This is a genomic window from Pseudomonas sp. P7548 (assembly GCF_013386585.1).
GTDB lineage: Bacteria > Pseudomonadota > Gammaproteobacteria > Pseudomonadales > Pseudomonadaceae > Aquipseudomonas.
Genome location: NZ_JACARO010000090.1, coordinates 1 through 55,045 on the forward strand (window position 1 = coordinate 1; position 55,045 = coordinate 55,045).

57 protein-coding genes and 1 pseudogene (1 of these 58 cut by a window edge) are annotated in these 55,045 nt (G+C 61.1%); 25 read left to right on the forward strand and 33 right to left on the reverse strand.

Annotation, left to right across the window (positions count from 1 at the left end; translation table 11 throughout):
* Window positions 1-16: 16 nt before the first annotated feature.
* Both HX803_RS28350 and HX803_RS28355 read right to left on the reverse strand, forming a co-directional pair.
* Window positions 17-622, reverse strand: a complete 606-nt coding sequence (locus HX803_RS28350; RefSeq protein WP_178925363.1) for a pyridoxamine 5'-phosphate oxidase family protein — start codon at window positions 620-622, stop codon at window positions 17-19.
* 20 nt (window positions 623-642) lie between these two features.
* Window positions 643-1,131 carry an N-acetyltransferase gene (locus tag HX803_RS28355; protein WP_178925365.1) on the reverse strand — a complete coding sequence of 163 codons (489 nt, stop codon included), beginning with the start codon at window positions 1,129-1,131 and terminating at the stop codon, window positions 643-645.
* A gap of 147 nt (window positions 1,132-1,278) precedes the next feature.
* Here HX803_RS28355 and HX803_RS28360 point away from each other — a divergent pair, with 147 nt between their 5' ends.
* From HX803_RS28360 to HX803_RS28375, 4 genes are read left to right on the forward strand one after another with little or no spacing between them, the layout of a single operon-like run.
* Window positions 1,279-1,698, forward strand: a complete 420-nt coding sequence (locus tag HX803_RS28360) for a nuclear transport factor 2 family protein (RefSeq protein ID WP_178925367.1) — start codon at window positions 1,279-1,281, stop codon at window positions 1,696-1,698.
* Window positions 1,699-1,740: 42 nt separating this feature from the next.
* A complete protein-coding gene (locus HX803_RS28365) occupies window positions 1,741-2,085 on the forward strand; it encodes a YciI family protein (RefSeq protein WP_176998007.1) in 345 nt (114 codons plus the stop codon).
* Between the two features lie 34 nt (window positions 2,086-2,119).
* Window positions 2,120-2,596: an SRPBCC family protein gene (locus tag HX803_RS28370; RefSeq protein WP_178925369.1), complete on the forward strand. Its 477-nt coding sequence runs from the start codon at window positions 2,120-2,122 to the stop codon at window positions 2,594-2,596.
* Window positions 2,593-3,801, forward strand: a complete 1,209-nt coding sequence (locus HX803_RS28375) for an RNA polymerase sigma factor (RefSeq protein ID WP_178925371.1) — start codon at window positions 2,593-2,595, stop codon at window positions 3,799-3,801. The genes HX803_RS28370 and HX803_RS28375 overlap by 4 nt, the downstream gene beginning before the upstream one ends.
* A gap of 51 nt (window positions 3,802-3,852) precedes the next feature.
* On the opposite strand, the gene HX803_RS28380 is transcribed toward HX803_RS28375, so the two are convergent.
* The gene (locus tag HX803_RS28380; protein ID WP_178925373.1) at window positions 3,853-4,578 is read right to left on the reverse strand and encodes an SDR family oxidoreductase; all 726 of its coding nucleotides are present in this window, start codon (window positions 4,576-4,578) and stop codon (window positions 3,853-3,855) included.
* 111 nt (window positions 4,579-4,689) lie between these two features.
* On the opposite strand from HX803_RS28380, the gene HX803_RS28385 reads away from it, so the two are divergent.
* Window positions 4,690-5,532 (forward strand): LysR family transcriptional regulator, encoded by an 843-nt coding sequence (locus HX803_RS28385; RefSeq protein ID WP_178925375.1) that lies wholly within the window; start codon window positions 4,690-4,692, stop codon window positions 5,530-5,532.
* A 152-nt stretch (window positions 5,533-5,684) separates the two neighbouring features.
* On the opposite strand, the gene HX803_RS28390 is transcribed toward HX803_RS28385, so the two are convergent.
* Complete coding sequence (locus HX803_RS28390) at window positions 5,685-6,539, reverse strand: LysR family transcriptional regulator (RefSeq protein ID WP_178925377.1); 855 nt, start codon at window positions 6,537-6,539, stop codon at window positions 5,685-5,687.
* 88 nt (window positions 6,540-6,627) lie between these two features.
* Here HX803_RS28390 and HX803_RS28395 point away from each other — a divergent pair, with 88 nt between their 5' ends.
* The gene (locus HX803_RS28395) at window positions 6,628-7,065 is read left to right on the forward strand and encodes a multidrug/biocide efflux PACE transporter (protein WP_178925379.1); all 438 of its coding nucleotides are present in this window, start codon (window positions 6,628-6,630) and stop codon (window positions 7,063-7,065) included.
* Window positions 7,066-7,128: 63 nt separating this feature from the next.
* Here the strand turns inward: HX803_RS28395 and HX803_RS28400 are convergent, their stop codons facing one another.
* Together HX803_RS28400 and HX803_RS28405 are read right to left on the reverse strand one after the other, a co-directional pair.
* Window positions 7,129-8,034, reverse strand: a complete 906-nt coding sequence (locus tag HX803_RS28400) for a LysR family transcriptional regulator (protein ID WP_176998000.1) — start codon at window positions 8,032-8,034, stop codon at window positions 7,129-7,131.
* A 50-nt stretch (window positions 8,035-8,084) separates the two neighbouring features.
* A complete protein-coding gene (locus HX803_RS28405; RefSeq protein ID WP_178925382.1) occupies window positions 8,085-8,843 on the reverse strand; it encodes an SDR family NAD(P)-dependent oxidoreductase in 759 nt (252 codons plus the stop codon).
* A 103-nt stretch (window positions 8,844-8,946) separates the two neighbouring features.
* Between HX803_RS28405 and HX803_RS28410 the strand changes: the two genes are divergently transcribed.
* Window positions 8,947-9,843 (forward strand): LysR family transcriptional regulator, encoded by an 897-nt coding sequence (locus tag HX803_RS28410; protein WP_178925384.1) that lies wholly within the window; start codon window positions 8,947-8,949, stop codon window positions 9,841-9,843.
* Here the strand turns inward: HX803_RS28410 and HX803_RS28415 are convergent.
* Window positions 9,840-10,757 carry a LysR family transcriptional regulator gene (locus tag HX803_RS28415; RefSeq protein ID WP_178925386.1) on the reverse strand — a complete coding sequence of 306 codons (918 nt, stop codon included), beginning with the start codon at window positions 10,755-10,757 and terminating at the stop codon, window positions 9,840-9,842. The genes HX803_RS28410 and HX803_RS28415 overlap by 4 nt on opposite strands.
* 130 nt (window positions 10,758-10,887) lie before the next feature.
* Here HX803_RS28415 and HX803_RS28420 point away from each other — a divergent pair, with 130 nt between their 5' ends.
* From HX803_RS28420 to HX803_RS28430, 3 genes are read left to right on the forward strand one after another with little or no spacing between them, the layout of a single operon-like run.
* Window positions 10,888-11,646 carry a 5-oxoprolinase subunit PxpA gene (locus HX803_RS28420; protein ID WP_178925388.1) on the forward strand — a complete coding sequence of 253 codons (759 nt, stop codon included), beginning with the start codon at window positions 10,888-10,890 and terminating at the stop codon, window positions 11,644-11,646.
* Window positions 11,647-11,703: 57 nt separating this feature from the next.
* Window positions 11,704-12,582 (forward strand): allophanate hydrolase subunit 1, encoded by an 879-nt coding sequence (locus tag HX803_RS28425; protein WP_178925390.1) that lies wholly within the window; start codon window positions 11,704-11,706, stop codon window positions 12,580-12,582.
* Window positions 12,579-13,553 carry a biotin-dependent carboxyltransferase family protein gene (locus HX803_RS28430; RefSeq protein ID WP_178925392.1) on the forward strand — a complete coding sequence of 325 codons (975 nt, stop codon included), beginning with the start codon at window positions 12,579-12,581 and terminating at the stop codon, window positions 13,551-13,553. The genes HX803_RS28425 and HX803_RS28430 overlap by 4 nt, the downstream gene beginning before the upstream one ends.
* A 139-nt stretch (window positions 13,554-13,692) precedes the next feature.
* Here HX803_RS28430 and HX803_RS28435 read toward each other — a convergent pair whose 3' ends face one another.
* The 4 genes from HX803_RS28435 to HX803_RS28450 form a co-directional block, all read right to left on the reverse strand.
* Window positions 13,693-15,309, reverse strand: coding sequence for an inorganic phosphate transporter (locus HX803_RS28435; RefSeq protein ID WP_176997993.1), 1,617 nt, complete (start codon window positions 15,307-15,309; stop codon window positions 13,693-13,695).
* A 231-nt stretch (window positions 15,310-15,540) separates the two neighbouring features.
* The gene (locus HX803_RS28440; RefSeq protein WP_178925394.1) at window positions 15,541-16,563 is read right to left on the reverse strand and encodes a transporter; all 1,023 of its coding nucleotides are present in this window, start codon (window positions 16,561-16,563) and stop codon (window positions 15,541-15,543) included.
* A 156-nt stretch (window positions 16,564-16,719) separates the two neighbouring features.
* Window positions 16,720-17,892, reverse strand: a complete 1,173-nt coding sequence (locus HX803_RS28445) for a GAF domain-containing sensor histidine kinase (protein WP_178925396.1) — start codon at window positions 17,890-17,892, stop codon at window positions 16,720-16,722.
* Window positions 17,893-18,110: 218 nt separating this feature from the next.
* Window positions 18,111-18,416: a PepSY domain-containing protein gene (locus tag HX803_RS28450; RefSeq protein ID WP_178925398.1), complete on the reverse strand. Its 306-nt coding sequence runs from the start codon at window positions 18,414-18,416 to the stop codon at window positions 18,111-18,113.
* 154 nt (window positions 18,417-18,570) lie between these two features.
* Here HX803_RS28450 and HX803_RS28455 point away from each other — a divergent pair, with 154 nt between their 5' ends.
* On the forward strand, window positions 18,571-19,434 hold the full coding sequence (locus tag HX803_RS28455) for a sterol desaturase family protein (protein WP_178925400.1): 864 nt from the start codon (window positions 18,571-18,573) through the stop codon (window positions 19,432-19,434).
* On the opposite strand, the gene HX803_RS28460 is transcribed toward HX803_RS28455, so the two are convergent.
* Together HX803_RS28460 and HX803_RS28465 are read right to left on the reverse strand one after the other, a co-directional pair.
* Window positions 19,426-20,103, reverse strand: a complete 678-nt coding sequence (locus HX803_RS28460) for an AraC family transcriptional regulator (RefSeq protein ID WP_178925402.1) — start codon at window positions 20,101-20,103, stop codon at window positions 19,426-19,428. The genes HX803_RS28455 and HX803_RS28460 overlap by 9 nt on opposite strands.
* Window positions 20,104-21,231, reverse strand: coding sequence for a glycerophosphodiester phosphodiesterase (locus HX803_RS28465; RefSeq protein ID WP_176997986.1), 1,128 nt, complete (start codon window positions 21,229-21,231; stop codon window positions 20,104-20,106).
* 232 nt (window positions 21,232-21,463) lie between these two features.
* On the opposite strand from HX803_RS28465, the gene HX803_RS28470 reads away from it, so the two are divergent.
* Window positions 21,464-21,787: a DUF2025 family protein gene (locus HX803_RS28470; protein ID WP_178925404.1), complete on the forward strand. Its 324-nt coding sequence runs from the start codon at window positions 21,464-21,466 to the stop codon at window positions 21,785-21,787.
* Window positions 21,788-21,923: 136 nt separating this feature from the next.
* Here the strand turns inward: HX803_RS28470 and HX803_RS28475 are convergent, their stop codons facing one another.
* Together HX803_RS28475 and HX803_RS28480 are read right to left on the reverse strand one after the other, a co-directional pair.
* Window positions 21,924-22,244, reverse strand: a complete 321-nt coding sequence (locus HX803_RS28475; RefSeq protein ID WP_178925405.1) for an antibiotic biosynthesis monooxygenase — start codon at window positions 22,242-22,244, stop codon at window positions 21,924-21,926.
* A complete protein-coding gene (locus HX803_RS28480; protein WP_178925407.1) occupies window positions 22,241-22,948 on the reverse strand; it encodes a CTP synthase in 708 nt (235 codons plus the stop codon). The genes HX803_RS28475 and HX803_RS28480 overlap by 4 nt, the downstream gene beginning before the upstream one ends.
* A gap of 80 nt (window positions 22,949-23,028) precedes the next feature.
* Here HX803_RS28480 and HX803_RS28485 point away from each other — a divergent pair, with 80 nt between their 5' ends.
* Window positions 23,029-23,910 (forward strand): LysR family transcriptional regulator, encoded by an 882-nt coding sequence (locus HX803_RS28485; protein ID WP_178925530.1) that lies wholly within the window; start codon window positions 23,029-23,031, stop codon window positions 23,908-23,910.
* Between the two features lie 30 nt (window positions 23,911-23,940).
* Here HX803_RS28485 and HX803_RS28490 read toward each other — a convergent pair whose 3' ends face one another.
* From HX803_RS28490 to HX803_RS28505, 5 genes and pseudogenes are all read right to left on the reverse strand, one after another.
* Window positions 23,941-24,459 carry a DUF1003 domain-containing protein gene (locus HX803_RS28490; RefSeq protein WP_176997982.1) on the reverse strand — a complete coding sequence of 173 codons (519 nt, stop codon included), beginning with the start codon at window positions 24,457-24,459 and terminating at the stop codon, window positions 23,941-23,943.
* Window positions 24,460-24,534: 75 nt separating this feature from the next.
* Entirely contained in the window at window positions 24,535-24,969 is a 435-nt protein-coding gene (locus HX803_RS33250; protein WP_372339949.1) for a methyl-accepting chemotaxis protein, read from the reverse strand.
* Between the two features lie 114 nt (window positions 24,970-25,083).
* A pseudogene (locus HX803_RS33255) lies at window positions 25,084-25,854 on the reverse strand (PAS domain-containing protein); the annotation flags it as partial.
* A gap of 262 nt (window positions 25,855-26,116) precedes the next feature.
* A complete protein-coding gene (locus HX803_RS28500; RefSeq protein ID WP_178925411.1) occupies window positions 26,117-27,175 on the reverse strand; it encodes a diguanylate cyclase in 1,059 nt (352 codons plus the stop codon).
* A 190-nt stretch (window positions 27,176-27,365) separates the two neighbouring features.
* Window positions 27,366-27,992 (reverse strand): TetR/AcrR family transcriptional regulator, encoded by a 627-nt coding sequence (locus HX803_RS28505; protein ID WP_178925413.1) that lies wholly within the window; start codon window positions 27,990-27,992, stop codon window positions 27,366-27,368.
* A 140-nt stretch (window positions 27,993-28,132) separates the two neighbouring features.
* On the opposite strand from HX803_RS28505, the gene HX803_RS28510 reads away from it, so the two are divergent.
* The 3 genes from HX803_RS28510 to HX803_RS28520 all read left to right on the forward strand — a co-directional run bounded on the left by HX803_RS28510 (window position 28,133) and on the right by HX803_RS28520 (window position 31,679).
* Window positions 28,133-29,191: an MBL fold metallo-hydrolase gene (locus tag HX803_RS28510; RefSeq protein ID WP_178925415.1), complete on the forward strand. Its 1,059-nt coding sequence runs from the start codon at window positions 28,133-28,135 to the stop codon at window positions 29,189-29,191.
* A 109-nt stretch (window positions 29,192-29,300) separates the two neighbouring features.
* The gene (locus HX803_RS28515; protein WP_178925417.1) at window positions 29,301-30,035 is read left to right on the forward strand and encodes a hypothetical protein; all 735 of its coding nucleotides are present in this window, start codon (window positions 29,301-29,303) and stop codon (window positions 30,033-30,035) included.
* A gap of 135 nt (window positions 30,036-30,170) precedes the next feature.
* Window positions 30,171-31,679, forward strand: a complete 1,509-nt coding sequence (locus tag HX803_RS28520) for an amidase family protein (protein ID WP_178925436.1) — start codon at window positions 30,171-30,173, stop codon at window positions 31,677-31,679.
* A 1-nt stretch (window position 31,680) separates the two neighbouring features.
* On the opposite strand, the gene HX803_RS28525 is transcribed toward HX803_RS28520, so the two are convergent.
* On the reverse strand, window positions 31,681-32,481 hold the full coding sequence (locus tag HX803_RS28525) for an SDR family oxidoreductase (protein ID WP_178925438.1): 801 nt from the start codon (window positions 32,479-32,481) through the stop codon (window positions 31,681-31,683).
* Window positions 32,482-32,597: 116 nt separating this feature from the next.
* Between HX803_RS28525 and HX803_RS28530 the strand changes: the two genes are divergently transcribed.
* On the forward strand, window positions 32,598-33,536 hold the full coding sequence (locus tag HX803_RS28530; RefSeq protein ID WP_178925440.1) for a GlxA family transcriptional regulator: 939 nt from the start codon (window positions 32,598-32,600) through the stop codon (window positions 33,534-33,536).
* Between the two features lie 13 nt (window positions 33,537-33,549).
* On the opposite strand, the gene HX803_RS28535 is transcribed toward HX803_RS28530, so the two are convergent.
* The 7 genes from HX803_RS28535 to argH form a co-directional block, all read right to left on the reverse strand.
* A complete protein-coding gene (locus HX803_RS28535; protein WP_178925442.1) occupies window positions 33,550-33,927 on the reverse strand; it encodes a helix-turn-helix transcriptional regulator in 378 nt (125 codons plus the stop codon).
* Window positions 33,928-34,020: 93 nt separating this feature from the next.
* Window positions 34,021-34,965: a hypothetical protein gene (locus tag HX803_RS28540; protein WP_178925444.1), complete on the reverse strand. Its 945-nt coding sequence runs from the start codon at window positions 34,963-34,965 to the stop codon at window positions 34,021-34,023.
* A gap of 156 nt (window positions 34,966-35,121) precedes the next feature.
* Window positions 35,122-36,297, reverse strand: coding sequence for an MFS transporter (locus HX803_RS28545; protein WP_178925447.1), 1,176 nt, complete (start codon window positions 36,295-36,297; stop codon window positions 35,122-35,124).
* A gap of 165 nt (window positions 36,298-36,462) precedes the next feature.
* Window positions 36,463-37,284 (reverse strand): ABC transporter substrate-binding protein, encoded by an 822-nt coding sequence (locus HX803_RS28550; protein WP_176997973.1) that lies wholly within the window; start codon window positions 37,282-37,284, stop codon window positions 36,463-36,465.
* 25 nt (window positions 37,285-37,309) lie between these two features.
* A complete protein-coding gene (locus HX803_RS28555; RefSeq protein WP_016974699.1) occupies window positions 37,310-38,074 on the reverse strand; it encodes an amino acid ABC transporter ATP-binding protein in 765 nt (254 codons plus the stop codon).
* Window positions 38,075-38,098: 24 nt separating this feature from the next.
* A complete protein-coding gene (locus tag HX803_RS28560; RefSeq protein WP_016974698.1) occupies window positions 38,099-38,977 on the reverse strand; it encodes an amino acid ABC transporter permease in 879 nt (292 codons plus the stop codon).
* A gap of 117 nt (window positions 38,978-39,094) precedes the next feature.
* Window positions 39,095-40,522, reverse strand: a complete 1,428-nt coding sequence (gene argH, locus HX803_RS28565) for an argininosuccinate lyase (RefSeq protein ID WP_178925449.1) — start codon at window positions 40,520-40,522, stop codon at window positions 39,095-39,097.
* Window positions 40,523-40,750: 228 nt separating this feature from the next.
* Here argH and HX803_RS28570 point away from each other — a divergent pair, with 228 nt between their 5' ends.
* Window positions 40,751-41,710, forward strand: a complete 960-nt coding sequence (locus HX803_RS28570) for a LysR family transcriptional regulator (RefSeq protein ID WP_178925451.1) — start codon at window positions 40,751-40,753, stop codon at window positions 41,708-41,710.
* 210 nt (window positions 41,711-41,920) lie between these two features.
* Here HX803_RS28570 and HX803_RS28575 read toward each other — a convergent pair whose 3' ends face one another.
* The 4 genes from HX803_RS28575 to HX803_RS28590 form a co-directional block, all read right to left on the reverse strand.
* The gene (locus HX803_RS28575; protein WP_176997970.1) at window positions 41,921-42,565 is read right to left on the reverse strand and encodes an HAD-IB family hydrolase; all 645 of its coding nucleotides are present in this window, start codon (window positions 42,563-42,565) and stop codon (window positions 41,921-41,923) included.
* 71 nt (window positions 42,566-42,636) lie between these two features.
* Window positions 42,637-43,350 carry an HNH endonuclease gene (locus HX803_RS28580; RefSeq protein ID WP_178925461.1) on the reverse strand — a complete coding sequence of 238 codons (714 nt, stop codon included), beginning with the start codon at window positions 43,348-43,350 and terminating at the stop codon, window positions 42,637-42,639.
* Between the two features lie 165 nt (window positions 43,351-43,515).
* Window positions 43,516-44,766, reverse strand: a complete 1,251-nt coding sequence (locus tag HX803_RS28585; RefSeq protein ID WP_178925463.1) for a ribonucleotide-diphosphate reductase subunit beta — start codon at window positions 44,764-44,766, stop codon at window positions 43,516-43,518.
* A 557-nt stretch (window positions 44,767-45,323) separates the two neighbouring features.
* Entirely contained in the window at window positions 45,324-45,593 is a 270-nt protein-coding gene (locus tag HX803_RS28590; protein ID WP_178925465.1) for a DUF2790 domain-containing protein, read from the reverse strand.
* A 396-nt stretch (window positions 45,594-45,989) separates the two neighbouring features.
* Here HX803_RS28590 and acs point away from each other — a divergent pair, with 396 nt between their 5' ends.
* From acs to argR, 7 genes are all read left to right on the forward strand, one after another.
* Window positions 45,990-47,945, forward strand: coding sequence for an acetate--CoA ligase (gene acs, locus HX803_RS28595; protein ID WP_176997966.1), 1,956 nt, complete (start codon window positions 45,990-45,992; stop codon window positions 47,943-47,945).
* 706 nt (window positions 47,946-48,651) lie between these two features.
* Window positions 48,652-49,437, forward strand: coding sequence for an ABC transporter substrate-binding protein (locus HX803_RS28600; protein WP_178925467.1), 786 nt, complete (start codon window positions 48,652-48,654; stop codon window positions 49,435-49,437).
* A gap of 91 nt (window positions 49,438-49,528) precedes the next feature.
* Window positions 49,529-50,218 (forward strand): ABC transporter permease, encoded by a 690-nt coding sequence (locus HX803_RS28605; RefSeq protein WP_016973726.1) that lies wholly within the window; start codon window positions 49,529-49,531, stop codon window positions 50,216-50,218.
* Window positions 50,215-50,913, forward strand: a complete 699-nt coding sequence (locus HX803_RS28610) for an ABC transporter permease (RefSeq protein WP_176997965.1) — start codon at window positions 50,215-50,217, stop codon at window positions 50,911-50,913. Before HX803_RS28605 ends, HX803_RS28610 begins: the two co-directional genes overlap by 4 nt.
* Before the next feature lies 1 nt (window position 50,914).
* Window positions 50,915-52,027, forward strand: coding sequence for a succinylglutamate desuccinylase/aspartoacylase family protein (locus HX803_RS28615; RefSeq protein WP_178925468.1), 1,113 nt, complete (start codon window positions 50,915-50,917; stop codon window positions 52,025-52,027).
* Between the two features lie 27 nt (window positions 52,028-52,054).
* Window positions 52,055-52,819, forward strand: coding sequence for an ABC transporter ATP-binding protein (locus tag HX803_RS28620; protein WP_016973723.1), 765 nt, complete (start codon window positions 52,055-52,057; stop codon window positions 52,817-52,819).
* A gap of 246 nt (window positions 52,820-53,065) precedes the next feature.
* Window positions 53,066-54,046, forward strand: a complete 981-nt coding sequence (gene argR / locus HX803_RS28625; protein WP_178925470.1) for a transcriptional regulator ArgR — start codon at window positions 53,066-53,068, stop codon at window positions 54,044-54,046.
* A 6-nt stretch (window positions 54,047-54,052) separates the two neighbouring features.
* On the opposite strand, the gene HX803_RS28630 is transcribed toward argR, so the two are convergent.
* Window positions 54,053-55,045, reverse strand: the end of a protein-coding gene (locus HX803_RS28630; protein WP_178925472.1) for a dermonecrotic toxin domain-containing protein. 4,875 nt of this gene lie beyond the right edge of the window; 993 of the gene's 5,868 nt are visible here — the last part of the coding sequence; the start codon falls outside the window, past its right edge; the stop codon is at window positions 54,053-54,055.

Here is a 55,045-nt window from a genome sequence, read left to right on the forward strand (position 1 = left end):
CTCCTACAGGGGCGGGTCAATACAGGGTGGCCTTGACCCGCTCCGGCATCTCGCGGTCGTACGCCTCGGCATCAAACTGCCCGTCATTGAGCCGCTTGTGAAAGGCGCCGGCCGACGGCAGCGCCGAGCGGTCCAGGTGTTTTTCAGGGTTCCAGCAATCGGAGCGCACAAACGCCTTGGAACAGTGGAAATACGCGCTTTCCACCTGCACCAGCATCACCGACTTCGCTGGCTTGCCATTCACCGCAAAACTCTCCAGCAACCCAGGTTCGATGGAAATCTGCGCACGCCCATTCACACGCAACGTTTCGCCAACCCCCGGGATGATGAACAGCAAGGCAATGCGCGGGTCCTGCACCAGGTTGCGCAAGGTATCCAGGCGATTGTTGCCGGGCCGATCAGGTATCGCCAAGGTGCGCTCATCCACAATCCGCACAAACCCCGGCACATCACCACGGGGCGAAGCGTCCACACCGTCCGGCCCGGACGAACTCACCACCACCAGCGGCGAGGCGCGCACCATGGCCTGGTAATCCTCGTTGAGAAACGGGATCTCCTTGCGCACCGCCCGCTCGTGGGGGAGGCCGTAGAGGGTTTCGAGTTGTTCGAGGGTTGTCAGCATTTGCGCCACCTCCTTATCGTTCAAAAGACTAATGCCAGCCTGCGTTCATAGCCAATCCGCCCCTTATACGCTTCGCCACTGTCCACCCACCCGGCGCTCAGGTACAACCCCATCGCCGCCACATTGTCGGCGTCCACCGACAGCTCGATGCCCTTCACCTGTGGCCACGCGGCCAGCGCGGCGTCGGGCAGTGCCTGCAGGCACGCCTTGCCGAACCCGCGGCCTTGTTGCCCACGGTCCACTTGCAGTGCATGCAGCGTGGCGCTGTGTTCATCGGCCCAATGGGGCAGGCACGGGGGGCGTTTGAGCAGCAGGAAGGCTACGGGCAACTCGTCGGCGAGCAGGGCAAAGCCTTTGATGGCGCCGGGGTTTGGGTTGACCAGCAGGCTGTTCAGCGCGCAGTAGATGTCCCCGGAGTACGCCAGTTGCTCGGGGTGTACTTGCAGGGCGTCGAGCTGCTGTTTTTGCACGAAGCTCAGCGTCTCATAGGGGACGAGGCGGGTTTCCATCGGGGGCGCATCCGAAATCCTGCAAAGAGGGGTGGATTCTAGCGGGTTTGCCTGGGGCGAAATTATTTTTCAGCGAACTGTCGATTGCAGCGGGGGCCGTTCGACTAAGGGTGTCTTCCGTGATTTTCCACCCGAAGGAGTATCGCCATGAGCACTGCCATCACCACCCTGATCGATCAATGGAAGCAAGCCGTGCTTGCCCGGGATATCGACAAAATTGTCAGCTATTACGCCGACGATATCGTCTCGTTCGACGCCGTCACCGCACTGCAATTCAAGGGCAAGGCCGCCTATCGCGCCCATTGGGAGGAATGCATGAAGCATTGCCCCGGCCCGGGTATTTTCGAGTTTCATGAGTTGCGTATCGTCGAGGCACAGGACAGCGCCTTTGCCCACTGGCTGGCCCATTGCTGCGGTGCCGGGCCGGACGGCGTGGTGAAGGCCTGCTGGATGCGGGTGACGGCCGGTTATCAGCGCATCAACGGCCAGTGGCGCGTGGTGCATGAGCACTGGTCGGCGCCCTTCGACATGCTAAGCGGTACCGCACTGTTCGAGCTGGAACCCTGATCGCCGGGGACTATAGTGGATAAGCCGAAAACGGAGGCACCCATGAAATACCTCTGCCTGATCTACAGCAACGAACAGGTGCTGCACACCTCGCCCGACAGCCCCGCAGACCCGGAGTGTCTTGCCTACGCCCAGGCCATCCAGGCCAGCGGGCGGATGCTCGCCGCCGAGCCGCTGGAGTCGGTCACCACGGCCACCACGGTGCGCATGCGCAATGGCAAGTTGTCGATTACTGACGGGCCGTTTGCCGAAACCAAGGAGCAACTCGCCGGGTTCTACCTGATCGAGGCCAAGGACTTGAACGAAGCGATCCAGGTGGCCGGCGGCATTCCGGCTGCGCGGGTCGGCAGTGTGGAAGTGCGCCCGGTGCGCCAGTTGAATCTCTGAACACAACAACCACAAGACTCAGGAGGTTTGCCCCATGACCACCCAACCCGCTGAATTTGAACTGTCCATCAGCCGCTTGATCGACGCCCCGCGCAGCCGCGTGTTCCGCGCCTGGACCGAGCCCGCCTTGTTGCAACAATGGTGGGGGCCCCACGGCATGACCACCCCCGAGTGCGAAATGAACCTGTGGGTCGGTGGCCTGTTTCGCACCCTGATGCGCGCACCGGACGGCGCCGAATACCCGACTCAAGGCGTGTTCCTGGAGATCGAAGCGCCCAGTCGCCTGGTATTCACCGATGCCTATGCGCCGGGCTGGATCCCTTCGGGCAAGCCGTTCATGACGGCCGAAGTCACCTTTGAAGAGGTCGATGGCAAGACCCTCTACACCGCCCGCGCCATGCACTGGAGCGAGGCCGACAAGCAGGCCCATGAAGCCATGGGCTTTCACGACGGCTGGGGTCAGAGCCTGGACCGCCTGGTGACGCTGGTGACCCAGGGCATGCCCGATTGACCGCGCAGGTCGAGGCCATTTACCGCAGCGAATCACGCCGCGTACTCGCGACGCTGATTCGCCTGCTGGGTGATTTCGACCTGGCCGAGGAGGCCTTGCACGAGGCGTTTTTTGTCGCCTTGCACCGCTGGCCCGAGGACGGCGTGCCGGACAACCCCCGCGCCTGGCTGGTGTCCACCGGCCGTTTCAAGGCCATCGACCGCCTGCGCCGCCAGGCGCGGTTTACCCCCTTGTTGCAGGAGCAGGCCGACGCACTGGAAGCGGCTGAGTGGAGTGCCGAGGACGTGGAAGACGACCGCCTGCGTTTGATCTTCACCTGCTGTCACCCGGCGCTGGCGGCCGACGCCCAGGCAGCGCTGACCCTGCGTGAGATCTGCGACCTCACCACCGAGGAAATCGCCCGCGCGTTCCTGGCCACCCCCACCACCATCGCCCAGCGTATCGTGCGTGCCAAGGGCAAGATCCGTGAAGCTCGCATTCCCTATCAAGTGCCGTCCCTGGCCGAATTGCCTGAGCGGCTGGACAGTGTGTTGCGGGTGATTTACCTGGTGTTCAACGAAGGCTATTCGGCGTCCATGGGCGCTGATCTCACCCGTGAAGACCTGACCCGCGAAGCCATTCGGCTCGGTCGTTTACTCATGGAGCTGCTGCCCGAACCGGAAGTCATGGGCTTGCTGGCGCTGATGCTGCTGCACGAATCCCGCCGAGCGGCGCGCACCTCGGCAAGCGGTGAGTTGGTGTTGTTGCATGAACAGGACCGAGGGGTGTGGGATACCGCCCTGATTGCTGAAGGCTGCGCGCTGGTGGAGCAGGCGTTGCACACACGGCGTTTCGGCCCGTATTGCCTGCAGGCAGCGATTGCGGCGGTGCATGCCGAAGCGCCTTGTGCCGATGAAACCGACTGGTTGCAGATTGTCGGACTCTACGATGTGTTGCTGCGGGCAGTGCCTTCGCCGGTGATCGAACTGAACCGCGCCGTGGCGGTGGCGATGGGGCAGGGACCGCTGGCGGGTCTGGCGTTGGTGGAGGGGATTTTGCAGCGTGGTGAATTGCTGGATTACCACTTGGCGCATTCGGCGCGGGGGGAATTCTGTCGACAACTGGGGCGTGTGGACGAGGCGCGCACGGCGTACGAAAAAGCCCTGTCGTTGACCCAGCAAGCCCCAGAGAAACACTTCCTCCAGCAACGCCTGCAAAACCTGTAGGAGCCGGCTTGCCGGCTCCTACATTGATCGGTGTTGTTTGTGCTTATTGGGTCACGGCTGCTGACGCGTGGCCGCCAACACGATCTCGCGAATGCACACGTGTTGCGGTTGCCCGTAGGCATAGGCAATCGCCGAGGCCACGTCATCGGCGCTGAGTACGGTGCCGCCCATGTCCTGTTTCCAGGCCTGGTAGCCGGTCTTGATCGCCTCGTCGGTGGTGTGGCTGAGCAGCTCGGTTTCTACAGCGCCCGGAGCGATGGTGATCACGCGTACATTGCTCGGCGACAATTCTTCGCGCAGGTTCTCCGAAATCCCGTGCACCGCGAACTTGGTGCCGACGTAAGCCACATGGTTCGGGAAGGTCTTGCGCCCGGCCACCGAACTGACGTTGATGATGGTGCCACCCTTGCGCGCCACCATGCTGCCGGCCACGGCGTGAATGCCATTGAGCAGGCCTTTCACGTTGACGTCGAACATCTGCTCCCATTGCGCCGGGTCCTGTTCGCTGACTGCGCCCAGCAGCATCACACCGGCATTGTTGATCAGCGCGTCAGCCGGGCCGAATTGCGCTTCGGCTTCCTTCACGGCCGCTACCAGGGCTGCGCGGTCGGTGATGTCCACGCCACGCGCCAAGGTGTTAGGCAGGGCCAGGTCATTCAGACGATCGATGCGCCGCGCCAACAGCAGCAGCGGGTGACCGGCGGCTGACAGCAGGCGGGCAGTGGCTTCGCCGATACCAGAACTGGCACCGGTGATGATGATCAATGGCTTGCTCATGATTGCACTCCTGGAATAAGAAAAATCGATATCTGAACCGTGGGCGCAGTATATTTAGCGTCAGCGAGGCTGAAAAATGCCTTATTTCTCTGTCTGTCATCGGATAAAGCTATGGATGTGCGTCACCTCAAGGCCTTTCTCGCGGTGTTCGAAGAACGCAATATCACCGCGGCTGCCCAACGTTTGTTCATCAGCCAGCCGACGCTGTCGGTGACCATCAAGCAGTTGGAAGACGAGCTGGGCGTGGCGTTGTTCGTGCGCCAGCCACGGGGCGTGGAGGTCAGCGCCGAAGCGCGGGTGCTGTACCCGCAGGCGCGGCGCATGGTGGCCGAAGCCGATGCCTTGAGCCGACTGTTTCGCGGACGCGAAAACCGCATCGCCCTGGAGTTGGGCGTGGAAGGCGACATTGCCGACAGCCAGATCGAAACCTTCCTGCGCATGGCGCACCAGGGGTTGCCGGGTTTGTTGCTGACGCTGCAGGAAGGCTGTGAGGGAGAAGGGCGTCTGGCCGTGGAAGAAATGTGCTGCGAGGACGAATTGTTCCTGCCGATCTGGGAAGAGTCCTACGTGATGGCGCTGCCGGCGGCTCATCCCATGGCGCAGGCGGGCAAAGAACAGGCGTGGGCGCCGATTGAAGACTGGATCACCTGCCCGCAGCACGACTCCCACCAGCGCTTGATGGCGCTGTACGGCCGCTCGCCGCAGGCGGTGGCCGGGCATGCCGGGTCGTTGACCCAGGCGTTGCACATGGTGGCGGCGGGTGTGGGCGTGGCGATGTTGCCGCAGTCGCTGGCGGCCGAGCGCGCCGGGGTGGTGATTCGTGAGTGGCACCTGCCGGCCCCGACACGCCGCGTGGGCCTGTGCTTTGCCGCGCAGGCGCTGGAATTGCCTGCCTTGCGCGCCTTGCACGAATACTTCCAGAACAACCGTCCGCCACAACGCTCTGCCGCCTGACCTCGTTCTAAAGGCCAACACAGCTCAAATGTGGGAGCTGGCTTGCGTGCGAAAGCGGCGTGTCAGCTAGCATTTGATTCGACTGACACACCGCCTTCGCGGGCAAGCCCGCTCCCACAGGTTGATCTTCATTGTTTATTGGCGAGTGTTTGTTATTCGAGCATCTTGCCAAGCAACCACCCACCCGCCGGCCCAGGCGGATGATGCCGTGACCACAGCGCATCCACCGCCACCGAGCGCGGCCAGCTGCGCGCCTTGAGCTCCACCAACTGGCCGCCATCAAAACGCTCCACCAGCCAGCGCGGCAAAGGCGCCCAGCCAAACCCCAACTGGGCCATTTCCATCAACATCAAGTAACTGGGTGCCGACCACACGCGACCACTGGGGCGGGTCTCGGTCGGGTTGATGATGCTGGCCAGGCGCAATTCGCGGTGTTGTTGCAGGGTGTCGGCGCAAATATTGTCCAGGCTCGCCAGCGGGTGTTTGGGCGCCACGTACAGCGCGATTTCTGTACGTTCCTCGACCGGTGCACCGGTGAGGTCGGGCGGGTAGACGTCCTGCTTTTCAATAAACGCAACGTGAGCCCGGCCGCTTTGCACCAGGGCGATCAAGTCTTCGCATTCGGCGATCAGGCATTCGAGCTCAAGGTCCGGGTAGCGCTGTTCAAAGGCTTTGAGGGCAATCTCGAAACGGTCCGATTGGTAGGTGTCGGACATCGCAATCGTCAGCTTCGGCTCCAACCCCTGGGACAACTGGCTGGCAGCCAGTTCCAGGCGGCTGCTGGCTTCCAGCACCTGCTCGGCACGCAGCAACAGCACATGGCCGGCCGGGGTCAGGGTCGGCTTGCGGCTGCTGCGGTCGAACAGCTCCACATCCAGGTCAATCTCCAGGCTCGCCACCGCCGCGCTGACGGTGGACTGGCTCTTGCCCAGCTTGCGCGCCGCCGCCGAAAACGAGCCTTGAGTGGCCGCCTGTACAAACGCCTGCAGCACTTCGTTGGAGGCCATGACTATCGCCTTGATCGATGGTTATTAGTTATGAAGTATCGAGCAGGGGAGTAATGATGGCAACCGTCGCCACTCACGGAGCCGGGTCATGAACCCCACCAAATCGATGACTGAACGCGTTTGCCAAGCCCTGGGTTTTGAAGGCCTGGCCTTGTTGATCTGTACGCCGCTGCTGGTCTGGATCACCGGTCGGCCGGCCTTGGAAATGGGCGCGGTGACCCTGGGTATCAGTGTGCTGGCGCTGACCTGGAACATCATTTTCAACAGCCTGTTCGACCGCCTCAAGGTGCGCCTGCAACTGCCCACCAACAGCTGGACCCGCGTACTGCACGCGCTGATGTTTGAAGGCGGGCTGATCCTGGTGTGCGTGCCGTTGATTGCGATGTGGCTGGGCATCAGCCTGCTGGAAGCCTTTATCCTCGACATCGGCGTGCTGCTGTTCTTCCTGCCGTACACCTACGTGTACCACCTGGGGTACGACATGATTCGGGAAAAAATCCTGCAACGTCGCACACTGGCGCTGTAACTGCCGGACACGCCCCCTGTAACCACCGGACACGGACCTGTAGGAGCCCGGCAAGCCGGGCTCCTACAGGGGGGTGAGTGTGGCCACGAAATCGAGGAAGGCCCGCACCTTGGCCGCAGGCAAATGCCGCGACGGGTAGTAGGCGTACAACGGGAAACGCTCGTCGGGCCAGTCCGGAAACAACTCCACCAGGCCACCGGCCTTGAGCGCCGGTGCCAGGCCCAGGTCGAGCATCTGTGCCACTGCGTGCCCGTGTTCGCACACGCTGTACAGGGTGCTGGCGTCGTTGACCACCAGGCGCCCGCTGGTGCGCACGGTCAGGCGCTCGCCGGGGCGATGGAATTCCCAGGCGAACGGGCGGCCGGTTTGCGAGTCGCGAAAGTCCAGGCACATGTGCCCGGTTTCCAGCGCCTGTGGATGAGCAGGGCGGCCATAGGTTTCAAGGTAGGCAGGGGAGGCGACGGTGAGCACGCGCACTTCCATCAACTTGCGCGCGATCAGCGAGGAGGATTGCGGGATGCCAAAGCGAATCGCCAGGTCAAACCCGTCGGCCACCAGGTCGCCGAGTTGGTCGCGGGTGTGCAGGTCCAGTTGCAGTTGCGGGTAACGGCGCATGAAATCCCCCAGCACCGGGCCCAACACCAGCCGCGAAAAGTACGGGTCGATGTTCACCCGCAGGCGCCCGCGCACGGTCAATGCGCTGTCGGCGGCGGCGCTGGCGGCCTCTTCGAGGCCGGCCAACAACGGGGCGATTTCCTGGTAGAAACGCCGGCCCTCGTCGGTCAATTGCACCGAGCGGGTGGTGCGGTCGAACAGGCGAATCCCCAGGCGTTTTTCCAGCCGGGAAATCGCCCGGCTGACCCCCGACGGCGTCATCTCCAGGCTGTCGGCGGCACGCGCAAAACTGCCCATGTCCACCACGGCCGCCAACACGCCCATGCCGCCAGCCAAGCCTGGATCAAAACTCATCGGTGATTGCCTGTCAGTGATCTGAAGGCATTGATGCTAGCGCAGAACGCTTACAGAAACATGCCGCCCGAGGCTTCGATGCGTTGCCCGGTGATCCAGTTGCTGCCATCGGCCAGCAGGGTCGAAATCGCTCCGCCAATATCGTCGGGCAAACCGGCGCGGCCCAGCGCGGTGTTGTTCGCCACCATGGCATTGACTTGCGGGTTGTCGCGCACCGCGCCGCCGCTGAAGTCGGTGGCGATGGCACCCGGGGCCAGGGTGTTGACGGTAATCCCCCGTGGCCCCAACTCCTTGGCCTGGTAGCGCGACAGCACTTCCACCGCGCCTTTCATCGAGGCATACGCCGAATACCCCGGTAGGCTGAACCGCGCCAGGCCGCTGGAGATGTTGATGATGCGCCCACCATCGCTGATCAGCGGCAGCAGTTTTTGCGTGAGAAAAAACGGCGCCTTGAAGTGGATGGCCACCAGCTTGTCGAACTGCTCTTCAGTGGTCTCGGCAAAGCTGGCATGGGCGCCGATACCGGCGTTGTTGATCAGAAAATTGAAGTGATCCTGTGCGAACACAGCCTTGAGCACACGGCCGACTTCGCCGACAAAGTGATCGAAGGTGCCGCTGTGGCTCACGTCCAGCTGCAGCATGGCAGCGCGGCCGCCCAGGGCCTGAACCTGCTCGACCACCGCTTGGGCCTCGGCCGCAGCGCTGTGGTAGGTGCCGATGATGTCGACGCCTTGTGCCGCCAGGTGCAGCGCGGCGCTTTTGCCCAGGCCACGGCTGGCGCCGGTGATGAGTGCGATTTTGCGGGTCATGGTGCAGTCCTCTGAATGATCGTGGGACTGAGTGTATTTGTCCGCCTGTAACGTGATAAACAGGGCTATCCCGGAATCACTGGCCGGCTGAGGCGAACAATCCATGAACAAACTTGAGCTGCTGCGCACCTTCGTGCGGGTCACCGAACTGTCGAGTTTCACCGGGGCTGGCGAAAGCCTGGGCCTGCCGCGTTCCACCGTGTCCGAGCATGTGCAGGCCCTGGAAGAGCTGGTCGGCGCACGCCTGTTGCAGCGCACCACCCGCAAGGTGCAAGCGACCCAGGATGGCCGGGTGCTGTATGAGCGCAGCAAGGATCTGCTGTCGCACATGGAAGAGCTGGAAGGCTTGTTTCGCCAGGACGAAACCCAACTGGCCGGGCGCATCCGCGTGGACATGCCCAACGTGATGGCCCGGGGCATGATCCTGCCGCACCTGCCGTCGTTCATGGAGCGCCACCCGCTGATCGAGATGCAGATCAGCAGTTCGGACCGCCAGGTCGACCTGATCGCCGAGGGGTTCGATTGTGTCTTGCGCGTCGGCGCCCAGCCCGATCAAACCGTGGTGGCCCGCAAGGTGTGCAGCATGCTCATGGTCAACTGCGCGAGCCCGGCCTACCTGCAACGCTACGGCACGCCCAGGACCCTCGACGACCTGGCCGACCATCAACTGGTGCACTACGTGCGGCCACTGGGCGCACGCTCCGGGGGCTTCGAATACCTGCAGGGCAACAAGGTGCAGCGGGTGGCGATGGCCGGGCGCGTCACCGTCAACAGCACCGATGCCTACCAAGCCGCCTGCCTGGGCGGTTTTGGCATCGTCCAGGTGCCGCTGCTGGGGGTGCGCAGTTTACTGGCCAGTGGCGAGTTGGTGGCGGTGCTGCCGGAATACCAGGCGCCGCCGATGGATGTGTCGTTGCTGTATGCCGGCCAGCGCCATTTGCCCTTGCGGGTGCGGGTGTTCATGGAGTGGTTGACCACCACCCTGCAGGCCCATCTTTAACGGCGTGCCGACAATTGCTGCGGGGCCAGGAACGCATCGTGGAAGTAATCGCGGAACGCCTGCATGGCCGGGGTAAATGCACGTTCGCGATGCCAGGCCAGGCCGACGCTCATGGGCGTCACCGGGTCGGTGACGGTCAGCGTTTCGATGCGCTTGCCTTCCAGGGACCAGGGGCGGTGCACCAGATCCGAGAGAATCGCCACGCCGCTGCCATTGGCGACCATGCTGCGCACCGCCTCCACCGAGCTGGTGCGCAGGCGCACATTGGGCGCCTGGCCGGCCTGTTCCCAATAGCGCATGGCGCTGTGTTCGGCCTCGTCGACGGTGAGCAGGATGTAGGGTTCCTGCGCCACATCCGCCAGGCTCACCGCATCGCGCTCGCACAGCGGGTGATGGCTGGGCAACCACAGGCGACGCTCGGAGTTGAAGAGGATTTCGGACACGATGGCCGGGTGGGTGAGGTTGGCGGTGAGCACCACGGCCATGTCGAACTGGCCGTCGAGCAGCCCTTGTTCGATGGCCTGGCGTTCCTGTTCGAAGACCTTGATGGTCACGTCCGGGTGCCAGTGTTCCATGCGTTGCAAGTGGTGCGGCAGGAAGTAACCCAACACCGTGTAGCTGGCTGCTACCCGCAGCACGCCGCTGGCGCGGTAGTCGGGCAGTGGGCTGTTCAGGGCGTCGTCCACGCTGCGCAGGATCACATAGGCGCGGTTGAGAAAGTGTCGCCCGGCGTCGGTGAGGTTCATGCCCTGGGCCGAGCGCACGAACAGCTGCACGCCGAGCATGGCTTCCAGCTCCTTGATCGCCGTGGTCACTGCCGACTGGGAGATGTTCAGGTGAATCGCCGCCTGGGAGATCTGGCCGATTTCGGCGGTGGCCACAAAATAACGGACTTGGCGCAGCGTCAGGGACATGCCGCATTCCTCGTAGGAGGGGGTGATGGTGGTATCTGATTTTCAGAAGATGGATCATCTGATAATAGATCTTCCCAAGGGGTCAAGCTGCGGCCTACTTTTCCAGCATCACTTAGGCGGAGCGACTTCGATGCAGGCAGTGGATTTCAACTCGGACATGGGCGAAGGCTTCGGCCCCTGGACCATCGGCGACGGCGTCGACGCAGAGCTCATGGCCTATATCAGCTCGGCCAACATCGCCACCGGCTTCCACGCCGGCGACCCCGGCACCATGCGCCGCACTGTCGAGCGCGCCAAGCAACTGGGCGTGGCCATCGGCGCGCATCCGGGCTTTCGCGACCTGGTCGGCTTTGGCCGTCGCCACATCAACGCGCCGGCCCAGGAACTGGTGGACGACATGCTCTACCAACTCGGCGCCCTGCGTGAAATCGCCCGTGCCCAGGGTGTGTCCCTGCAACACATCAAGCCCCACGGCGCGTTGTACATGCACCTGGCGCGTGATGAAGAAGCGGCGCGGTTGCTGGTGCAGAACCTGCAACGCATCGAGCCGACGCTGTTGCTGTACTGCATGCCCAACTCGGTGATCTGGCGCATCGCCAAGGAGCTGGGGCAGCCGGTGGTGCGCGAATTTTATGCCGACCGTGAGTACGATCTGAGCGGCTCCATCGTGTTTACCCGCAATGTGCGGGCGCTGGATCCTTCGACCGTTGCAGCACGCGTCCTACGGGCATGCCAGACCGGACTTGTGCGCACTGTAGAAGGCGAAGACCTGTTCATCGAATTCGATTCCATCTGCCTGCACAGCGACACCCCCGGCGCGCTGGAGTTGGTGGAAGCTACCCGTGAAGCGTTGGACCGCGCCGGTATCGCCGTCAAAACACCCCAATAAGAACGATCTCCAATTTTTTTCGCCTGCCTTTCTACAATGATTCCAAGAGGAACAGACATGGCTGAAACGTCCCCCATCCGCTACAGCTTCGGCGGTGATGAACACCTGTTTGCCGAGGTCAGCGACAGCATGTCCCTGGAGGCCTTTTTCAAAGGCATGGCCGTGACCCGCGCCGTGGAGCGCCTGGCGCTGGAAGGCGTGCTGGACGTGTGCCTGGCCAACGCGTCGTTCCAGATCCGCTTCGACCCCGACCGCATCGCGCCCCATGTGCTGCTCGACGCGGTGCAAACCGCCGAGGCCCAAGCCGTGGCCGAACGCACCTTGCACACGCGCATCATCGAAATCCCGGTGCTCTACAACGACCCCTGGACCCATGAAACCCTGATGCGTTTTCGCGACCGCCATCAAGACCCCAGCGGCACGGACCTGGAGTACGCGGCGCGCATCAACGGCCTGGCCGATGTGGAGGCGTTTATTGCCGCCCACAGCGGTGCGCCGTGGTTTGTGTCGATGGTGGGGTTTGTGGCGGGCCTGCCGTTCATGTTCCAGATGGTCGAGCGCGAGCGGCAATTGCAGGTGCCCAAGTACCTGCGCCCGCGTACCGACACGCCGAAACTCACCCTCGGTCATGGCGGCTGCTTCGGTTGCATCTACTCGGTGCGCGGGGCGGGTGGCTACCAGATGTTCGGCGTGACCCCGGCACCGATCTACGACCCGGCGCAGCAATTGGCGTACCTGAAGGAACACATGGTGTTCTTCCGCCCCGGCGACATCGTGCAGTTCAAACCCATGGACCGCGACGCCTATGACCTGGCAGTGGCCGAGGTGGACGCCGGGCGGTTCGACCTGCGTATCCGCCCGGTGGAGTTTTCCCTCGATGCGTTTCTCGCCGACCCCATCGGTTATCCCAAATCCCTGCAGGAGGCGCTGGCATGATCAAGGTGCTCAAACCCGGCCTCGCCACGTCCGTACAGGACCTTGGCCGCGAAGGCTATTACCACCTCGGCATCCCGCCCTCCGGTGCGCTGGACCAATACGCCTTGAGCGCGGCCAACCACCTGGTGGGCAACCCTATCGGCGCGGCCGCGCTGGAATGCACCTTGATCGGCCCCGAACTTCAGTTCCAGCAAGACGCGCTGGTGGCACTCAGCGGCGCTTTGATGTCGCCGCGCCTGGACGGTGAAGTGGTGCACCAGGACACCGCCTTCCAGGTGCGCGCCGGGCAGGTGCTGCGCTTTGAATTCCCCAAGGCCGGCGCCCGTACTTACCTGGCGGTGGCCGGTGGCATTGACGTGCCGCTGGTGCTCGGAAGCCGCTCGACCTACACCCTTGGCGCCCTCGGCGGGTTTCAGGGGCGACGCCTGCAGGAAGGCGATGAATTGCCCATCGGCCAGGCCAGCGGCAGCGGGCGCGCCGGCAACAGTTTGCCCATGGCCCTGCGCCGCTCGGTGGGCGGTGACGTGACCCTGCGGGTGGTGCCGGGGCTGTATTACGAGCGCCTGACGGAGGGTGCCAAAGGCAGCTTTTTTGCCGAGCCCTGGACCGTGGGTTCCGAGGCGGATCGTATCGGCTATCGCTTCAAGGGCGGCAGTGCGCTGAGCTTCCAGCCACGGGAGCAGCCGTTTGGTGCGGGGTCGGACCCTTCGAACATCGTCGACAGTTGCTACCCGATAGGCTCGATCCAGGTGCCGGCCGGCTTGGAGCCGATTGTGTTGCACCGGGACGCGGTGTCGGGCGGGGGCTACGCGATGATCGGCACGGTGATCAGCGCCGACCTGGATTTGATCGGGCAGATGCAGCCGAACCAGCGGGCGGGGTTTGTGGCGGTGACGCTGGAGGAGGCGTTGGAGGCGCGGCGGATCTACAAAAAACGCTTAAAAGCGATGGCTGGACTCTTCAATCACTGACGAAATACATAACCAATGTGGGAGCTGGCTTGCCTGCGAAGGCGATCTTTCAATCAACAATGCTGTTGAATGTTAATCCGCTATCGCAGCGGTGCGGCGATCCGACAAGCCAGCTCCCACATTTTGGGGTGGTGTTGGGTCAGAACAGTTTGGTGAACAACCAGTACAGGCTGCCCGACAACAGGATCGCCGCCGGCAACGTCAGCACCCACGCCATCACCAGGTTACGGATGGTGCGCATCTGCAAGCCGCCGCCGTTCGCCACCATGGTCCCGGCCACGCCGGAGGACAACACATGGGTGGTCGAGACCGGCAACCCGTACATGTCCGCCGCGCCAATGGTCAGCATCGCGACCATTTCGGCCGAAGCGCCTTGGGCATACGTCAGGTGAGTCTTGCCGATTTTTTCACCCACCGTCACCACGATGCGCTTCCAACCGACCATGGTGCCGAGGCCCAGGGCGATGGCCACGGCGATCTTCACCCACAGCGGGATAAAACGCGTGGAGTTGTCGATCTGGTCCTTGAACAGCTTTAGCTTGCCTTGGGTGTCGGCGTCGAAATTGCCGACCTTGTCCTTGTCCATCAGGCGGATGGTTTCGCTGGTCAGGTACATGTCGTTACGCACGTTGCCCACCGCTTCCGCCGGCACTTTGGCCAGGGAGCCGTAGCCTTTCACTTCATCACCGATCTGGCCGGCGAGGGCGGCGAGGGCCGGGACCAGTTCCGGGGTGGCTTCCTTGGTGCGCACGTAGGTCGAGAGAATCGGGCGCGGGTCACCGGGCAGCACTTGCGGTGCACTTTTCACCAAGGCCACTTGGGTCACTTCGGCCACGGCGGCAAACTGCAGCGACTGCTCGGCCGGCATGGTGCGGTTCAGCGCGTAGGCCATCGGCAGGGTGCCGACCAGGATCAGCATGATCAGGCCCATGCCTTTCTGGCCATCGTTGGAACCGTGGGCGAACGACACACCGGTGCAGGTGGCGATCAGCATGCCGCGGATCCACCACGGCGGCGGGGTGTCGCCCTTCGGTGCCTTGTACAGCGAGCGGTTCTTCACAAAGGCGCGCAGGGCCAGCAACAGCAGGGCGGCAAACACAAAGCCGATCAGCGGCGACAGCAACAGCGCGTAGCCGATCTTGATCGCCTGGCCCCAATCCACACCGCTGGTGCCGTCACGCCCGTGCATCAACGCATTGGCCACGCCCACGCCGATGATCGAACCGATCAGGGTGTGCGACGACGACGCCGGCAAGCCCAGCCACCAGGTGCCGAGGTTCCACAGGATCGCGGCGATCAACAAGGCGAAGATCATCGCGAAACCGGCCGACGAACCCACCTGCAAGATCAACTCGACCGGCAACAGGGCAATGATGCCGAACGCCACGGCGCCGCTGGAGAGCAGCACGCCGAGGAAGTTGAAGAAACCCGACCACACCACCGCAAAGTGCGGCGGCAGCGAGTTGGTGTAGATCACCGTCGCCACGGCGTTGGCCGTGTCGTGGAAACCGTTGACGAACTCGAAGCCCAAGGCGATCAACAGCGCCACGCCCAGCAGCAGGAACGGGGTCCAGGTGGTGACCACCGTGCCCAGCTCGTGCATGTCGTGCATCAGGCTGTAGGCGGTGAACAACAGACCCATGGCGAGCACGGCGAAGAAGATGATTACCGTCAGCAGACCGGGTTTCTTGTCCAGCCGGGGTTTGGGGTCGGCGGGTGAGGCGGTGTTGGAGGCAGTCAGGGAAGGGGTGGCCATGCCGGAGCATCCAGTGTGGGGAGGATGTCGTTCATGATCATTGCAGAATGTTACAGAGATGCTGCGGTATGTCAGTGTTTAAGGAATTGGGGGTGCCACCTGTCCAATAAACACCGCAGAACCAATGTGGGAGCGGGCTTGCTCGCGAATACGGTGTGCCAGTCAACTTATCTTTAACTGACAGATTGCATTCGCGAGCAAGCCCGCTCCCACCTTTGACTGCATTCCAGGTCAGTAATCTTTGCGCTTGCGGAACGCCCAACGCCCGGCAATCAAGGTAAAGGTCGCCACCAACGCCACCAGGATCCAGAAACCTTCCGGGTCGGTGGAGAGCGGCACGCCGCCCACGTTCATGCCGAAAAAGCCGGCAATGATGTTGATCGGCAGCGCCAATACCGTCACCACGGTGAGGGTGAACAGCGTGCGGTTGCTTTGTTCGTTGAGGTTGGCGGCGATCTCTTCCTGCAACAGCTTGATGCGTTCGCCCAGCGCCATCAGGTCGTTGATGATCAGCGCAAACTCCTCGGTGGATTTGCGCAACTCCTTCACGTCTTCCTTTTGCAGCCACTGCGGCGGGCGGTTGAGCAGGCGCAGCAGCGAGCCCGGCTCCAGAGCCAGCAGGCGTTGCAGGCGCACCAGCACCCGGCGTGCGGCGCCCAGCTCAGCGCGGTTGGTGGACAGTCGTGAAGAGAGTAACTGGTCTTCGATATGGTCGACGCTGATGCTGGTCTTGCGCACGATCTGGGTCAGCACTTCGCCCTGGTCGCGCAGCAGGTGCACCAGCAGTTCCAGCGGCGAGCGGAAGCGTTCACCGGCTTTGACCGACGAGCGCAATTTATCCACCGAGTGCAAGGGTTGCAGGCGCGCGCTGACCAGCAAGCGGCTGCGGGCACACACCCACAGCGTGGAAATGTCCGACGAGACCATGCTGCTGAAGTTGAACACCACGTCGTTGACCACCGCCAGCAAGGCGGCGTCAACGTGTTCAATCCGGGTGGAGCGCGAGCCTTCGTGCAAGGCTTCGAAAAATTCGTCCGGCAGCGACAGGTGGGTCTTCATCCAGCGCTCGCAGGCAGCGTGGGCCAAGTTCAGGTGCAACCAGAGGAATTCCTCCGGGTCTTGCGGCGCCTGGAGGGCCGCCAACGCGGTGGCCGAATCGATCTGCTCGCCCTTTTCACCGGGCCGAAAACGAAAACCGTAAAGCAGGCCAAACAGATCGGGATCTTGATGGCCGTGGTCGATGCTGTGGTTCATGGAGGCTCGCAGAGAAAGCGCCTGTAGGACGTTTCACAGGTTCGCGTGGGCGAATCATTGCAAGGAGATTTGACAGTTTTGTGACGACTTGCGGTTTGTTTCGTTGCGGTGACATTTTGTTTACCGCAAGGCGTGGCGTGCCGAAGCCGCGCCTGATCAGGCGATCGGCAGACTGAAGCTGAACACCGTGCCGTGCTGCTCGCTAGTAGTGACGCTCAACTCACCGCCGTGGGCATCGGCAATCTGCTTGACGATGTACAACCCCAGGCCCAGACCGGCCTGGGGCGTGTCGATGATCGGGCGTGAGTAGGGCTGGAACAACCGAGGCAAGGCCTGCTCGTTGATCTGCCCGGCGTTCTTCACTGTCAGGGTGAAGTGCTGGTGTTCGACCTGCGCACTCACGTACACCGGGCTGCGCGGGTGGCCGTGGTGGATGGCGTTGGCCACCAGGTTGGAGAGCAATTGCGCCAGCCGGTCACGATCGCCGTACACCCCGCGCAGGTCGCCGATATCGGCGTGGATCAAGCGTTGCGGGTGCACGCTTTGCACTTCGGCCACCACCTGGTGCAAGGCCTCTTGCAGGTCCTGGCAGTCGCTGCAATGCAGCGGCAGGCCGCTGCCCATGCGGCCTCGGGCAAAATCGAGGACGTCTTCGACCAACTGCGCCGCGCGTTTGCCGCTGGCGAGAATGTGCTGCACCAGTGGGTCGGTGGTGGGGTTGGGGTGTTTGCGCAGCAAGCGTTCGGCACCGAAGTTGATGGCGAACAGCGGGTTGCGCAGGTCGTGCCCGAGTACGGCAATGAACTGCTCGCGCAACTCGGCAGTGCCGCGCTCTTCCAACAGCTCGGCTTCAGTCTGTTGCTGGTTTTCTTCGGCTTCTATTTGCAACGAGAGCAGGCGGGCGAACGATTCCATGGTCGACTGGATCGTACTGCTGCGCAGTTGCGCAGGGTTGGGGTCGAGGGCGCAGATCGTGCCGAAGAAGCGTCCGTCGGTACGGAACACTGGCACGGAAATGTAGCTTTCGAACACGTAGAGACGTGGGGTGTGGTGATTGCAATAGACCGGGTCTTCACTGGCCTTGTCGATCACGACGGACTCGTGGGAGCTGCGGATTTCGTGGCAAATGGTGGTGGTCAGGTCCAGTTCGCTGCCGACGCCGAGCCCGAAGTCCAGCTTGTCGAGCACGGCGCAGGCGGTCCAGTGGTCGTCAGTGACCCGGGCCACGGCGGCAAAGCGCAAACCGGTCATGTCGCTGATGACCTTGAGCATCGCGGGCACGGCGCTGATGCGGCCAATGGTGGCGATGTCGGCGGCTTTCTGCCCCATGCAATACCTCCATGTGCAAGGCGGTGGTCTGTAGCAGGAAGTCTAGCGACCTTGTGGGCGTAGGTGTCATTTTTGTAGTGAGCGGGCTTGCCCCGCGCTGCGGTGTGTCAGGTTGACCGAGGCGCGGTGTGTCAGGTAGATCGCGGCGCGGGGCAAGCCCGCTCACTACAGCAGGCATAAAAAAACGCGCCATTTGGCGCGTTTTTTTGAGGGGTAACTCAGGTGTCTTGCTTGTTTTCCAGCACTTCGCCGGTCTTGGCGTCGAGCTTCACGTCCCACTTCTTGCCGGTGGTATCGGTCAGGTCTGCTTCGTAGACCAGGCGACCGGCTTCGCGGTCCAGTTCGGTGTCGGTGATGGTGGCGCCTGGGTGTTTGGCCAGGGCGGCGGCGTTGAGTTTTTCAAAAGCCATCACGTCGCCAGACTTAAGCAGGCTTGGAATCTGGTCCGGGCGCACGTCGGCTTGTGCCAGGCCAGCAGTCAGGGTCAGGGCGGTGGCGGCGAACAGGGCGGTCAGGGTTTTCATGGTGTGTTTCCTTCTTCGGTGAGCTGTTTAAGTGGGATCAGGTTATCCAGCGCAACTTAATTCACCCTTAATTGATTCAAACCGTTGCGCCGTTTGTTCAAGCCACCGATTTTGCTGGCTTTCATGCTGGGGGCTCACTTGAAGGGAGACTCGAATGAAAACGTGTGTGAGCTGGATCTATGCGCCACTGTTCCTGTTGGGCTTTATCGGCCTGGGCCTCTATTGGCCAGGCTGGCTGGTGCTGATATTCGTGGCGGCGGTGGCCGTGTCATTTCTGGCCGAGCAATGGCTGCCCTATGAACCGCAGTGGAACCGCAGCCTGGGCGATCGTCGACGGGACACGCTGCATGCATTGGTCAACGAAAGCCTGAACGCCGTGGGCCTGTTGATCCTGCCGGGGCTGACCGCGCTGCTGGCCTTCGACGGGATCTGGCCGCGTGGCTGGGCCCTGTGGGAGCAACTGCTGCTGGCGGTTGTGCTGGCCGACGCCGGCATCACCCTGATGCACTACGCCAGCCACCGCTTCGCCGCGCTCTGGCGGTTGCACGCGGTGCATCACAGCGTGGAACGACTCTATGGCTTCAACGGGCTGATGAAGCACCCCTTGCACCAGATGCTCGAAGCGACGGCAGGCCTGCTGCCGTTGATCTTGATGGGCATTCCGCTGGACGTGGCGCAGTTGTTGGCCCTGGCCATCGCCATCCAGCTGTTGTTGCAGCATTCCAACGTGGACATGCGCCTGGGGCCGCTGCGCTGGGTGTTTGCCTGGGCGCCGGTGCATCGCTTCCACCACATGAAATATGGCCGGGCCGGTGATGTGAATTTCGGCTTGTTTTTCAACCTGTGGGATGGGCTGTTGGGCACGGCGTTTTATCGCGAAGGTTATCGCATGGGGCCGGGCGACCTGGGCATCGGCAGCCGGCCGGACTTTCCGGTGGCGTATGGCGCGCAATTGCGTGACCCGTTTATGACGGTACGGATGGGCAAAGAGCCTGTGTTGCCGGAAGCGTTACGCTAAAAGCCGCACCTGCAATTGGCGCAACGAGGCGCCAGCGGTAACGCCGAACAGCTGCTTCATGGTGCGCGAGAAGTGCGCCGAGTCGGCAAAGCCTGCACCGTGGGCGGCTTCGGTGAGGCTGCTGCCCGCCAACGCCAAGTGCAGGGCCACGCGCAAACGGCGCCACAGTACCAGGCGCCGCACCGGCAAGCCCAATTGCTGAGTGAACAGGCGTTCCAGCTGGCTCAGTGACAGGTGCGCCGCGTCGGCCAGGGCCTGAGCGCTGACCTTGCCCGTCAGATGCTGATCGAGGGTGTACAGGGCGCGCGCCAGGCGTGGGTCGTCTAGCGGTTGCCGGGGGAGCTGGCGCAGGTGGGTGTCGAGCGTTTCCAGGGACGGCTCGGTGAGTTCCAGCAGTGACTGCAGGGGCTCGATCGCAAAGGCGACGGGTTCGGCGTACAGCACCAGCACTTCATCGTCGGCCTGGAGAATGGCGTGGGACTGGCGCGAAGGGATCAACAGGCGATGGGCCGTGATCACACGGCCATCAAGGCCGACCGTGAAAGGCCGGCCCGTGCAGAACATCAACTGATGGGCGTAGTGCCCATGGGGCGCAGTGCGCCCCAGCTGGCCGAGGATCAGGCCGTAGTCATGCCCCAGCCACAGGCGGCCTGACCATTCGGGCTTCACTCAGTAGCCATTGTCCTTGAGCAGGTCCTGCACGCTCGACGACGGCCAGCGCTTGTAGAACTTCAGCAGTTCGGCAGCGCGGTTGGTGAAGATGCCATCCACGCCGGCCTTCATGACTTTTTCGAAGTCCACGGGCTCATCCACGGTGTACACATGCACCAGCAGGCCCTTGTCGTGGGTCAGTTGGTTCATTTCAGGCTTCACCAGGTCGGTGTAGCTCTGGTCGCCATGGTTGGTCAGCTCGGCCGAGGGGCCGGTGCCGATCGCGCCCAGGCTCTTGGCTTCGTCCACCCATTTTTCGAACTCGGCGGCGTCCTTCGGCTCCTGCTTGGCGTAGTAGGCGGCCTTGGTCGCTTCGCCGGACTCGGCGAAGGTCTGGGTGGATTTAGGCTCGATGCTGCCTGCACCGACCCACAGCAGCAGGATTTTTGGGGTGTTGGGCATTTCTTTCTGCAGCTCTTTCAAGCTGTCTTTTTCAAACGTCTGCAGCACCACGCGGCCCTTGCCCTGGCCGACGCCGGTGTTGCTCTTGCCCAGCTTGGAACCGGCGGAGCTCAACCAGCCCTTGTCCAGCAGCTTGTTTTTCAGGTCGGCCTCGATGCCCGGGAATTGCTTGGGTTCCTTGGTCTCGATGTACAGGCCGGGTTTGTGCTGCGGGTTGCCTTCGGCAATCTTGATGATTTCGTCCAGGCTCTGGATTTTCAGGCCGACGAACGCCGGGCGGGCGCGGTCCGGGTAGGCTGCGTTGAACCAGCTGCCAGCGTCCAGGGTGCGCAGTTCGGCCCAGGTGAACTCGTTGGCGGGGGCGTCTTTGCGGTCCGGGAATTTGGTGGCCACGTCGGTGGTGCGTTGCAGGTTGTTGTCGTGCAGGGCGAACAGCACGCCGTCCTTGCTGCGTTGCAGGTCCATTTCCAGGTAGTCGGCGCCCAGGTCGCGTGCGACCTTATAAGCAGCGGCGGTGGACTCGGGGGCGTCGTAGGAAGCGCCACGGTGGGCGATGACGGCAGGGTAGGGAATGCCTTCGTTTGTCGCCAGTTCAGCCGGGCTGATCGGGGCTTCAGCCTGTGCCTGGCCGAGGCCGAGCATCAGCGCGAGCAGCAAGGCGCTCTTGGTAAACGTGACAGGCATATGCGAAGTCCTTTCGTGGAGGTAACTTTGAGAAGGCGTCCTTTTTAACAATTGATTGCGAAAGGCGCTATCACCAAACCGACATTAACGTGCGCAGGCTCCATTTTTCTCGGTTTTTTTATGCGGTGTTGCAGTAGGATTGGCCGAAGACGCCCCGTTAGAGGGCAGTCATTTCTGCCACGCGTGTAAACCATCTTTCCAGTCCCAGTGGGACTTTTCAGTGAGGTTTACCATGCGCATCACGTCCGAACTTATCTGCCAGGCCGCCGACGGCCTCCACGGCTTTGTCGGCCTGAACCGCAAGACCGGCCAGTACATCGTACGTTTCAGCGAAGACGCCTTCGGCATGGACGTCGCCGATGACGGCATCATCCCCTCCGCCGAATTTGTGTGGCTACCGGCCGCCGATCACGCCATGACCCTGTCCCGGGAGCGCATCCAGCTGCTGATGGATCAGAACATCGACGACCGCATCAACATCACCGAGCCGCTGCGGGTGTACATGCGGCGGGTGGAGATCCCGCAGATCAGTGCGATGCGCAGCCTCGTCAGCTAGGCGTCACCTTTTTTCAGCCATGTGAAGGGCTAAATGTGGGAGCGGGCTTGCTCGCGAAGGCGCAGTGCCAGCCACTGAATAGTTGACTGATCCACCGCTTTCGCGAGCAAGCCCGCTCCCACAAAGGGTTGGCATTTTAATTTTGGAATGTGTAGGCGCGTTCGACTTTGCACACGCGGGTTTGAAACGCCGAGTACCAGGTGGCGCGGCCTTTTTCACGTACCACCTGGTGTTCGGCCTGCTGTTTCCACGCCAGGATCGCCGCCTCGTTGCTCCAGTACGACACGGTGATCCCCAAACCATCCTCACGCGCCGACTCCACCCCGAGAAACCCCGGCTGTTCGCGGGCCAGTTCCAGCATGCGCGCCGCCGCCTGGCCGTAGCCGTTATCGCCCTCGGTGCGCAGCGAGCTGAAAATCACTGCGTAGTAGGGCGGGGCCGGTGTGTGGGCGATCATGCTGACACCGCCTGGCAGGCCTTGAGCAGGGCAATCGCCAGCGGCGGTGTGATGCCTTTGAGCGCGGTGCGTTCGGGTTGGAACAGCGTGGCGACGAAAAACGGGTGGTCCAGCAGTTCCACGGCGCGCAGGTCACCGGCCGAGTCGTGCCCGCTGGGAATCAGGTCGCCCTCCAATAGTGCGGCGGTGAATTCGGGGTTCATGCCATAACGGCAACGATAGCCTTCATGGAGGTCGAGCGTGCCATAGGCTTCGGCGATACGCGTGTAGGGCGCCAGGCGCACCGTGTCGATCGCCTCCACCAGCGCGCAGGTCAACGGCGCGATCACCGCGCGTTTGGCATCGGGCGCCAATTCGCCATGCTCGGCGTCCGCCCAGCCCAGTGCGTTGCGGGCGTATTCCAGCACCGCATGTTGAAAACCACCGCAGGTCCCGAGGAAAGGGTGCTTCTGTTCGCGGGCAAAACGGATGGCGCGCAAGGCACCGTCCGTGTCGCGATAGGGGCTGGCGGGCACGCACCAGAAGCCATCGAAACCGTGCAAGGGCGCAGTGGACGTCAGGGTGTCGGTGTCCAGCCACTGGAAATGGACGGTCACGCCCAGTGCTTCTGCGGCCAGCTTCAGCGCCAGGGGGATTGCCTGGTGCGCGGTGACGCTGGGGTCGTGGTCGCCGATCAAGGCGATGTGCAGGGTGGTGGCTTTCATCAGGTACGTCCCATGGCTTGTTGTGTCCTGGGGCGCACTATAGATTGGCGTTCATGCAATCAAAATTGGCGTTTGCCCACATGCTCAATGCAGCCGCGCACTATCAAATCGACTATCCCGACTTATCCTTGATCCTCGCCCTGGTGCGTGGCGGCACCTTGGCACGGGCCGCCGCGTTGTTGCGGGTGGACGTGTCCACGGTGTTCCGCGCGGTGCGGCGGTTGGAGGCTTCGCTGGGCCAGACGCTGTTTGAAAAAAGCCGCGCTGGCTACCTGCCTACGGGGTTGGCCAGCAGCCTTGCACAGCAGGCCGAGCGGGCGGAGCAAGCCCTGGAGGCAGCGCGTGTTGGTGTCGAGCAGGGCGGGGAGGTGATCAGCGGCACGGTGCGGCTGACGTGCACCGACTCGGTACTGCAGGGCTTGCTGCTGCCGGCACTGGCGCAATTCATGCCCGAGTACCCGGCGCTCACGCTGGAGCTGAGCACTTCCAACGACTTCGCCAACCTCAGCCGGCGCGATGCGGATATCGCCTTGCGCCTGACCAAGACCCCACCGGAGCATCTGGTGGGGCGGTGCCTTGGCGCCGTGGCCTATCAGGTGTGCGCCAGCCCGGCGTTTGCGCAACAACATGCGGGCCGGGAGTTGGCGGAACTGGCCTGGATCGCGCCAGATGATTTCCTGCCTGATCATCCTACGGTGGTTTGGCGCCGCGAACACTTGCCCGGTGTGCGTCCCAGTTATCGTTGCAACAGCATGTTGTCGGTGGCCGAGTTGGTGCGCGGCGGCATGGGAGTGGCCGCGTTGCCGGACTTTTTATTGGGGGATGACCTGCAACCGCTTGGCCCGGTATTGACTGGGCATGACACGGCGCTGTGGTTGCTTACGCGGCCCGATTGCCGGGCGCTGCGTTCGGTGGTCACCTTATTTGACGAGCTAGCCCGACATGTACGCTGCTCACTGTAGGAGCCGGCAAGCCGGCTCCTACAGGTGACGTTAGGGCTTGCGCACAAACTGCTCATGCATTTCGCAGGTCAGGGTCTCGATGCGTTCGGTCAGTTGCTTGGTCATTTCGGTCAGGCGGGTGTTCTGTTCCAGCAGTTCCAGCAACTGTTTGGTGGTCTGCGCTGCTTGGGCCTGGCGTTCGGTGTTCGCGATGGCCAGGGCTTCGCGGTGTTGCGCGTCGGCGTCGGATTGGGCCTTGTCGCGGGCGGCCTGGCGGGTCTGCGCCAGCAGGATCAGCGGCGCGGCGTAGGCCGATTGCAGGCTGAACGCCAGGTTGAGCAGGATGAACGGGTACACGTCAAAGTGCGTGATGCCGGTCATGTTCAGCACCACCCACAGCACCACGATCGCAGTTTGCGCGCCGAGGAAGGTGGGGGTGCCAAAGAAGCGTGCGAAGGCTTCGGCCTTGAGGGCGAAGGTGTCGTTGCCGAAGGTGGGCGCCAGGTGGGCGTGGCCTCGGTGGAAACGCAGGTGGTCGACGGGGGCTGTGTCTGGCTTGTCGGGGGTCATGGCGGGCTCGAATCCTTGGCATAAGACAGTCAGCACTATAGACCGGGCCCCCGGGCCAGACACATGAAGATCGGGTCAGTTGCTGCCCCTTTCGTTGGCGAACGCGCTCACAGCCTGCACGGCCTCGCTGGTGCCTTCGCGGATCTGCAGGATCACCGTGCCGGCGCGGTTGGCCAGTTCCACGCCTTGCGCGGCGCGGTCGCGGGTGCCATCCATGCTGTCGATGGCTTGGCGGGTTTCATCCTGGATCATTGCGATCATGCTGGAAATTTCCGCCGTCGACCCGCTGGTGCGTGCCGCCAGTTGCCGGACCTCATCGGCCACCACCGCAAAACCTCGGCCTTGCTCGCCGGCGCGGGCGGCTTCGATGGCGGCATTGAGGGCCAGCAGGTTGGTCTGGTCGGCGATGCCACGGATGGTATTGACGATGGCGGTGATCTGCTGCGAACGCTCGCCGAGCTTAGCGATCAGTTGCGAGGAGCCGTCGATGTCAGCGGCAATGTCGCGCATGCCGCTGGCGGTTTGCTGGATCACGTCGGCGCCTTTTTCAGCGATGTCCCGGGTGTTGAGCGAGATGTGGTAAGCCTGGGCCGCGCTTTGAGCGTCGGCAGCATGTTGTTGCACGCGGGCCGTCACGTCGGAGGCGAACTTCACCACTTTGCACAGGCGCCCGCTGGCGTCGTACACCGGGTTGTAGTTGGCTTCCAGCCATACGGTCTGGCCGTGTTTATCGACGCGCTCGAACTGACCGTTGAACAGCTCGCCCTGGTTCAAGCGTTTCCAGAACTCGGTATAGGCCGCGCTGTTGGCCAGCTCCGGCTTGCAGAACAGGCGGTGATGCTGGCCCTGGATCTGCGCCAGGCTGTAGCCCATGCGCTGCAGGAAATTCGCGTTGGCCGTGAGGATGGTGCCGTCGAGGTTGAACTCGATCACCGCCATGGCGCGGTCGATGGCACCCAGCTTGGCATTGGCTTCGCTTTCGGCCTGCAGACGCGGGGTGACATCCATGGCGTACTTCACCACTTTGATCACCTGGCCTGTTTCGTCGCGCACGGGGTTGTAACTGGCTTCCAGCCACACCGAATGACCGTCGCCGGCGACCCGTTCAAAGGTGCCGGACTGGAACTGGCCGTTGCGCAGCTGCGTCCACAGCTGGTTGTACTCGGCGCTGCGGGCAAAGGCCGGGGTGCAGAACATCCGATGGGGCTGGCCCAGGATCTGCTCGGCGCGGTAGCCCAGGGTCTTGAGGAAATTGTCGTTGGCCCGCAGCACGGTGCCGTGCAGGTCGAATTCGATCACCGCCATGGAGCGCTCGATGGCCTCCAGCAGGCTGGCTTGTTGGGCATTGGCTTGTTGCAGGGTGTTGAGGGCTTTCTTGTGGGCGTTGAATAGCATATTCGAGGGCTCGGGCAACCACGCGACTTGAGGTATCCATGACGATCGCCTGCCCCCGTACGGCCCATGGCCTTACGGTTGACGTGCTCATTGCCAGCTTCCTTGTGCTGACAGAGGGAGTGGAACAACGGGGTGAGAGTCGCGCGAGCTGTCAGAAGTTCTGCCCCAAGGCGGGGCTTTCAGCAGAAGGCGACCAATGGCGGCATTATGCTATCGCCGTGGGTGCCAGTCGGAAAATTCAGACGAGGTGTTGTAGGACGACTCAGGCGGAAGTTACGACCGCGTAGTCGCTGATATTCACCCGGTTGCGGCCGGTGTCCTTGGCGGCGTACAGCGCGCGGTCTGCGGCGTTGAGCCACATGGCCGCGTCGCTGAAGAAGGGCTGGAAGTCCGCCAGGCCGATGCTCAGGCTTACCCGCAGCTCGGGGATCTGCGGGTTGCGATAGTTGCCGAATGTTTCGCGCATGTGTTCCATCACTCGTGCGGCTTCTTCCAGGGGCATTTGCGGAAGAATCACGCAGAACTCATCACCCCCGTAGCGCCCGGCCAAGTCGTTCTCACGCAGGTGCAGGCGTAACTCCTGGCTCAATTGGCGCAACACCGCATCGCCGACGATATGCCCGTGGGTGTCGTTGATCTGCTTGAAGTGGTCGATATCGATCAGGGCGATGGTGGCCTGGCCTTGTTGCTGCTGGCACTTGTGGAACTTGAGGTTCAGCAGGTCTTTCCAGGAACCGTGGTTGAGCAGGCCGGTGAGGCTGTCGATGCGGCTCAGGGCACTGAGGGCGCGCTTGTGTTCCGACAGCTTGATTGCCAACTGATAGCAGACCATGCCGATCGCCATCGGGTAGAGCGTCAGCATGGGCAAGCAGGTGTAGACCTGGGTCAGGCTGACATTGGGGTTGAACTTGAACCCGAACAGCGCGCAGGCCACGGCCATCCCCGCGCCCTGGGCCAGCAGCCCACGCAGGAACAGACGCTTGCCGCCGGCTGCAACGTTGTTCATGGTCATCATCGACAGAATGGTCACGGCCGTCAGCGGCGTGAACTGTGTGGCGGCGGTCCAGAAACCGCCGAACAACGAGTCATAGAGCAGGTTGCGTTGCTCGGCCTGGTAGGGAAATTCCGAGCGGGCGGCAATCTGGTACGCCACGTGGGCCCAGATGTAGCCATTGAACAGCAGGAACGCCCATACCCAGCCTGGCATCGCCAGGGGGTACAGCGCGCCGATGACACTGATGCAGCCGATACCCAGGCCGATGATCCTTGGCTTGTAGATACGCCTGGCAAATGAAAGCCCTTTGCCTCGTCTGTTTTCCATAGTGTTCCGGGTCAGCTCTTTTTTGCAGGTACGACAACGTGCGTCAGCGGGTAGAACCGTTGATCGGATAATAGGTGTGAATATTGTCAGTTATTCGCGAGGGAATAATCAGTGTCCTTCCAGGCCATTTGCGCTGCGCGATGGGCGAATACGCAAAAAACGACCTGGAATGTCGTTCCTGCAACAGGATTTACAGTGGGGAGGGCGTGCGCACTTCGTAGCCGGCCAGGAACAGGTCGATCGCCGACTCAATCACGCTGGCCTGGCCGGCGGCGTCGAGGGGCGGCTGGCCCAGGGTGATCTGTGGCCAGAACGCGAACGCCTTGAGCAGGCTTTGAATCTGGTGGGCGGCGAAGGCCGGGTCGGTGCAGGTAAGGCGACCATCTTCCTGCGCAGCCCGCACCCATTGGGTAAAGCCTTCCTCGCGCTTGCTCAGGCGGGTGACCATGTCTTGCGCACGTTCGGGTGAATGGATGGTGGCGGCAATCGCGACCCGGGCCAGGTCGAGGAAGTTGGCGTCCGCCATCATCTGCATCTTCGCTTGCAGCAAACCGCGCAATTGGTCGCGCAGGGAGCGGTCGCTGGTATAGCTGACGTCCAGCTGGGCGACGCTGCTGGCCCAGAGCTGGTGGAGGATTTCGGCGAACAGCTCTTCCTTGCTGGGGAAGTGGTTGTAGACCGTGCGCTTGGAAACGCCGGCCGTTGCGGCGATCTTGTCCATGCTGGTGACCTCGAACCCGTTCGCCCGAAACTCGGCGATGGCAGCGGCCACGATGGCTTCGCGTTTGCGGTCGGTGAGGCGTTGGGGGGCAGTCATGGATAACATTCGGCTCTGAGAGGAAATTACACTCGGTAGTTTACTTGCTCCGGCTTTTGTTGCAATCTAGAAACTACACTGTGCAGTGTAACTCATGCGCACAGCGTAATTTGTGAGCGGACCCCAGGAGTCACTCTGCAATGGCCACGATTTCAACCCGTCTCGACCCTTCGCCCGTCGCGCTCAAACCCGCCGAGCAGGACCAAGGGCATTTCACCAACAATGCCCCCGTGCAGCATGGCGGCTTTGGCAAGACGTTGCGCATTTTCTGGAACATGTTGTTCAACAAGCCGCGCACCACCCGGCCTGTGGGCAATATTCCGGTCCAACCCCTGACGCGCGAGCAACTGCTGGCGGCCCCGGACCACAGTGTGTTTCGCCTTGGGCATTCCACGGTGCTACTGAAAATGCGCGGTAAGTTCTGGGTGACCGACCCGGTGTTTGCCGAACGTGCCTCGCCCTTCAGTTGGGCCGGCCCCAAGCGTTTCCACCAGCCGCCCATCAGCCTCGAAGAGTTGCCAGCCCTGGAAGCGGTGATCCTTTCCCACAACCACTACGACCATCTTGACCGTAACGCCGTGATTCAACTGGCCGACAAGACCCGTTACTTCCTGGCGCCCCTGGGCGTGGGCGACACCCTCGTCAAATGGGGCGTCGACGCCAGCAAGGTCCGCCAGCTGGATTGGTGGCAGGGCACCGAGGTCGACGGTATTCGTTTCATTGCCACACCGGCCCAGCATTTTTCCGGGCGTGGCCTGTTCGACGGCAACCAGACCCTGTGGTGCTCCTGGGTGATGATCGACGCTGCGCGGCGCATCTTCTTCAGTGGCGATACCGGTTATTTCGACGGTTTCAAACGTATCGGCGAGCAGTACGGGCCGTTTGATCTGACGCTGATGGAAACAGGTGCTTACAACGTCGACTGGCCCCATGTGCACATGCAGCCGGAGCAGACCCTGCAAGCGCACATCGACCTCAAGGGCCGTTGGCTGCTGCCGATTCACAACGGCACGTTCGACCTGGCGTTTCATGCCTGGCATGAACCCTTCGACCGCATCATGGCGCTGGCGTGGGAGCGCAACGTGTCGATCACTACACCGGCAATGGGTCAGGCGTTCAGCTTGAATCAACCTGAGCGCGGGCGGGCGTGGTGGCTGGAAGTGGACGCGCAAGGGGCTGAGGCACCTCTGGCAGGCTAAGCGCGTTTACGCAGGAAAAAAGGAGTTTTCAAGGTGTTGCAGACCTGCGACAGGTGCCGGAAGACGGTGCGATGATCCCCGGACGTTCAATGTCCGGGGGCTGGTTCTGATGAATGAAGAATGTAAGAAATATTGGCGAGTGGGTATGGCTTGTCCGCCGGGGCTACCCCTGTCATCGCCAGTGGAATCCTCGTTAACGACTCCAGAGGCGCTCGGCGCTTCAGGTGAAAGTGCCTGCCCACCCCGCATCGCATTTGGTACGCAGCCCAAGGGCGGCGTGCTCATTCCCGGATATGACGCGCCCGCGCTTCCCCTCAAGCCTCCCCGTGACCCATCGTTATCACTGATCGCCCTGAGTGGCGTTGACCCATCCGGGCCGGTGATGGTGGAAGTGCCTCTAGTGCAGAACAACACGACCTTTACGGCCTCACAGGCCCTGGCAGGCAGGCGCTTGGGATTCGCCGACCGGTGGGTACGTGGTCATGAATATGAGCAGATCCAACACACTGCCGCCTTCCTGAAAGCGCTGGGCGTTTTGCGTCGCGCTGGGGCGCAACTGGTGGCCGTGCCTGCTCAGCGGCCCGACGAAACCTTGCGCGTTAACCAGCAGACTTACAACGAAATCGATGCCCATGTGAGCGAATATCGCTTGGACGCACTTGTGTCCGATAGCCATAACGCGGCGTTTCATACGGCCTGTTGGAACGGCTATCCGCGTGTTGGCGAACCCTTGGGTGAGGGGGAGATGTTGTGGTTCTACGGTACGCGCTGGTCCGCGGATGCGTTGATGGCGGTGATGCAGGCTTATCGCAGGGCTTGTTGTCTGTCAGAAGGTCGGGGATAGCGCACACACTGCAGTGAACAATCCCACTCAGTGGACTATTCGCGTCTTGCAGCCGGAAAGGAGAAGGCTTTTTAGACTGGCACCCGGACCCACAGGGGCCCTTCGTTGTTTCTTACCCTTCCCAAAAGGTGCTTCATGTTTGGAATTAGTCCTGTCGTTGTCGGTGCATTTGTTCACGTCGCTGCTCGTTCAAAAAGCCCCCTTACTTTTCCGGCGCCTCCCAAACCCGTGCCACCTGGAACCGAGTACGCCAGCGTAAGTGAGTTACGCGAGCAAATGAGCAAGCCAGGCGCAATGACTTCGGTTGATCTGGTCTACCACCTGCAGGAACGCATTCGTCAGCAAAACCCTGAGTTGAATGCCGTCATTGAGCTCAACCCCCATGCGCTGGAAGATGCGCGCAAGTTGGACCGTGAGCGTGCTGAGGGCAAGGTTCGCGGGCCTTTGCACGGCATCCCCGTCTTGATCAAGGACAACGTCGAGACAGAAAACATGCAAACCAGCGCGGGGGCTTTTGGCCTGGTAGGTGAAGCAGCCGGAAAGAATGCACCGCTCGTCCAGTACCTGCTTGACCAGGGCGCGGTGATCATCGGTAAAACCAACCTGACTGAGCTGGCCGGGTTTCGCGGTGGTGCCGATGGCTGGAGCAGTCGTGGGGGGCAAACCCTTAACCCGCACCACCGGGATGCCGATGTTGGCGGGTCCAGTTCCGGATCGGCCGCGGCCGTTGCCGCCGGCCTGGCGCCCATTGCGCTAGGGACCGAGACCAACGGCTCGATCATCGTGCCAGCGGCGCTCAATGGCGTGGTGGGGCTCAAGCCCAGCGTCGGCTTGCTGGACCGCAACGGCATTATCCCCGCCAGCCATCATCAGGACGTACCGGGCCCCATGGCGCGTTCGGTGTTCGATGTCGCGTTGATGCTCAACGCAATGTCAGGTCGTGACCCCAAGGATCCTGCCAGCGTTGGCGCCCCCGAAGGCATCGACTACACAAAAGCGCTCGTCCCGGGGGCCTTGATCGGCAAACGCATTGGTTATCCCGCCAACTTTATTGTGGAGGGTAAACGGGTACCGGTGGCTAACAGTGCACAGTTCACCCAGACCCTCAAGGTCCTAAAGGACGCAGGTGCAATCCTTATACCTGTGAATGTGCGAATAGCCGACGCCTCCGGGTACGAGGATTTGCTGCTCTCGGATGTGAAAGAAGAGATGAATACGTATTTGAGGCAGCGCTCCGGTTTACCCGTCAAGTCGCTGACTGAACTGATCAAGTTCAACGACGAACGCGACGGGACAGAAAACGATCACCAGCCGACGCTGCGGCAGATTGATGGCTCGACCCTTACGCCTGAAGAGCGTGCTGAGAAATGGAGCGTATTGATCAAGGATTTTCGCGATACGGTGGATCAGCCGATCGAACAGGAAAAACTGGATGCCATGGTGGCCGATTTCGAAACCGGCACTTACTTTGGCGTAGCCGCAGCAGGGTACCCGGGCATTACAGTGCCTTCCGGCACCGATGAGGACGGACTGCCGACCAGCGCGTACTTCTTCGGTACCCGCTGGTCTGAGCCTGCATTGCTGGCCGTGGCCCATGGCTATGAGCAGGCTGCCAAGACTGCCTCCAAGCCAGGGCTCATATAGGTCAGATGTTTTCGAGCCCATAGCGTAGGGCCGGCCTTTGATGGGAAAGGTTCGGTCCCAGGGCCAGACGTGTGGATTCATAGGCGTCCCAGTCCTGGGTGTTTGGCAGCGAAGGAATGGTGACTTTCTCGCCCAGGGCCAGGCCGGCAAGAGCAGCGTCTACCAGGTTCTCGGCGGTCATGATCATGGCTTCGGGCAGGTTGCTGATCGGTAACCCGGCAACGTCCCAGAACTCGGTCGCCGTTGCGCCCGGCAGTACCACCTGAACGGTCACGCCCTTGTCACTCAGTTCATGGTCCAGGGATTCGCTGAATGCTTGCACGAACGCCTTGGAGCCGCTGTATACGCCATTGAGCAGCTTTGGCGCGACCGCAACAATGGAGCCGATGTTGATCAGGGTGCCGCGCCCCTGAGCCACGAAGTTGGCGGCGGCAGCCTTGGCCAAGCGTGTCAGAGCCAGGACGTTAAGCAGGATCATGGCGTCCATTTTGTCGGCATCCGACGCCAGCAGTGGAGCGGTAGCGCCGACCCCGGCATTGTTCACCAGCAGGCTGATGCGGCTGTCGTCCTGCAGGATCTGTTCGATCCGGGCGAGGTCGGCAGGCAGGTTCAGGTCGGCTGCGACTACCTGTATTTCTCGTTGGGTCTGCGCCGCCAAACGTTGCGCGAGCTGTTCCAGCCGCTGCCTGTTGCGCGCCACCAGAATAAGGTCGTAACCCTGACGGGCCAGACGGTCGGCATAGATAGCACCAATGCCGGATGAAGCGCCGGTGATCAGCGCAAAACCTTTGGATTGACTCATTGCAGTTGCTCCAGGATGACCGAGGAAGGAATTGGTCTTGTCTGGCTCAAGATTATGGGTGTAATGTTGTGGCCGCAATGTCGTATATCCCTCCTTTAAAGACATGGGGTTTGGCCATGGTGTCCGTCGGTATTCTGTTGTTTCCCGGGTTCCAGATGCTCAGCTTGAGCACCAGCACCGTGTTTGAATTTGCCAACCTGGAACTGGAGCGCCCGTTCTATCGCGTGGACCTGGTGTCGGAGTTCGGTGGGCCGGTCAAGAGCTCCATGGGCTTTGCCATTGACACCGTGCCCTTTGGGCAGCACCGCTATGACACGCTGTTGGTGGTGGGGGATAACGAAGTGCTGCAAGCGTCTGCAGGCATGCTCACCTACCTGCAGCACGCCATGCTGACCTCACGTCGCGTGACATCGGCCTGCACCGGCTCTTTCCACCTGGCGGCGGCCGGTTTGCTGGACGGGCGCAAGGCAACCACCCACTGGTACCACGCTCGCGCATTTCGCCAGGCGTATCCCAATGTGAAGCTGGAAGAAGACCGGATCTTCACCGTCGACGGCCCGCTCTGGACCTCCGCTGGCTTGACCGCCTGCCTCGACCTTGCACTGGCCCTGGTCGAACATGATTTGGGTGTTGAAGTGGCGCGTGCGGTGGCCCGCAAACTGGTGATTTACCATCGCCGTGCGGGTGGCCAGTCGCAGTTCTCGGCGTTGCTGGAGATCGACCCAAAGTCCGACCGCGTGCAAAGCGCCCTGGTTTACGCACGGCAACACCTGCAGGAGGACTTGTCGGTCGACCGCCTGGCCGAAGTCGCCCATTTGAGCCCACGTCAGTTCAGCCGCCTGTTTCACGCCGAAACCGGCCAGACCCCGGCCAAGGCAATCGAACGCCTGCGGATTGAAGCGGCGCGCCTGATGCTCGAATCCGGTGACCATCCCATCGACATCATCGCCCGTGACACCGGCTTCGGTGACCCGGAGCGCATGCGCCGTGCCTTCCTGCGTGCCTTCGGCCAACCGCCGCAGATGATGCGCCGGGCGTTGCAACTGCAGGCCTGAGAATGAAGCCCGGTTACGCGCCATTCGGTTGAGGGTTCTGGGGATCAAAAGCGGCTGTTGAGCCCATCAGTCGCGAAATGATGCCTTGGGCGGCAGGCTCGGTTGGCGCGCTGTCGAACTGGCGTGCACTCATTCCCCACCCCGGCGCAAACCCAGGAAAGAACACCAACCCTTCAGCCTCCAGGCGAAACGCCATGGCCAGGCGGGTGTCATCGTCCACATCACCCTGGCCTTCGAACTGTTGAACGGCACTCACCGGCACGTCGGCCTGGCGGGCCAGGTCTTCACGGCTCCAACCCAGCATCGCGCGGGCCTGCACACTGTGCTTGGCGGTGAATTGGTGCAGGACAATCTGTTGTTCTACGAAAGAGCTCATTGCCAGAGAGGACATGGGGATTCTCCAGGAGTGGACGGGGAGGACAGACTATACTGTGTTTTTGTACAGTTGTTTTGACCGCTCATCAACTGGATTCTTAAAACCCCACTATTCCAGCCCTGGCGCCTCCCGGATGATCAGATGATCCAGGTTCTCGATATTGGCGCTGAACACACCAAACGTCTGCTCGGGGTTTTTCTTGCTGGGCACTTGCTTGAGCTCAGGTGTCACGCCGTAGAAAAAGCAGTAAAGGGCGCGCTCGCTGTCCACTGCTGCCTTGATCTGTTCCAGGAAGGCCGTGCGCTTGCGGTAGTTCTCGATGAGTTTTTTGCTCAGGTAGACATTCACCGAATAGGGCTTCTTGTCGAGCCATACCTTTTTTTCGAAGTCGATGCGAAAGCTGCTGGTGTAGTCCTTGATCGCCTTGATCTTGCCCCAGTAGATCAGCCCCTTGTTGTCTTGCAGGTATTCGATCTTCTTGAAAAACGTCCAGTAGGTGGCGGTGTGGTCGCCGATCTTCAACGGCATGGACTTGAGCTTGTCCTTGTCGTCGATGTTCGACACGTAGCATTCCACCGGGTGGGCGAACACGCTGGTCCTGTCAGGCGTATCACTGGCGTTGTGAGAGGTGGCGACGCGGTTTGAGGGGGCTTTCGTCGGCTCCTGTGGGGCGCTGCCCTCGGTGCCGGTCAGCGGTGCCTTGCGTTCGTACTGACGCCGGGTGAGCACGAATTCCGACGGGAAATTGTCCTCGCGTTCGTCATCCCCTTCACCCGTCGCCGTCTTGTGGCTGCTGGCGTAGCGGCAACCGTCGATATGCCGGGTATTGACCTTGTTCTTGAAGTGGGGTGTGCGCTGGTAATTGACGTTCTTGGCGTTGAATGTGCTCAAGGCATTGCCGGTGTCGAACGCCGCGCGGCATTCGTCGTTGGGGCACAGGAAGCGGTCCTTGTCGGAATCGAAAGCGGCGGTTTCGTCGAAATTCAGGTCTCGTACGTCATAGATCGACAGCTTGTCGTCGAGAGTCAGGCTGTAGGCCGTGTCGAATTTCATGGGGCTCGGGTCCGGGAGATGAATAGCCGGATACTACGCAAATTTTCGCGACCCTGGAGATCAAAAATGTGGGAGCGGGCTTGCTCGCGAAAGCGGAGTGTCAGGCGAAAAGTTGTGTACTGATGCGCCGCTTTCGCGAGCAAGCCCGCTCCCACATTAGACTTGAGGTGTGGCTGCTACACGCCGCCCGCTCAAGAAACACAACGTTCCACCCACTGCTGTGAGCCCGCTTAGCGCATAGAACATCGCCGTCGGCGCCGCATGGATCAACAGATACCCGCAAATCACCGGGCTCAGCGCCCCGCCAAACGCCGCCAGGTTCTGCGCGCCGTAATAACTGCCGCGCAGCGACTCGGGGGCGAGGGTGTCGATGAACAGGAATTCCGAAGGGAAGATGATCATCTCGCCCAGGGTGAACACGAACATCGCCACACACCACGACAGCAGGCTGTCGGCCTGGCTGAAGCCGATCAGCCCGGCGATGAACAGCGCCGTGCCCAGCAGGATCCAGTAACGCAACTGCTCACGCTTGAGAAAGCGGCCGATCTGGTATTGCAGCAGCATCACCGTGATGGCGTTGCAGGCGAGGATGGCGGACAAGATTTTCAGTGCATCGTCCGGGTTGTGAATCACCAGCAGGAACTGCGACAGGTACAGGGTGTAGCGGCCGTACACGATGGTGCTCAACAGGCTGCCACTGGTGAACAGGACCAGGCTGCGGTCGTTGCGCAGGGTTTTGAGGGTGGTCAGAAAACTCAAGGGTTTGGTGCTTTCATCACGCTGAGTCGGCGGAATGCCGATCATCAGGAACACGCTGACAAACGCGATGGCGCTGGACAGCATGAACGGCAGCAGCGGCATCTGCCCGGCAATCACCACGCCGACCATGGGGCCGGTGGCGTAACCGATGTTGGTGAGGGTGTAGCGCAGGGAAAACACCTTGGCGCGTTGGTCGACCGGCAGGTTCTCGCTGATGATCGCCTTGGAACCGATCAGGAACAGGGCAGACGCCGACTCGGTGATGACGAGGGTCAAGGTGGTGAGGTAGAGGTTGCTGGCAAAGGTCAGTAACAGAAAACCGATGGAGCTGGACAGCATCGCCAGGATCAGCAGCTTGCGCTTTTCCATGCGGTCGATGACGTAACCGCCATACAGGCCCATCAAGGTGGCGGTGAATACCGCGATGCCCATCAGCAAACCGATGTCTTGCTGGTTGAGGCCCAGGCGGTTGCTCAGCAGCAGGGTCATCAGCGGGCTGGTCATGGCCCGGCTGATCACGATGGTCAGCGAGCAGATCATCAGGCGGCGGATTACCAGGGAGTAGGTGGCCACGGTGGAGGCGAGCGTCCTTGTTATTTCTCAATACAACCCAAATCAGGAGTGAACACAGATCAACTGTGGGAGCTGGCTTGCCTGCGATAGCGGTGGATCAGGCAATGAATATGCAAGCTGACCTGCCGCCATCGCAGGCAAGCCCGCTCCCACATTTAGATCAGGTTATTGGCCGGAATTGATGGTGATTTTTTCTACCGCACCTTGCTCCAGATCCCACTTCTTCAGGATCTTGCCGTAGGTGCCGTCATCGATCATGCCCTGCAACGCCTCGCTGATCGCCGTGACCAGCTCAGTGTTGCTCTTCTCGATCCCAAGCCCAGTGAACTGCTTGGAAAGCGCCAGGCCCACCGGCTTGTATTTACCCTTGTCCAACGACATCAGGTACGGAATGGTTTCGCTGCCCTGCATCGCCGCGTCAAGGCGGTTCTGCTGCAACTGTGCCCGTGCGTCCGCCGAGCCTTCGGTGCCGATCACCACGATTGCCGGCTTACCGGCGGCTTCGCAGTTTTCCTTGCTCCACGCGGCAATTTCCGACGGCCAGGTGGTGCGACGGCTGGTGCCGACTTTTTTACCGCACAGGTCAGTCAATTCCTTGAGGTCTTCACGCTTGGCCAGGGTGTAGAGCTGCGGGCCGCTGGTGAAATAGTCGATGAAGGTCACCGCCTTTTGGCGCTCGGCGGTGTCGCTCATGCCCGACAACACGATGTCCACGCGCTTGGTGGTCAGGCCGCTGAGCATCTGCTCGAAGCCGGTTTCCTGCCACTTGATCTTCACGCCCAGGCGCTCGGCCAGGGCGTTGCCCAGGTCGAAGTCCAGGCCGGTGAGTTGGTTGGTGGCGGTGTCCTTGAAATCCATCGGCGGGTAGTTCGGCACGATGGCCGCGCTGATCTCACCCTTGTCCTTGATTGCCGCCGGCAATGCCGCGAAAACAGCGGAGGAGGCCATCAGGCCTGCGAGCAACGTTGGGATAAACAATTTTTTCATGGGGGCGTTCTCGTTTGTTTTTTAGTTAAGTGCGAACGGCAGAAATAAAGCTTTGGGTACGCGGGTTTTGTGGGCTTATTAGAATTTCTTCGGGGCTGCCGGCTTCCACAATCTGGCCGGCATCCATGAACACCATGCGGTTGGACACTTCGCGGGCAAAGCCCAATTCATGGGTGACCACAATCATGGTCATGCCCGTGGTAGCCAAATCACGCATCACCGACAGCACTTCGCCCACAAGCTCCGGGTCGAGGGCTGACGTGGGTTCGTCAAACAGCATCAACTTGGGGCGCATCGCCAATGCACGGGCAATCGCTACACGTTGTTGCTGGCCGCCCGACAGCTCGACCGGGTAGGCGTTGCGCTTGTCCGCCAGGCCGACCCGGGCCAGCAATTCCAGCGCATCTTCGGTGGCTTCCTTGGGCGAGCGCTTGAGCACTTGGCACGGACCTTCGATGATGTTTTGCAGGACGGTCATGTGCGGGAACAAATTGAAGCGCTGGAACACCATGCCGGTGGCCAGGCGCTGACGGGCAATCTGCGATTCGTTCATCTCATGCAGCTTGTTGCCGACGACGCGGTAACCCACCAGTTCGCCGTCGACCCATAGGCCGCCCTTGTCGATCTTTTCCAACTGGTTGACGCAGCGCAGCAGGGTGCTTTTACCGGAACCTGACGGGCCGATGATGCACATCACTTCGCCTTGCTCGACCTCAATATTGATGTCGCGCAGCGCGTGATACTGGTCGTAATACTTGTTCAGGTTGACGGCCTTGACGATGCTTCTCATGGGGCAAATCTCCTCAACCCAGGCTTACGAACGCTTGCCGGCGCCGCGGGCAAAACGACGCTCGAGGCGGCTTTGACCAAATGAAAGAACAGTCACCACCGCCAGGTACCAGATGCCGGCCACGATCAGCAGCTCCATGACCCGTGCGTTGGCGTAGTAGATGTTTTGTGCGTTGTGCAGCAGCTCCGAGTACTGGATCACGCTGGCCAGGCTGGTCATTTTCACCATGCTGATGAACTCGTTGCCTACAGGCGGAATGATCACGCGCATCGCCTGGGGCAGAATCACCCGACGCAGCGCCTGCAGGCTCGGCATGCCGATGGACTTGGCGGCTTCGTATTGGCCGGTGTCCACCGACAGCAAACCGGCGCGCACCACCTCGGCGGTGTAGGCGCCCTGGTTGATGCTCAGGCCGAGCAGGGCGGCCACGAACGGCGTCATCAGGTCGACGGTGTCGATGCTGAACAGGCCGGGAATTGCGATCACCGGGAAGATCAACGCCAGGTTGAACCACAGCAGCAGTTGCAGGATCAGCGGCGTGCCGCGAAACAGCCAGGTGTAGGTGATGGCCACATAGCGCAGGATCGGGTTGGCCGACATGCGCATGATCGCTGTGATCACCCCGATCACCACGCCCAGCGCCATGGCCAGGATCGACATGACGATGGTGTTCACCAGGCCCCACAGGATGGCCTCAGACGTGAGGAACTGCCCGATGTAGGACCATTCGATCTGGCCGTTGGCGAATGCGCGCAACAGCGCGGCCAATACGATCACGATCAACGTGGCGAAAAACATCCGCCCGTAATAGCGACGCGGCACGTGCTCGTACTGCGTGATATCGAACTGGTTCTCGGACAACTTGCGCTCGGCTTCCAAGCGCTCTGCCGGGGTTTGGTTCATGGTGATTCTCCAAAAAGCGATTACCGCTGTACTCGGTGTAACGGTTGAAACCCGATCCAATGTGGGAGCTGGCTTGCCTGCGAAAGCGCCCGACCAGCCACCTCAGCATCTACAGGCTTAAATGCGAAATCCCTGATAACTCTCTGTCCATTTCTGCTGTTCGGCCAATGCCATTTTCAACCGCTCAATCTGCTCCCGAACCCGCTCCGGCGCCGTCCCACCCCACCCACTGCGCGCCGCAATCGCCGCTTCCAGGGTCAGGCAATCCCGCACCTCGGGCGTCAGCCGCGCATCCACCTCCGCCAGCATCGCCGGCGAGGCTTCCCACAATTCAATTTCATGCTTCTCACAGGCCTGCACCAAGGCGCCGGTAATCTCATGCGCCTCCTTGAACGGCACACCACGGGTCGCCAACCAGTCCGCCACCTCAGTCGCCAAGGTAAAGCCCATCGGCGCCTGACGACGCAACTCTTCCACCTGCACCTTCATGGTCGCCACCATCCCGGCCATCGCCGGCAGTACCAGCAGCAGGGTGTCCACACTGTCGAGCACGCTGTGCTTGTCTTCACTCAAATCGCGGTTGTAGGAGAGTGGCAACGACTTGAGCGTCGACATCAACCCGGTCAGGTTGCCAATCAACCGCCCAGCCTTGCCCCGCGCCAGTTCGGCAATGTCCGGATTCTTTTTCTGCGGCATGATCGAGCTGCCCGTAGCGTAGGCATCGTCCAACACCACCCAACGAAACTGGCGCGACGACCACAGGCAAAACTCTTCAGACAAGCGTGAAATATTCACCCCGAGCATGCCCGCCACAAACAAAAACTCCGCCACATGGTCACGGCTAGCGACTGCGTCGATAGAGTTTTCGCACGGGCCGGTGTAGCCCATTTCCTTAGCCGAGTGTTCCGGCTGGCGCGCGATCGCCGACCCAGCCATCGCCGCCGCACCCAACGGTGACAACGCCGTACGCGCATCCCAATCCACCAGGCGCTGCACATCTCGCAACATCGACTGGGCATGGGCCAGCAAGTGGTGGGCGAACACAATCGGCTGCGCCTGCTGCAGGTGAGTGAAGCCCGGGCAGATGCTCTCGATATGCTGCTCAGCTTGCTCCACCAACGCCTGCTGCAAACCCAACACCTCGGTGGTGATGGTGCGCGCATGGTCACGCAGGAAAAGGCGCAGATCATTGGCGGTCTGGTCGTTGCGCGAACGCCCGGCACGCAGCTTGCCGCCCAGGGCGCCAAGGCGTTCGGTCAATACGCGTTCGATGAAGGTGTGCACGTCCTCGTCATCCAGCGTCGGATGCAGGTTGCCTGCGGCGAAGTCGTTGCCGATACCGTCCAAGGCCTCCAGTGTGCGCAGGGTCTCCGACTCATCCAGCAAACCGGCGCGCTGCAGCTCACGGGCATGGGCGCGGGAGCCGGCCAGGTCGTAGGGCGTCAGGCGGAAATAGCGCTCAGGGCAACGCGACAGCGCGGCCAGTGCAGCAGACGGGCCGGTCTTGAAACGAGCGCCCCAAAGGCGGTCGGTGGGCTGGGACATGGGTGTTCCTCACGCTTGTTTTTAGAAGAGTCGGAGGCAGTCAAAACGTAAAAAGTCCTGATCGTAGTGTCAGGTTTTGCCGGGCGTTAAATCAGCCTCTGTGTGCTGTTCAACCCGCTATATTCAAGGTTGCCAAGGGCCGATGTTTACGGCCATTATCGCCGCCTGGCTATGTTCAAGGATTGGGTTAAAGCCTGTTGAATATGGCACTTGAGGTCAACGCGTATTATGGAAACCCCACTTTCCACTTCTGGAAACATACCGCCCAAACCCGGCACACGCCCGCCCCTGCAACTGAGCGGGCTGGACTTCAAATTGCTGCGCGTGTTCATGGCCGTGGTCGAAGCCGGCGGCTTCAGCGCCGCGCAAAACGAGCTGAACGTGGGCCTGGCGGCCATCAGCAAACAGATCTCCGACCTGGAAATCCGCATCGGCATGCGCCTGTGCACACGGGGCCGGGAAGGTTTTGGGCTGACCGAAGAAGGCAAGCTGGTGTATCAGGCGTCCATCGAGTTGTTCACCTCGGTAGACAGTTTTCGCGACAAGCTTAGTTCGGCGCAAAACGAGCTTATTGGCGACCTTAGTGTGGGCGTTATTGATAACACCGTGTCCGACATTAACTCCCCGCTCATTGCGGCGCTGGGGAAATTACATAGCGAATCGCCGAAAATTAGATTGCGCCTACATGCCTCTCAGTTAGACGAAGTTGAGCGTGGCGTAGTGGAAGGGCGCTTGATTGTCGGCATCGTGCCCGTGTACCAGCGTCGTGAAGAATTCGACTATTTTCCGCTGTACGAGGAAAAAGCCCACGCCTACTGCGCCGTAGGCCATCCGCTGTTCAATGCCAGTGAAATCACACCGGACGTGCTGCGCCACTACGAAGTGGTCAACCATCGTTACGCGATCCATCGCGACAAGGCCAACTTTGTCACTTACGACAGCCAGTCCGCCTCGGCGTCGCAAGTGGAAGCCGTCGCCATCCTGGTCCTCACCGGCCGCTTCCTCGGTTTCCTGCCCGAGCACTACGCAACCCCGTTGGTCAGGGAAGGGCGCCTACGCGTACTGTGCCCGGAGCAAGTGCATTTGAGCACAGTCTTCAACCTGATCCTGCGCCACAACGCCCCGCGCAGCCCGATGGTAAAAGCCTTCGCCTCAGCGCTGGGGGTTGACCTCAAGGCCGCCACATAAACACCGCCGAACACCGGTCAACAGGCTGACAAAGCCCAAATGTGGGAGTTGTCGAGCCCCAGCGAGGCTGCGAAGGGATCGCCTCGGTCCACCTGCTGAAACCATGCCTCTGCATCAACCCCGACACCGATCAAAAGGTGGGAGCTCTCGAGCCCCAGCGAGGCTGCGATGGGATCGCCTCGGTCCACCTGCCAACCCCACCCACCCGCATCACCCCTGCAACCGGGCCCGTTTCTTCTTCGAATGAAAATGCCGAAAGTGCGCATCCTGCGCCGCCGCCAGCAACTCCCGATCCCCACGCGTATCGCCCCAGGCCCTCAGTCGATACTCGCCCAAATCCCCATACACCGCCTCAAGCCGCAGCACCTTGTTCTCACACCGGCAATTATTCCCGGTGAGCTTGCCGGTCAACACCCCGTCTACCACCTCAAGCTCAGTGCCAATCAACTTGATCCCCAGCCGATCCGCAAACGGCTGCAACACCAACGCCGGCGAGGCCGAACACAGCGTCACCACCGCCCCGGACTTCACCTCATCGGCCACCGACTGCAAGCCCGTCGGCCGCATCAACCGCGGCCACGTCTTCTGGCAGTACGCCTGCGCCTTCTGCTGAACCCACGCCTTCTCCACCCCCGTCATGAAGGTGCGGATCAACTGCGCCTTCAACTCATCCCGGCTGATCTGCCGCACCAAAAAACGCAGCCCCGGCACCGCCAGCTTGAGCATCCGGCCATAGAACTCACCGGGGCCGAAGGCGAATTTGAGGAAGGGCACAAAACTGTCGTGGTGGGTCAGGGTGCCGTCGAAGTCAAAGACGGAGAGTACTTTGGCGTCAGCGGGGCCGGCTTCGAGCATGTCTGGGTTCACGGGTTGGCCTCGGTCCTATCTAATCAATGGGGTGATGCATCAGCTGTGACAGCAAGAGTTTACTCGCGTATCAATCTTCCGATTTTCGAGTAAAGCCCAGCGGTGAACGCCTCCCGATCGCTCGACCGGTGACAACGCTGATGGCAATTGGGGCACAAGGCTACAGCATTGGTGATGCGATCCGAACCCTTCTGGGCGAGGTGCTTGACGTGATGTACTTCAAGAAATGGCTGGCCATCGACCTCAAACGGCGCGTTGGTGTTGCAGCCTTCGCAAATGCCCTTGGCTTCTTTTAGCACCCAGGCGCGCACCTTCGGGTCGCGAACGAAGGAGGTGGTCACGGTGGCGACCTTCTGCGGCTGCACGATGCCGTCAGGTACTTTATGGAAGGTTTGCTTCTGTAGCTTGGACGCGCGGCGGATGAGCGTTTGCTCATCGGCGGTTTGGGCGGTGTCATCCGATTCAAAAATACCCTGGGCATTGAGCGCCTGTCGGATGCGCAGCTCAACGCCTGTGCCCACGTTCTTCGCAGGCTTGTAGCCTACGATGCGCTCCAACCCCATCCGGTCGAGCACGGTGGAAATATTTTGCATGCGAAACTCAATAGAACCTTTCGCCCGACCCGCCACAGGACCTTCGCGTAGCAGTCGGTTTTCATGGGCTTTATTGAAAGGCTGGTTGTTCTGCTCCCACGCCAGCATCTTCAAGTAGGCCGCTACCGCCGCTGCTAGCTCAGCGTCGCTCCAATCCGTTTTGTCTTTCGTAATATCCATACAGCCGCCGAGGGTAGAAAACCCTCGGACGATACTGAGTGGCCATTATGGCGTCTACGAAATTTCCTACTGCGAATGAGTGGCTGTCCTACATCTTCAATTTTTACCATAAAAAAACCCCGGGAGTATTCCCAGGGCTTTTTAGTGTTTCAGAGCATGGAGGTATTAGTCCCAGCTCAACGCCCCGCCAGTCTGGTACTCGATCACGCGGGTCTCGAAGAAGTTCTTCTCTTTCTTCAAGTCCATGATCTCGCTCATCCAAGGGAACGGGTTGGTCGTCCCTGGGTACTCTTCCTTCAAGCCAATCTGCGACAAACGACGGTTGGCGATGAACTTGAGGTAATCCTCCATCATCGCCGCGTTCATGCCCAGCACCCCACGAGGCATGGTGTCACGCGCATATTCAATCTCCAGCTGAGTCCCCTGCAGGATCATCTGGGTCGCTTCTTCCTTCATCTCGGCATCCCACAGGTGTGGGTTTTCGATTTTGATCTGGTTGATCACATCGATACCGAAGTTCAGGTGCATCGACTCATCGCGCAGGATGTACTGGAACTGTTCCGCCACGCCGGTCATTTTGTTGCGGCGGCCCATGGAGAGGATCTGGGTGAAGCCGCAGTAGAAGAAGATGCCTTCCAGGACGCAGTAGTAGGCGACGAGGTTGCGCAGCAGTTCTTTGTCGGTGTCGACGGTGCCGGTTTCGAACTTCGGATCGGAGATCGAGCGGGTGTACTTCAGGCCCCAGGCTGCCTTTTTGGCGACCGATGGAATCTCGTGGTACATGTTGAAGATCTCGCCTTCATCCATGGCCAGGGATTCGATGCAGTACTGGTAGGCGTGGGTGTGGATCGCTTCTTCGAAGGCCTGGCGCAGGATGTACTGGCGGCACTCCGGGTTGGTGATCAGGCGGTACACGGCCAGCACCAGGTTGTTGGCAACCAGGGAGTCGGCGGTGGAGAAGAAGCCGAGGTTGCGCATGACGATGCGACGTTCGTCGTCGGTCAGGCCTTCGGGGTTTTTCCACAGGGCGATGTCGGCGGTCATGTTGACCTCTTGCGGCATCCAGTGGTTGGCGCAGCCGTCGAGGTACTTTTGCCAGGCCCAGTCGTACTTGAAGGGTACGAGTTGGTTGAGGTCGGCGCGGCAGTTGATCATGCGCTTTTCGTCGACGGCGACGCGGGCGGAGGCGCCTTCGAGTTCGGCGAGGCCTTCGGCGACATCGAGGCTGTCGAGGGCGGCCTTGGCGCGCTTGATGGCGGCGGAGTCACTGGCGGTGACGGCGCGGGCTTCGATGGCGGCGGCGGCGCCGGCACCGTCGAGGCGGTCCATGTTGGCTTCGGTGGCGTGGCCGGCGTTGGCGCCTTTGGTGGCTACTTCGCCTTCTTCTTCTTTGTCGAATTCGTCCCAGCTCAGCATGACGTGTCGTCTCCTGCGTGAGGGCTCAAAGGTGCCCGTGTGAAACCGGATGGTTGGGTGTTCACACGGCCCTGAGGCCGCGGTGGATCTTAAGGAATCGTTTGTTGCAACAGCTCGCGCAGGCAAATAAACGGAATTGGGTTACGGGTTCTGCGTGAGGCTTGAGGTGCGGAGCGCTAGGTGCATGCTCCTGCGGAGGCCTCAGGTCTGGCTCTTCATCCCAGTGTAAAGGGATATTGCAGGCCCGATTTACCCGCGCATTATAGGGAAAAAATCGGGTTTGTGTTGCGGCGGATGGTCTCGGATCACAGACAAAAAGCCTGCTATTTGAGCCAGAGTGAGGGTTTACAGGGGTTTGGTGGGGTGACAGGCGGTGGAGGTATTTTGTTGAGGCTGGAGGAGGGGGTGTAGCTGATTGTATCGGTGTGGCGGCTACCGCCATCGCAGGCAAGCCAGCTCCCACATTGGGATAGGGGAATTCAGGGGAAGGTTCTTGGCCGCAAGAACGATTTCTTGCGGCGGCCAAGATCCGGGTTTACAGCAAACTTGAGAAGTTGTTATCCGTTAGAGCAACCATTGCCCATGACTTGGTATTTAAGAATATGTCGTTGGCCTTGCGAGTCTTCATATTCCATTTGTACCGGTACAACTTCGCAGACTTCTGGAACAGTGCTCATGGACACTACTTTGGCAACGTCCAGGTGGGTGCTGTAAGTGTAGTCTTCAACAATCGGGGTATTGCGGCCAGCTACGTCAGTCGCGGCCTCGTCGGCCAGGGCGGCGGTGGCGCACAAGCTGCTGAGGGCCATAACTACTAAAGCTTTCATTTCTCTATTTACCTTATTGAGGTCGAAGTGGGTCACGGGGCCCTTGTGAGGCCACGTGTGTAACTTGGGATTGGAAAGTTTGGATTAACGATGCCTTCGTGGGGGCTGTTGCGTTGTTAATCACAGTGTCGCGTTGACGGAATGAATTTTAGGCTCCCGGGTTATATTCATATACCCGTGCTTTTGATAAACACTATTGGCGGTTTTTGTAACAATCCCGTGGTAAAGCTTTTTTCATCAAGGCGCAAAGCGCCACGGGCTGCGGGCCAGAGCCGTGAACGCACATAGCAGGGCAAAATGTAGGGGCTTGTTACTACCATCGTCGAATGGTTCTATGGGGCAGCCCCGGCTACAACGGGGCATACAAAAACAACTATTGTCACCGAGGTAAGAAAGATGAGTGCGGCTTCCCTGTACCCCGTTCGCCCCGAAGTAGCAGCCAACACGCTGACCGACGAGGCGACCTACAAGGCCATGTACCAGCAGTCGGTGGTCAACCCCGACGGTTTCTGGCGCGAGCAAGCCAAGCGCCTTGACTGGGTCAAGCCTTTCACCGCGGTGAAGCAGACCTCTTTCGACGATCACCATGTCGATATCAAATGGTTTGCCGATGGCACCCTGAACGTTTCCTACAACTGCCTGGACCGTCACCTCGCCGAGCGCGGCGATCAGGCAGCCATCATTTGGGAGGGCGACGACCCTTCCGAAAGCCGCACCATCACCTACCGCGAATTGCATGAAGAAGTCTGCAAGTTCGCCAACGCCCTGCGCGGCCAGGATGTGCACCGCGGCGACGTGGTGACTATCTATATGCCGATGATCCCCGAAGCCGTGGTCGCCATGCTGGCGTGTACCCGCATCGGTGCGATCCACTCCGTGGTGTTTGGTGGCTTCTCGCCGGAAGCCCTGGCTGGTCGCATCATCGACTGTCGGTCGAAGGTGGTGATCACGGCCGACGAAGGCATTCGCGCCGGTAAGAAGATTCCGCTGAAGGCCAACGTCGACGACGCCCTGACCAACCCGGAAACCAACAGCATCCAGAAAGTCATCGTGTGCAAGCGCACCAATGGCAACATCAAGTGGAACCAGCACCGCGACATCTGGTACGAAGACCTGATGAAAGTGGCGGGCACCGTGTGCGCGCCTAAAGAGATGGGCGCCGAAGAAGCGCTGTTCATCCTGTACACCTCCGGCTCCACGGGCAAGCCGAAGGGCGTGCAGCACACCACCGGCGGCTACCTGCTCTACGCAGCCCTGACCCATGAGCGCGTGTTCGACTACCGCCCGGGCGAAATCTACTGGTGCACCGCCGACGTCGGCTGGGTCACCGGCCACACCTATATCGTCTACGGCCCGCTGGCCAACGGCGCGACCACCTTGCTGTTCGAAGGCGTGCCGAACTACCCGGACATCACTCGGGTGGCGAAGATCGTCGACAAGCACAAGGTCAACATCCTCTACACCGCGCCGACCGCCATCCGCGCGATGATGGCTTCCGGCACCGCTGCCGTGGAAGGCGCCGATGGCAGCAGCCTGCGCCTGCTGGGGTCGGTGGGTGAGCCGATCAACCCGGAAGCCTGGGACTGGTACTACAAGAATGTCGGCCAATCCCGTTGCCCGATCGTCGATACCTGGTGGCAGACCGAAACCGGCGGCAACATGATGAGCCCGCTGCCAGGCGCCCATGCGCTCAAGCCGGGGTCGGCGGCACGGCCGTTCTTCGGCGTGGTGCCGGCGCTGGTGGATAACCTGGGCAACCTGATCGAAGGGGCGGCCGAGGGTAACCTGGTGATCCTCGATTCATGGCCGGGCCAGGCGCGTACGCTGTACGGCGACCATGACCGCTTTGTTGATACTTACTTCAAGACCTTCCGTGGCATGTACTTCACCGGTGACGGTGCGCGTCGTGACGAGGACGGTTACTACTGGATCACCGGGCGTGTGGACGACGTGTTGAACGTGTCCGGCCACCGCATGGGCACCGCCGAGATTGAAAGCGCCATGGTCGCCCACCCGAAAGTCGCCGAGGCGGCGGTGGTCGGTGTGCCCCATGACATCAAAGGGCAGGGCATCTATGTGTATGTCACCCTCAAGAACGGTGAAGAGCCGAACGAAGCGCTGCGCCTGGAGCTGAAAAACTGGGTGCGCAAGGAGATCGGGCCGATTGCCTCGCCGGATGTGATCCAGTGGGCACCGGGCTTGCCGAAGACGCGTTCGGGGAAAATCATGCGCCGTATCTTGCGCAAGATCGCCACGGCGGAATATGACGGGTTGGGCGATATCTCCACCCTGGCCGATCCAGGCGTGGTGGCGCATTTGATTGAAACGCACAAGACCATGAACGTCGCGTAAAGCGAGGCTGGTCAGATAAAGCCCCATTCGGTGTAGGCCGGATGGGGCTTTTTTGTGAGGCGCAGTTCAATACCACTGAAGAAACCGGTTCACTGTGGGAGCTGGCTTGCCTGCGATGAGGGTGTATCAGGCATAGGTGGGCTAACTGACAGATTGCCATCGCAGGCAAGCCAGCTCCCACAGTTGGCGTGCATCTCAAATCAAGGTCGGTGGGCTGTCTGACGGCCTTACTCAACGCAGAGGCCAATAAATATCGGTTTCTCTTGTGGGAAGTTTCTGAATGTTACCGCGCCCCCTGAATGTGTAACCCCACGCCCAAACATGAGGCAATGTGCTACGCCAGTGCCCCGAAAACCCCCGTTCCAGACACCCCCAGAAATAAGATTAAACGCCAGACTTGCCGTGCTAGAAGGGTTTGCGAATAATAGGCCCGCAATTTGCAGCATCAACAGGTTTAATATCTTTTGTCTCTGCATAAAATCCAGGGACTGTCAATGTGCTGGAACCGCTTTCTCAGTGCTTCTGTAAATTGTTGTCGCATTGAGGAAATATCGGCTTCCGGCCTGTCGTTAGAATGCCGATCACTCGCTCGTCGTCGCAGGCGTATAGCCCGCGTAGGACGCAGCACCGCTATTCGGTTTCACTTAAGTCGCATCGTGGGCCCCGGCTCATACTGCTTTTTGCCCTATACCGATGGAGTCCCAAGATGAAGAAACTCGTGCTGTTGGGCGCCCTGGCGCTGTCCGTGCTGTCCATGCAGGCTTTCGCTGATGAGAAGCCCCTGAAGATTGGTATCGAAGCGGCTTACCCTCCGTTTGCCTCGAAGGCGCCGGATGGCAGCATCGTGGGTTTTGACTACGACATCGGCAACGCCCTGTGCGCAGAGATGAAGGTCAAGTGTGTATGGGTCGAGCAAGAGTTCGACGGCCTGATCCCGGCGCTGAAAGTGCGCAAGATCGACGCGATCCTGTCGTCCATGTCCATCACTGAAGACCGCAAGAAGTCCGTGGACTTCACCACCCGCTACTACCTGACACCGGCGCGCCTGGTCATGAAGGAAGGCACCACCGTCAGCGACAGCCTGGACGAACTCAAAGGCAAGAAAATCGGCGTGCAGCGCGGTTCGATCCACGATCGTTTCGCCAAGGAAGTCCTGGCTCCGAAAGGCGCCACCGTCGTGCCTTACAGCTCGCAGAACGAAATCTACCTGGACGTGGAAGCTGGTCGCCTTGACGGCACCGTGGCCGACGCCACCCTGCTGCAAGATGGCTTCCTGAAAACCCCGGCCGGTAAAGGCTACGCGTTCGTGGGCCCACAGTTCACCGACGTCAAATACTTCGGCGACGGCGTAGGCATCGCGGTGCGAAAAGGCGACAAGGCCGAGCTGGACAAGATCAACGCAGCCATCGCGGCGATCCGTGCCAACGGCGAATACAAGAAAATCCAGGACAAGTACTTCGACTTCGATATTTACGGCGCTGACCCTAAGTAACTCTTCGCAGCTGTCTGTCCGCAATGGCGCAAGCAACAGAATTCCTGAGGTTTGCGCCATTTTTTCATCCCCCTTTTCGAGGACCTGAATCATGTTGAAAGGCTACGGGGCCGTCATCCTCGATGGCGCATGGTTGACGCTTCAGCTCGCCTTGTCGTCCATGGCCTTGGCCATTGTTCTGGGTCTGATCGGGGTCGCGTTACGCCTGTCGCCGGTGCGCTGGTTGGCCTGGCTGGGTGACCTGTACTCCACCGTGATCCGTGGGATCCCGGACCTGGTGCTGATCCTGCTGATTTTCTACGGCGGTCAGGACCTGCTCAACCGCGTCGCGCCGATGCTCGGCTACGACGACTATATCGACTTGAACCCCTTGGCCGCCGGTATCGGCACCCTGGGTTTCATCTTTGGCGCCTACCTCTCGGAAACCTTCCGTGGCGCCTTCATGGCCATTCCCAAGGGCCAGGCCGAAGCCGGCATGGCGTATGGCATGAGCCCGTTCCAAGTGTTCTTCCGGGTGATGGTGCCGCAGATGATTCGTCTGGCGATCCCCGGGTTTACCAACAACTGGCTGGTACTGACCAAGGCCACCGCGCTGATCTCGGTGGTGGGCCTGCAAGACATGATGTTCAAGGCCAAGCAGGCGGCAGACGCCACCCGCGAGCCTTTTACCTTCTTCCTCGCAGTGGCGGCGATGTACCTGGTGATCACCAGCGTCTCGTTGCTGGCCTTGCGTCATCTTGAGAAGCGCTACTCGGTAGGCGTAAGGGCGGCTGATCTATGATCTTCGACTACAACGTCATTTGGGACGCCATGCCGCTGTACCTCGGCGGCTTGTTGACCACCCTGAAACTGCTCGCCATCTCGCTGTTCTTCGGCCTGCTCGCCGCCTTGCCCCTGGGCTTGATGCGTGTGTCCAAGCAGCCGGTGGTCAACGGTGCAGCCTGGTTGTTCACCTACGTGATCCGCGGCACGCCGATGCTGGTGCAGCTGTTCCTGATCTACTACGGCCTGGCCCAGTTTGACGCGGTGCGCGAAAGCTTCCTCTGGCCGCTGCTGTCCAGCGCCACGTTCTGTGCGTGCCTGGCGTTTGCGATCAACACCAGCGCCTACACCGCCGAGATCATCGCCGGCAGCCTCAAGGCCACGCCCAATGGCGAGATCGAAGCCGCCAAGGCCATGGGCATGTCGCGCTACAAGCTGTACCGCCGCATCCTGCTGCCGTCGGCCCTGCGCCGCGCACTGCCGCAGTACAGCAACGAAGTGATCATGATGCTGCAGACCACCAGCCTGGCCTCCATCGTCACCCTGATCGACATCACCGGTGCCGCGCGCACGGTGAACGCCCAGTTCTACCTGCCGTTCGAAGCCTACATCACCGCCGGCGTGTTCTACCTGTGCCTGACCTTCATCCTGGTGCGCTTGTTCAAGATGGCCGAAGGCCGCTGGCTGAGCTACCTGGCCCCACGGAAGCACTGATATGGAACGTATCGATCATCGGTTGCCCTGGGGTCACCTGGGTTGCGAGCGTCAGCTGAGCGTGTTCCGTTTCGGCAGTGGCGAGCGCAAGGCCTATATCCAGGCCAGCTTGCACGCCGATGAATTGCCCGGTATGCGCGCCGCGTGGGAGCTGAAAAAACGCCTCACCGAGCTGGAACAGCAAGGCGCCCTCAATGGCGTGATCGAGCTGGTACCGGTGGCCAACCCGATGGGCCTGGGGCAGTTGCTGCAAGGCAGCCACCAAGGGCGTTTCGAGATCGGTAGCGGCAAGAATTTCAACCGTGATTTCGTCGAGTTGAGCGAACCGGTGGCCGAGTTGCTCAAGGGCAAGCTGGGGGATGATCCTCACGCCAACGTGCGCATGATCCGCCAAGCGATGAGCGATGTGCTCAACGCCTTACCGGCGCCGAGCAGTCAGCTGCAAGGCATGCAGCGCTTGTTGCTCAGCCACGCCTGTACCGCCGACGTGGTGCTCGACCTGCATTGCGACGCCGAAGCCGCACTGCACATGTACGCGCTGCCCCAGCACTGGCCGCAGTGGCGTTCGCTGTCGGCGCACCTGAATGTCAAGGTCGGCCTGCTGGCGGAAGACTCCGGCGGCAGCTCGTTCGATGAAGCTTGCTCGTTGCCGTGGTTGCGTTTGTCCCAGGCGTTCCCCGAGGCGCAGGTTCCATTGGCGTGCCTGGCGACTACCCTGGAACTGGGTGGCCAGGCGGACACCGGGCGCGACGAGGCGATCTTCCACGCTGAAGGCATCCTCGCGTTCCTGGCCGAACAAGGCTTGATCGAAGGCGAATGGCCCGCACCACAATTTGAACCCTGTGAAGGCTTGCCCTTCGAGGGCACTGAATTGCTGTTCGCCCCTCACGCCGGGGTCATCAGCTACCTGCGTAAAGCCGGTGACTGGATCGAAAAAGGCGAGGCGATTTTTGAAGTGATTGATCCTCTGACCGACCGCGTGAGCATTGTCTGCGCGGGCACGTCCGGGGTGTTGTTTGCCGTTGAACGGCTACGTTATGCCCAAGCGGGTTTCTGGCTGGCCAAGGTGGCGGGGCGCGAAGCGCTGCGTCACGGGCGCTTGCTCAACGACTGACCACCTGTTTTTGTGAGAACCGACCGCATGTACAAACTTGAAGTCCAAGACCTGCATAAACGCTATGGCAGTCATGAAGTGCTCAAAGGTGTGTCCCTGGCCGCCGCGGCCGGTGATGTGATCAGCATCATCGGTTCCAGTGGTTCGGGCAAAAGTACCTTTTTGCGCTGCATCAACCTGCTGGAGCAACCCCACGCCGGCAAGATTCTGCTCAACAACGAAGAGCTGAAACTGGTGGCCAACAAGGACGGCGCCATGAAGGCTGCCGACCCCAAGCAACTGCAGCGCATGCGTTCGCGCCTGTCCATGGTGTTCCAGCATTTCAACCTGTGGTCCCACATGACCGCGCTGGAAAACGTGATGGAAGCCCCGGTGCACGTGCTGGGTGTGTCGAAGAAAGAGGCCCGTGAAAAGGCCGAGCATTACCTGGCCAAAGTCGGCGTGGGTCATCGCAAGGATGCGTTCCCCGGCCACATGTCCGGTGGCGAGCAGCAGCGCGTGGCGATCGCCCGTGCCTTGGCGATGGAGCCTGAGGTGATGCTGTTCGACGAACCCACCTCGGCGCTCGACCCGGAGCTGGTCGGCGAAGTGCTCAAGGTGATGCAGGACCTGGCCCAGGAAGGCCGCACCATGGTGGTGGTGACCCACGAAATGGGCTTTGCCCGTGAAGTGTCGAACCAGCTGGTGTTCCTGCACAAAGGCATCGTCGAAGAGCGCGGCAACCCGCGTGAAGTGCTGGTGAACCCGCAGTCCGAGCGTTTGCAGCAGTTCTTGTCCGGCAGTTTGAAATAATCAAGGCTGCTTTTGTGCACTGAAGTAGTGCATGCTTCACAGCCTTGAAATTGACCTCAATCCCCTGTGGGAGCTGGCTTGCCTGCGATAGCGGTCTATCAGAAACAGATGTGCCCACTGACCGACCGCTATCGCAGGCAAGCCAGCTCCCACATTGGATCTCCACATGTTTTGAGATTTGTGTTCGTTTACCGGCTAGCATTGGCCTTTGTCTTCATTACCGTTACTCGCTTCGGATAGCTCCCCATGACCGCCCATCGAATTGGTTTCCTGATTTGGCCCAGCACAAAAGCCCTGACGCTTGCGCTGGCTGAGGAGGCCTTGCGCGTTGCCCAGCGGGTGCATCCGGAAGTGGTCTACGAGCTGTCATTCCTGCTCGCCGAACCCGCCACCGACGGCGCCTGGCAACTGCCGGGCGAGCCATGGGCCGGCAAGCTGGAAGGGTTCCAGAAGCTGTTCCTGCTGGCGGACGAACCGCCCACCGTCATCGCTTCGCAACTGAGCACCGCCCTCAAGCAGCTGGTGCGCGCCGGTTGTGTGATCGGCGGCCTGTCGGCGGGGGTCTACCCGCTGGCCCAGCTCGGCCTGCTCGACGGTTATCGCGCCGCGGTGCACTGGCGCTGGCAGGACGATTTCGCCGAACGTTTCCCCAAGGTCATCGCCACCAGCCACCTGTTCGATTGGGACCGCGACCGCCTCACCGCCTGTGGCGGCATGTCGGTGCTCGACCTGCTGCTGGCAGTACTGGCCCGTGACCATGGCGCCGAACTGGCTGGCGCCGTCTCCGAAGAACTGGTGGTCGAGCGCATCCGCGAAGGCGGCGAGCGTCAGCGTATTCCGCTGCAAAACCGCCTGGGTTCCAGCCATCCCAAGCTGACCCAGGCGGTTCTGCTGATGGAAGCCAATATCGAAGAGCCGCTGACCACCGACGAAATCGCCCAGCACGTGTGCGTGTCGCGACGACAACTCGAACGCATCTTCAAGCAATACCTCAATCGCGTCCCCAGCCAGTATTACCTGGAACTGCGCCTGAACAAGGCCCGCCAGATGCTCATGCAAACCAGCAAGTCGATCATCCAGATCGGCCTGTCCTGCGGCTTCTCCTCGGGGCCGCATTTCTCCAGCGCCTACCGCAACTTCTTCGGCGCCACCCCCCGCGAAGACCGCAACCAGCGCCGCAGCAGCAGCCCGTTCGAACTGTCCTCGGTGCCCGCCGAGCGCGGTTGAGCCGGTTCACTCCTCCTGTGGCTGGGCCTGGGGAGACGGCAGTGGATTGCCGTGTTCGTCCTGAGTGGCTTCGATCACCTGGAACTCGTTGCCCGTGCGCTGGAAGTAGCGCCTGAGCAAGTCCAGGCTTTCGGGCGACAGCGGGTTGCCGCTCAGGTCGCTGTCATCGTGAAACACAGGAATCATTTCCAGCAGGTCGGGCGGAATCTCCGTAATCAGGTTGTCACTCAGGTCCAGGGTTTGCAGTTCGGTCAGTTGGAACACCCCTGCGGGCACCGTGCTGATGTGGGTGGCGCGCAAATGCAGTGCCACCAATTGGCTCATGCCGCTGACGTCAGGAGACAACGTCAGCGGATTGTCGCAAAGGTCGAGAAACTCCATTGCGCTCAAGTCCGCGATGGCCCGTGCACTGTCTGCTGTCAAGGTGATTGCACACTCGTTCATTTCCAGGCTGGAGAGCTTGGGCAGGTTGAACAGCGCAGTGGGCAGGGTCTGCAGCTGGCAGCTGCGCACATTCAGTGTCTGCAAGTTGGGAAAGCAACGCAGCGTGCCGTCCAGCGACGTGGTCGTGCCGTCGCCGTTCATTTCGAACCGTGAGATATGTTCAAGCCGTGCACTCAGCTGTGGCAACGCGCCCATGATCGGTGTATCGAGGTTCAGGCTGTGGGTGAGTTCATCGTCGAGGCTTTCATCGTCTTCTGCGCTTTCGCGGCGCCATGCTTGCTCCAGCAGTGTTTTGAAAGCACGTCGTTGCAATTGCTCCCGGGCTTGTGTGTCCTCATCCAAGGGGATGTCCAGGATGGGATGGCGTTGCGGAACGTCCAGGACCCAGTGCTCCAGGTCCGTCGTCAGTTGTTCATACTCGGCTTCCAGGTGCGTCAGGTAGGCGGCGACCTCATCCATGTGCCCGGGTAGCGTGAAGACAAACCGGTCCGCTTCTTTTTCCAACAGCAGCGGGTACAGCGCCTCGACCCTTTCACGTTCGGTCGTCGGGCTTTG

Bases quoted from the DNA above. Each gene is read 5' to 3' on its own strand.
- HX803_RS28350 (WP_178925363.1), bottom strand. From the start codon at position 622: ATGCTGACAACCCTCGAACAACTCGAAACCCTCTACGGCCTCCCCCAC.
- HX803_RS28355 (WP_178925365.1), bottom strand. From the start codon at position 1,131: ATGGAAACCCGCCTCGTCCCCTATGAGACGCTGAGCTTCGTGCAAAAA.
- HX803_RS28360 (WP_178925367.1), top strand. From the start codon at position 1,279: ATGAGCACTGCCATCACCACCCTGATCGATCAATGGAAGCAAGCCGTG.
- HX803_RS28365 (WP_176998007.1), top strand. From the start codon at position 1,741: ATGAAATACCTCTGCCTGATCTACAGCAACGAACAGGTGCTGCACACC.
- HX803_RS28370 (WP_178925369.1), top strand. From the start codon at position 2,120: ATGACCACCCAACCCGCTGAATTTGAACTGTCCATCAGCCGCTTGATC.
- HX803_RS28380 (WP_178925373.1), bottom strand. From the start codon at position 4,578: ATGAGCAAGCCATTGATCATCATCACCGGTGCCAGTTCTGGTATCGGC.
- HX803_RS28385 (WP_178925375.1), top strand. From the start codon at position 4,690: ATGGATGTGCGTCACCTCAAGGCCTTTCTCGCGGTGTTCGAAGAACGC.
- HX803_RS28390 (WP_178925377.1), bottom strand. From the start codon at position 6,539: ATGGCCTCCAACGAAGTGCTGCAGGCGTTTGTACAGGCGGCCACTCAA.
- HX803_RS28395 (WP_178925379.1), top strand. From the start codon at position 6,628: ATGAACCCCACCAAATCGATGACTGAACGCGTTTGCCAAGCCCTGGGT.
- HX803_RS28400 (WP_176998000.1), bottom strand. From the start codon at position 8,034: ATGAGTTTTGATCCAGGCTTGGCTGGCGGCATGGGCGTGTTGGCGGCC.
- HX803_RS28405 (WP_178925382.1), bottom strand. From the start codon at position 8,843: ATGACCCGCAAAATCGCACTCATCACCGGCGCCAGCCGTGGCCTGGGC.
- HX803_RS28410 (WP_178925384.1), top strand. From the start codon at position 8,947: ATGAACAAACTTGAGCTGCTGCGCACCTTCGTGCGGGTCACCGAACTG.
- HX803_RS28415 (WP_178925386.1), bottom strand. From the start codon at position 10,757: ATGTCCCTGACGCTGCGCCAAGTCCGTTATTTTGTGGCCACCGCCGAA.
- HX803_RS28420 (WP_178925388.1), top strand. From the start codon at position 10,888: ATGCAGGCAGTGGATTTCAACTCGGACATGGGCGAAGGCTTCGGCCCC.
- HX803_RS28425 (WP_178925390.1), top strand. From the start codon at position 11,704: ATGGCTGAAACGTCCCCCATCCGCTACAGCTTCGGCGGTGATGAACAC.
- HX803_RS28430 (WP_178925392.1), top strand. From the start codon at position 12,579: ATGATCAAGGTGCTCAAACCCGGCCTCGCCACGTCCGTACAGGACCTT.
- HX803_RS28435 (WP_176997993.1), bottom strand. From the start codon at position 15,309: ATGGCCACCCCTTCCCTGACTGCCTCCAACACCGCCTCACCCGCCGAC.
- HX803_RS28440 (WP_178925394.1), bottom strand. From the start codon at position 16,563: ATGAACCACAGCATCGACCACGGCCATCAAGATCCCGATCTGTTTGGC.
- HX803_RS28445 (WP_178925396.1), bottom strand. From the start codon at position 17,892: ATGGGGCAGAAAGCCGCCGACATCGCCACCATTGGCCGCATCAGCGCC.
- HX803_RS28450 (WP_178925398.1), bottom strand. From the start codon at position 18,416: ATGAAAACCCTGACCGCCCTGTTCGCCGCCACCGCCCTGACCCTGACT.
- HX803_RS28455 (WP_178925400.1), top strand. From the start codon at position 18,571: ATGAAAACGTGTGTGAGCTGGATCTATGCGCCACTGTTCCTGTTGGGC.
- HX803_RS28465 (WP_176997986.1), bottom strand. From the start codon at position 21,231: ATGCCTGTCACGTTTACCAAGAGCGCCTTGCTGCTCGCGCTGATGCTC.
- HX803_RS28470 (WP_178925404.1), top strand. From the start codon at position 21,464: ATGCGCATCACGTCCGAACTTATCTGCCAGGCCGCCGACGGCCTCCAC.
- HX803_RS28475 (WP_178925405.1), bottom strand. From the start codon at position 22,244: ATGATCGCCCACACACCGGCCCCGCCCTACTACGCAGTGATTTTCAGC.
- HX803_RS28480 (WP_178925407.1), bottom strand. From the start codon at position 22,948: ATGAAAGCCACCACCCTGCACATCGCCTTGATCGGCGACCACGACCCC.
- HX803_RS28485 (WP_178925530.1), top strand. From the start codon at position 23,029: ATGCTCAATGCAGCCGCGCACTATCAAATCGACTATCCCGACTTATCC.
- HX803_RS28490 (WP_176997982.1), bottom strand. From the start codon at position 24,459: ATGACCCCCGACAAGCCAGACACAGCCCCCGTCGACCACCTGCGTTTC.
- HX803_RS33250 (WP_372339949.1), bottom strand. From the start codon at position 24,969: ATGCGCGACATTGCCGCTGACATCGACGGCTCCTCGCAACTGATCGCT.
- HX803_RS28500 (WP_178925411.1), bottom strand. From the start codon at position 27,175: ATGGAAAACAGACGAGGCAAAGGGCTTTCATTTGCCAGGCGTATCTAC.
- HX803_RS28505 (WP_178925413.1), bottom strand. From the start codon at position 27,992: ATGACTGCCCCCCAACGCCTCACCGACCGCAAACGCGAAGCCATCGTG.
- HX803_RS28510 (WP_178925415.1), top strand. From the start codon at position 28,133: ATGGCCACGATTTCAACCCGTCTCGACCCTTCGCCCGTCGCGCTCAAA.
- HX803_RS28515 (WP_178925417.1), top strand. From the start codon at position 29,301: ATGAATGAAGAATGTAAGAAATATTGGCGAGTGGGTATGGCTTGTCCG.
- HX803_RS28520 (WP_178925436.1), top strand. From the start codon at position 30,171: ATGTTTGGAATTAGTCCTGTCGTTGTCGGTGCATTTGTTCACGTCGCT.
- HX803_RS28525 (WP_178925438.1), bottom strand. From the start codon at position 32,481: ATGAGTCAATCCAAAGGTTTTGCGCTGATCACCGGCGCTTCATCCGGC.
- HX803_RS28530 (WP_178925440.1), top strand. From the start codon at position 32,598: ATGGTGTCCGTCGGTATTCTGTTGTTTCCCGGGTTCCAGATGCTCAGC.
- HX803_RS28535 (WP_178925442.1), bottom strand. From the start codon at position 33,927: ATGTCCTCTCTGGCAATGAGCTCTTTCGTAGAACAACAGATTGTCCTG.
- HX803_RS28540 (WP_178925444.1), bottom strand. From the start codon at position 34,965: ATGAAATTCGACACGGCCTACAGCCTGACTCTCGACGACAAGCTGTCG.
- HX803_RS28550 (WP_176997973.1), bottom strand. From the start codon at position 37,284: ATGAAAAAATTGTTTATCCCAACGTTGCTCGCAGGCCTGATGGCCTCC.
- HX803_RS28555 (WP_016974699.1), bottom strand. From the start codon at position 38,074: ATGAGAAGCATCGTCAAGGCCGTCAACCTGAACAAGTATTACGACCAG.
- HX803_RS28560 (WP_016974698.1), bottom strand. From the start codon at position 38,977: ATGAACCAAACCCCGGCAGAGCGCTTGGAAGCCGAGCGCAAGTTGTCC.
- argH (WP_178925449.1), bottom strand. From the start codon at position 40,522: ATGTCCCAGCCCACCGACCGCCTTTGGGGCGCTCGTTTCAAGACCGGC.
- HX803_RS28570 (WP_178925451.1), top strand. From the start codon at position 40,751: ATGGAAACCCCACTTTCCACTTCTGGAAACATACCGCCCAAACCCGGC.
- HX803_RS28575 (WP_176997970.1), bottom strand. From the start codon at position 42,565: ATGCTCGAAGCCGGCCCCGCTGACGCCAAAGTACTCTCCGTCTTTGAC.
- HX803_RS28580 (WP_178925461.1), bottom strand. From the start codon at position 43,350: ATGGATATTACGAAAGACAAAACGGATTGGAGCGACGCTGAGCTAGCA.
- HX803_RS28585 (WP_178925463.1), bottom strand. From the start codon at position 44,766: ATGCTGAGCTGGGACGAATTCGACAAAGAAGAAGAAGGCGAAGTAGCC.
- HX803_RS28590 (WP_178925465.1), bottom strand. From the start codon at position 45,593: ATGAAAGCTTTAGTAGTTATGGCCCTCAGCAGCTTGTGCGCCACCGCC.
- acs (WP_176997966.1), top strand. From the start codon at position 45,990: ATGAGTGCGGCTTCCCTGTACCCCGTTCGCCCCGAAGTAGCAGCCAAC.
- HX803_RS28600 (WP_178925467.1), top strand. From the start codon at position 48,652: ATGAAGAAACTCGTGCTGTTGGGCGCCCTGGCGCTGTCCGTGCTGTCC.
- HX803_RS28605 (WP_016973726.1), top strand. From the start codon at position 49,529: ATGTTGAAAGGCTACGGGGCCGTCATCCTCGATGGCGCATGGTTGACG.
- HX803_RS28610 (WP_176997965.1), top strand. From the start codon at position 50,215: ATGATCTTCGACTACAACGTCATTTGGGACGCCATGCCGCTGTACCTC.
- HX803_RS28615 (WP_178925468.1), top strand. From the start codon at position 50,915: ATGGAACGTATCGATCATCGGTTGCCCTGGGGTCACCTGGGTTGCGAG.
- HX803_RS28620 (WP_016973723.1), top strand. From the start codon at position 52,055: ATGTACAAACTTGAAGTCCAAGACCTGCATAAACGCTATGGCAGTCAT.
- argR (WP_178925470.1), top strand. From the start codon at position 53,066: ATGACCGCCCATCGAATTGGTTTCCTGATTTGGCCCAGCACAAAAGCC.